General features: G+C 72.2%; 50 protein-coding genes (2 of these 50 cut by a window edge). 28 read left to right on the plus strand and 22 right to left on the minus strand.

Translation table 11 applies throughout. From position 1 onward, the window contains the following. The 3 genes in view from DFI_RS06405 to argC are tightly spaced (each overlapping or abutting the next) and all read left to right on the plus strand, a layout consistent with a single transcriptional unit that may run on beyond the window. Window positions 1–452 carry the 3' portion of an NUDIX hydrolase gene (locus DFI_RS06405; RefSeq protein ID WP_244940337.1) on the plus strand. It extends 79 nt beyond the left edge of the window, so the window shows 452 of its 531 coding nt (coding positions 80–531); its start codon lies off the left edge, out of view; the stop codon is at window positions 450–452. Next, complete coding sequence (locus DFI_RS06410) at window positions 449–988, plus strand: GNAT family N-acetyltransferase (protein WP_027462574.1); 540 nt, start codon at window positions 449–451, stop codon at window positions 986–988. Before DFI_RS06405 ends, DFI_RS06410 begins: the two co-directional genes overlap by 4 nt. Beyond that, window positions 963–1,898, plus strand: a complete 936-nt coding sequence (gene argC, locus DFI_RS06415) for an N-acetyl-gamma-glutamyl-phosphate reductase (RefSeq protein WP_027462575.1) — start codon at window positions 963–965, stop codon at window positions 1,896–1,898. Before DFI_RS06410 ends, argC begins: the two co-directional genes overlap by 26 nt. 66 nt (window positions 1,899–1,964) lie before the next feature. Here argC and DFI_RS06420 read toward each other — a convergent pair whose 3' ends face one another. Then, window positions 1,965–3,644: a fasciclin domain-containing protein gene (locus tag DFI_RS06420; protein WP_244940338.1), complete on the minus strand. Its 1,680-nt coding sequence runs from the start codon at window positions 3,642–3,644 to the stop codon at window positions 1,965–1,967. A 269-nt stretch (window positions 3,645–3,913) separates the two neighbouring features. Continuing rightward, window positions 3,914–7,081: a DNA translocase FtsK gene (locus DFI_RS06425; RefSeq protein ID WP_027462577.1), complete on the minus strand. Its 3,168-nt coding sequence runs from the start codon at window positions 7,079–7,081 to the stop codon at window positions 3,914–3,916. Window positions 7,082–7,148: 67 nt separating this feature from the next. On the opposite strand from DFI_RS06425, the gene DFI_RS06430 reads away from it, so the two are divergent. The 4 genes from DFI_RS06430 to DFI_RS06445 all read left to right on the plus strand — a co-directional run bounded on the left by DFI_RS06430 (window position 7,149) and on the right by DFI_RS06445 (window position 11,081). Further along, window positions 7,149–7,637, plus strand: a complete 489-nt coding sequence (locus DFI_RS06430; RefSeq protein WP_081425807.1) for a M67 family metallopeptidase — start codon at window positions 7,149–7,151, stop codon at window positions 7,635–7,637. 79 nt (window positions 7,638–7,716) lie between these two features. Further along, window positions 7,717–9,141, plus strand: coding sequence for a hypothetical protein (locus DFI_RS06435; protein ID WP_027462579.1), 1,425 nt, complete (start codon window positions 7,717–7,719; stop codon window positions 9,139–9,141). A gap of 69 nt (window positions 9,142–9,210) precedes the next feature. Beyond that, complete coding sequence (locus DFI_RS06440) at window positions 9,211–10,371, plus strand: ABC transporter permease (protein ID WP_022802137.1); 1,161 nt, start codon at window positions 9,211–9,213, stop codon at window positions 10,369–10,371. Continuing rightward, the gene (locus DFI_RS06445) at window positions 10,371–11,081 is read left to right on the plus strand and encodes an ABC transporter ATP-binding protein (protein WP_051307646.1); all 711 of its coding nucleotides are present in this window, start codon (window positions 10,371–10,373) and stop codon (window positions 11,079–11,081) included. Before DFI_RS06440 ends, DFI_RS06445 begins: the two co-directional genes overlap by 1 nt. 18 nt (window positions 11,082–11,099) lie before the next feature. On the opposite strand, the gene DFI_RS06450 is transcribed toward DFI_RS06445, so the two are convergent. Further along, window positions 11,100–11,573 (minus strand): hypothetical protein, encoded by a 474-nt coding sequence (locus DFI_RS06450; protein WP_022802135.1) that lies wholly within the window; start codon window positions 11,571–11,573, stop codon window positions 11,100–11,102. A 38-nt stretch (window positions 11,574–11,611) separates the two neighbouring features. Beyond that, a complete protein-coding gene (locus DFI_RS06455) occupies window positions 11,612–13,585 on the minus strand; it encodes a hypothetical protein (RefSeq protein WP_027462581.1) in 1,974 nt (657 codons plus the stop codon). 136 nt (window positions 13,586–13,721) lie between these two features. Here DFI_RS06455 and alr point away from each other — a divergent pair, with 136 nt between their 5' ends. After that, on the plus strand, window positions 13,722–14,789 hold the full coding sequence (alr, locus tag DFI_RS06460; protein ID WP_027462582.1) for an alanine racemase: 1,068 nt from the start codon (window positions 13,722–13,724) through the stop codon (window positions 14,787–14,789). Window positions 14,790–14,797: 8 nt separating this feature from the next. Here the strand turns inward: alr and DFI_RS06465 are convergent, their stop codons facing one another. From DFI_RS06465 to rpsB, 7 genes are all read right to left on the minus strand, one after another. Further along, window positions 14,798–15,916, minus strand: coding sequence for a M50 family metallopeptidase (locus tag DFI_RS06465; RefSeq protein ID WP_027462583.1), 1,119 nt, complete (start codon window positions 15,914–15,916; stop codon window positions 14,798–14,800). Further along, window positions 15,913–17,085, minus strand: coding sequence for a 1-deoxy-D-xylulose-5-phosphate reductoisomerase (gene dxr / locus DFI_RS06470; protein ID WP_027462584.1), 1,173 nt, complete (start codon window positions 17,083–17,085; stop codon window positions 15,913–15,915). The genes DFI_RS06465 and dxr overlap by 4 nt, the downstream gene beginning before the upstream one ends. 121 nt (window positions 17,086–17,206) lie before the next feature. Continuing rightward, entirely contained in the window at window positions 17,207–18,037 is an 831-nt protein-coding gene (locus tag DFI_RS06475; RefSeq protein ID WP_022802131.1) for a phosphatidate cytidylyltransferase, read from the minus strand. Window positions 18,038–18,083: 46 nt separating this feature from the next. Next, on the minus strand, window positions 18,084–18,635 hold the full coding sequence (frr, locus tag DFI_RS06480) for a ribosome recycling factor (RefSeq protein WP_027462585.1): 552 nt from the start codon (window positions 18,633–18,635) through the stop codon (window positions 18,084–18,086). A gap of 156 nt (window positions 18,636–18,791) precedes the next feature. Continuing rightward, window positions 18,792–19,499: a UMP kinase gene (gene pyrH / locus DFI_RS06485; RefSeq protein WP_022802129.1), complete on the minus strand. Its 708-nt coding sequence runs from the start codon at window positions 19,497–19,499 to the stop codon at window positions 18,792–18,794. 154 nt (window positions 19,500–19,653) lie between these two features. Next, complete coding sequence (gene tsf, locus DFI_RS06490) at window positions 19,654–20,451, minus strand: translation elongation factor Ts (RefSeq protein ID WP_022802128.1); 798 nt, start codon at window positions 20,449–20,451, stop codon at window positions 19,654–19,656. Between the two features lie 116 nt (window positions 20,452–20,567). After that, on the minus strand, window positions 20,568–21,314 hold the full coding sequence (gene rpsB, locus DFI_RS06495) for a 30S ribosomal protein S2 (protein ID WP_027462586.1): 747 nt from the start codon (window positions 21,312–21,314) through the stop codon (window positions 20,568–20,570). 379 nt (window positions 21,315–21,693) lie between these two features. Between rpsB and DFI_RS06500 the strand changes: the two genes are divergently transcribed. From DFI_RS06500 to DFI_RS06520, 5 genes are all read left to right on the plus strand, one after another. Beyond that, a complete protein-coding gene (locus tag DFI_RS06500; protein WP_027462587.1) occupies window positions 21,694–22,236 on the plus strand; it encodes a gamma carbonic anhydrase family protein in 543 nt (180 codons plus the stop codon). Further along, window positions 22,233–23,090, plus strand: coding sequence for a hypothetical protein (locus tag DFI_RS06505; RefSeq protein WP_244940339.1), 858 nt, complete (start codon window positions 22,233–22,235; stop codon window positions 23,088–23,090). Before DFI_RS06500 ends, DFI_RS06505 begins: the two co-directional genes overlap by 4 nt. A 143-nt stretch (window positions 23,091–23,233) precedes the next feature. Beyond that, window positions 23,234–23,755 (plus strand): MarR family winged helix-turn-helix transcriptional regulator, encoded by a 522-nt coding sequence (locus tag DFI_RS06510; protein ID WP_043777643.1) that lies wholly within the window; start codon window positions 23,234–23,236, stop codon window positions 23,753–23,755. Next, window positions 23,752–25,875 carry an MDR family MFS transporter gene (locus tag DFI_RS06515; RefSeq protein WP_027462589.1) on the plus strand — a complete coding sequence of 708 codons (2,124 nt, stop codon included), beginning with the start codon at window positions 23,752–23,754 and terminating at the stop codon, window positions 25,873–25,875. Before DFI_RS06510 ends, DFI_RS06515 begins: the two co-directional genes overlap by 4 nt. A gap of 80 nt (window positions 25,876–25,955) precedes the next feature. Next, window positions 25,956–27,176, plus strand: a complete 1,221-nt coding sequence (locus DFI_RS06520; RefSeq protein ID WP_043777646.1) for a serine-tRNA(Ala) deacylase AlaX — start codon at window positions 25,956–25,958, stop codon at window positions 27,174–27,176. Here the strand turns inward: DFI_RS06520 and DFI_RS06525 are convergent. Next, complete coding sequence (locus DFI_RS06525) at window positions 27,148–29,178, minus strand: S8 family serine peptidase (protein WP_043777649.1); 2,031 nt, start codon at window positions 29,176–29,178, stop codon at window positions 27,148–27,150. The genes DFI_RS06520 and DFI_RS06525 overlap by 29 nt on opposite strands. 88 nt (window positions 29,179–29,266) lie before the next feature. On the opposite strand from DFI_RS06525, the gene DFI_RS06530 reads away from it, so the two are divergent. Then, complete coding sequence (locus DFI_RS06530; RefSeq protein ID WP_022802120.1) at window positions 29,267–29,779, plus strand: metal-binding protein; 513 nt, start codon at window positions 29,267–29,269, stop codon at window positions 29,777–29,779. Window positions 29,780–29,788: 9 nt separating this feature from the next. Here DFI_RS06530 and DFI_RS06535 read toward each other — a convergent pair whose 3' ends face one another. Beyond that, window positions 29,789–30,586 (minus strand): YkgJ family cysteine cluster protein, encoded by a 798-nt coding sequence (locus DFI_RS06535; RefSeq protein ID WP_081425797.1) that lies wholly within the window; start codon window positions 30,584–30,586, stop codon window positions 29,789–29,791. Between the two features lie 115 nt (window positions 30,587–30,701). On the opposite strand from DFI_RS06535, the gene DFI_RS06540 reads away from it, so the two are divergent. Then, a complete protein-coding gene (locus tag DFI_RS06540) occupies window positions 30,702–31,556 on the plus strand; it encodes a phosphotransferase family protein (RefSeq protein WP_027462592.1) in 855 nt (284 codons plus the stop codon). A 62-nt stretch (window positions 31,557–31,618) separates the two neighbouring features. On the opposite strand, the gene DFI_RS06545 is transcribed toward DFI_RS06540, so the two are convergent. After that, a complete protein-coding gene (locus tag DFI_RS06545; RefSeq protein WP_244940340.1) occupies window positions 31,619–32,668 on the minus strand; it encodes a right-handed parallel beta-helix repeat-containing protein in 1,050 nt (349 codons plus the stop codon). Window positions 32,669–32,864: 196 nt separating this feature from the next. Between DFI_RS06545 and upp the strand changes: the two genes are divergently transcribed. The 4 genes from upp to DFI_RS06565 all read left to right on the plus strand — a co-directional run bounded on the left by upp (window position 32,865) and on the right by DFI_RS06565 (window position 36,828). Further along, a complete protein-coding gene (upp, locus tag DFI_RS06550; RefSeq protein ID WP_027462594.1) occupies window positions 32,865–33,488 on the plus strand; it encodes a uracil phosphoribosyltransferase in 624 nt (207 codons plus the stop codon). 81 nt (window positions 33,489–33,569) lie between these two features. After that, complete coding sequence (locus DFI_RS06555; protein WP_043777651.1) at window positions 33,570–34,733, plus strand: MraY family glycosyltransferase; 1,164 nt, start codon at window positions 33,570–33,572, stop codon at window positions 34,731–34,733. Beyond that, entirely contained in the window at window positions 34,730–35,869 is a 1,140-nt protein-coding gene (gene wecB / locus DFI_RS06560) for a non-hydrolyzing UDP-N-acetylglucosamine 2-epimerase (protein WP_027462595.1), read from the plus strand. The genes DFI_RS06555 and wecB overlap by 4 nt, the downstream gene beginning before the upstream one ends. Window positions 35,870–35,898: 29 nt before the next feature. Further along, window positions 35,899–36,828: a diacylglycerol/lipid kinase family protein gene (locus tag DFI_RS06565; RefSeq protein ID WP_027462596.1), complete on the plus strand. Its 930-nt coding sequence runs from the start codon at window positions 35,899–35,901 to the stop codon at window positions 36,826–36,828. A 61-nt stretch (window positions 36,829–36,889) separates the two neighbouring features. Here DFI_RS06565 and DFI_RS06570 read toward each other — a convergent pair whose 3' ends face one another. Next, window positions 36,890–37,621, minus strand: coding sequence for a tetratricopeptide repeat protein (locus DFI_RS06570; protein WP_027462597.1), 732 nt, complete (start codon window positions 37,619–37,621; stop codon window positions 36,890–36,892). Window positions 37,622–37,776: 155 nt separating this feature from the next. Between DFI_RS06570 and DFI_RS06575 the strand changes: the two genes are divergently transcribed. Further along, a complete protein-coding gene (locus DFI_RS06575; protein WP_027462598.1) occupies window positions 37,777–40,719 on the plus strand; it encodes a P-loop NTPase family protein in 2,943 nt (980 codons plus the stop codon). A gap of 3 nt (window positions 40,720–40,722) precedes the next feature. Here the strand turns inward: DFI_RS06575 and DFI_RS06580 are convergent, their stop codons facing one another. Genes DFI_RS06580 through deoC form a run of 5 tightly spaced genes read right to left on the minus strand, consistent with a single transcriptional unit; the run spans window position 40,723 to window position 45,407 of the window. Further along, window positions 40,723–42,792, minus strand: coding sequence for a peptidoglycan D,D-transpeptidase FtsI family protein (locus DFI_RS06580; RefSeq protein ID WP_027462599.1), 2,070 nt, complete (start codon window positions 42,790–42,792; stop codon window positions 40,723–40,725). After that, window positions 42,789–43,337, minus strand: a complete 549-nt coding sequence (gene mreD / locus DFI_RS06585) for a rod shape-determining protein MreD (RefSeq protein WP_022802109.1) — start codon at window positions 43,335–43,337, stop codon at window positions 42,789–42,791. The genes DFI_RS06580 and mreD overlap by 4 nt, the downstream gene beginning before the upstream one ends. Further along, entirely contained in the window at window positions 43,334–44,131 is a 798-nt protein-coding gene (gene mreC, locus DFI_RS06590) for a rod shape-determining protein MreC (protein ID WP_028306100.1), read from the minus strand. Before mreC ends, mreD begins: the two co-directional genes overlap by 4 nt. Beyond that, window positions 44,128–44,745: a Maf family nucleotide pyrophosphatase gene (locus DFI_RS06595; protein ID WP_027462601.1), complete on the minus strand. Its 618-nt coding sequence runs from the start codon at window positions 44,743–44,745 to the stop codon at window positions 44,128–44,130. The genes mreC and DFI_RS06595 overlap by 4 nt, the downstream gene beginning before the upstream one ends. After that, a complete protein-coding gene (gene deoC / locus DFI_RS06600; protein WP_027462602.1) occupies window positions 44,745–45,407 on the minus strand; it encodes a deoxyribose-phosphate aldolase in 663 nt (220 codons plus the stop codon). Before deoC ends, DFI_RS06595 begins: the two co-directional genes overlap by 1 nt. A 73-nt stretch (window positions 45,408–45,480) precedes the next feature. On the opposite strand from deoC, the gene prxQ reads away from it, so the two are divergent. The 3 genes from prxQ to yiaA all read left to right on the plus strand — a co-directional run bounded on the left by prxQ (window position 45,481) and on the right by yiaA (window position 47,168). Next, window positions 45,481–45,978 carry a thioredoxin-dependent peroxiredoxin PrxQ gene (gene prxQ / locus DFI_RS06605; protein ID WP_027462603.1) on the plus strand — a complete coding sequence of 166 codons (498 nt, stop codon included), beginning with the start codon at window positions 45,481–45,483 and terminating at the stop codon, window positions 45,976–45,978. Continuing rightward, window positions 45,975–46,661, plus strand: a complete 687-nt coding sequence (gene rpiA, locus DFI_RS06610) for a ribose 5-phosphate isomerase A (protein WP_027462604.1) — start codon at window positions 45,975–45,977, stop codon at window positions 46,659–46,661. The genes prxQ and rpiA overlap by 4 nt, the downstream gene beginning before the upstream one ends. 81 nt (window positions 46,662–46,742) lie before the next feature. Next, complete coding sequence (gene yiaA, locus DFI_RS06615) at window positions 46,743–47,168, plus strand: inner membrane protein YiaA (RefSeq protein WP_043777655.1); 426 nt, start codon at window positions 46,743–46,745, stop codon at window positions 47,166–47,168. Here the strand turns inward: yiaA and DFI_RS06620 are convergent. Next, window positions 47,140–49,206: a thioredoxin domain-containing protein gene (locus DFI_RS06620; protein ID WP_051307648.1), complete on the minus strand. Its 2,067-nt coding sequence runs from the start codon at window positions 49,204–49,206 to the stop codon at window positions 47,140–47,142. The genes yiaA and DFI_RS06620 overlap by 29 nt on opposite strands. Before the next feature lie 60 nt (window positions 49,207–49,266). On the opposite strand from DFI_RS06620, the gene DFI_RS20140 reads away from it, so the two are divergent. The 4 genes from DFI_RS20140 to DFI_RS06640 all read left to right on the plus strand — a co-directional run bounded on the left by DFI_RS20140 (window position 49,267) and on the right by DFI_RS06640 (window position 55,351). Then, window positions 49,267–51,117 (plus strand): N-acetylmuramoyl-L-alanine amidase, encoded by a 1,851-nt coding sequence (locus DFI_RS20140; protein ID WP_027462605.1) that lies wholly within the window; start codon window positions 49,267–49,269, stop codon window positions 51,115–51,117. Window positions 51,118–51,189: 72 nt separating this feature from the next. Next, complete coding sequence (locus DFI_RS06630) at window positions 51,190–51,948, plus strand: hypothetical protein (RefSeq protein ID WP_051307650.1); 759 nt, start codon at window positions 51,190–51,192, stop codon at window positions 51,946–51,948. 59 nt (window positions 51,949–52,007) lie between these two features. Continuing rightward, window positions 52,008–52,772 (plus strand): hypothetical protein, encoded by a 765-nt coding sequence (locus tag DFI_RS06635; RefSeq protein WP_027462607.1) that lies wholly within the window; start codon window positions 52,008–52,010, stop codon window positions 52,770–52,772. A gap of 101 nt (window positions 52,773–52,873) precedes the next feature. Continuing rightward, complete coding sequence (locus DFI_RS06640) at window positions 52,874–55,351, plus strand: EAL domain-containing protein (RefSeq protein WP_051307652.1); 2,478 nt, start codon at window positions 52,874–52,876, stop codon at window positions 55,349–55,351. 3 nt (window positions 55,352–55,354) lie between these two features. Here DFI_RS06640 and DFI_RS06645 read toward each other — a convergent pair whose 3' ends face one another. Beyond that, window positions 55,355–56,479, minus strand: coding sequence for a prephenate dehydrogenase (locus DFI_RS06645; RefSeq protein WP_022802097.1), 1,125 nt, complete (start codon window positions 56,477–56,479; stop codon window positions 55,355–55,357). A gap of 93 nt (window positions 56,480–56,572) precedes the next feature. Between DFI_RS06645 and DFI_RS06650 the strand changes: the two genes are divergently transcribed. Beyond that, on the plus strand, window positions 56,573–56,643 hold the start of the coding sequence (locus DFI_RS06650; protein WP_027462609.1) for a TSUP family transporter. Its footprint extends 682 nt past the window's final position; only the first 71 of its 753 coding nucleotides appear in the window; it begins with the start codon at window positions 56,573–56,575; its stop codon lies beyond the right edge, outside the window.

Genomic DNA, 56,643 nt, shown 5'->3' on the forward strand with positions numbered 1-56,643 from the left:
GCCGCGTGACCCGCGAGGACGCCTGGGCCCGGCGCCTGCCCGTCCGCGTCGTGAACGCCTTTCTGGTGAACGCGCGCGGCCAGCTGTGGATTCCGCGCCGCACGCCGTCCAAACACACCTTCCCCGGGTGCCTGGACATGAGTGTCGGCGGGCACGTGGAGAGCGGCGAGTCGTACGAGCAGGCCTTCCGCCGCGAAACGCGGGAGGAACTGAACCTGAACGTGGACGACCTGCCCTGGCAGGAGATCGCGGCGTTCTCGCCCTTCCAGACGACCCTCAGCACCTTCATGCGGGTGTACGAACTGCGCGCCGACGAGGCCCCCGCCTTCAACACCGCCGACTTCAGCGGCGCCGAATGGCTCACGCCGGCGGAACTGCTGGAGCGCGTCGCACGCGGAGACCCGGCGAAAGGCGACCTGGCCGAACTCGTGCGGCGGTGCTACCCCACATGACCACCCTGACCACCCCACGCCTGATCGTGCGTCCGTTCCGGGAGGCCGACCTCCCGGCGTTCACGGCTTACCGGAACGACCCGGCCGTGGCCCGTTACCAGGGCTGGGCATTGCCCTACCCGGCTGAAGCAGCCCAGGCCATGCTGTCCGGGCGCGCCCTCGGCGAGGACGGCTGGGTGCAGCGCGCCGTCACCCTCCCGGACGGCACGCTGCTGGGCGACGTGGCGCTGAACACGCACGGCCCGCAGGCGGAACTGGGCGTGACCCTCGCCACCCACGCGCAGGGGCGCGGCTACGCCCACGAGGCCCTCACCGCCCTGATCGCCCACGCCTTCGCCGTTCTGGGCCTGCACCGCCTGCACGCCGGCATCGACCCGCGCAACGAACCCGTCACTCGGCTGCTCACGCGCCTGCACTTCCGGCACGAAGGCACCCACATCCAGAGTTACTGGCACCGCGGCGAGTGGACCGACGAGGCCACCTACGCCCTCCTCAGGAGTGAATGGACCCATGACCCAACCCAAGATCTTCATTGACGGCGAGGCCGGCACCACCGGCCTGCAGATCCGCCAGCGCCTCCAGGCCCGCACCGACCTGGAGCTGCTGAGCATCGACCCGGCCCGCCGCAAGGACCCCGCCGCCCGCGCCGAACTCCTGAACGCCGCCGACGTGTCCATCCTGTGCCTGCACGACGACGCGGCCAAGGAGGCGGTGCAGCTCACCACCAACCCCGCCGCCCGGCTGCTGGACGCCAGCACCGCCCACCGCGTGAACCCGGACTGGACCTTCGGCTTCCCCGAACTGAACGCGAATCAGCCGGACCGGATCCGCGCGGCGCGCCTCGTGGCGAACCCCGGGTGTTACAGCACGGCCGCCATCGCGCTGCTCGCCCCCCTCACCGCCCGCGGCATGCTGCCTGCCGACCACCCCATCAGCATTCAGGGGTACAGCGGGTACAGCGGCGGCGGCCGCGCCCTGGTGGACGCCCACGAGCGCGGCGAGGCCCACCCCATGCGCGGGGACTTCCTGTCGTACGCCCTGGGCCTGGACCACAAGCACCTGCCGGAAATCGTGCGGTACGGCGGCCTGACCCGCACCCCGGTCTTCACGCCGAACGTGGGCGCCTGGGCGCAGGGCATGATCGTCACCATTCCCCTGCACCTGGATGCGCTGGGCACCACCGCCGCCGCGCTGCACGGGGCGCTGGACGACCACTACCGCGGGCAGAACTTCGTCCGCGTGGGGCGCATGGCCGAGAACCCCGCCATCCTGGACCCGCAGGCCCTGAACGACACGAACAACCTGGAACTGTTCGTGTACGCGTCGGCCGACGGGGAACGCGCCGTGCTGGCCGCTCGCCTCGACAACCTCGGGAAGGGCGCCGGGGGCGCAGCCGTGCAGAACCTCGACCTGATGCTCTCCGCGCGGACCAGTCCGTCCGCCTGAGCTCCTCAGTCATAGAAAAGGACGCCACACGACCGTGGCGTCCTTTTCGTTGGGGTGTCTGTCCGATCAGGGCAGGATGACGGTGTCGATGGCGTACACGATCCCGAGGCCGGTGCCGATCTCGGTGGGTTCGGTCACGGCCGTGCCGAACAGGTAACCGCCCTCAGTGCGGGGGCTGACGCGGATGGTGCTGCCGCCCACGGTCACGAGGTCCGTGTTGCTGCCCAGCGCGGTGGTCGTGACGCGGCTGTTCACCACATGCGAGAGCAGCACGGTGCGCAGGCGGGCCGGGTCGGCCTTCAGGGTGTCCAGCGTCGCGGCGGGAATCTTGGCGAAGGCGTCGTTGGTGGGCGCGAAGATCGTCACGTCACCGGTGGTGAGGGTGTCCACCAGACCGGCCGCCTGGATCAGGCTGACCAGCGTGGAGAAGCGGGCGTCGGCGCTCAGGCGGGCGTAGACGGAGGAGGCCGCGGCCGTCACGGTGGTGGTCGTGGTGGTGTTCGTCGCGGGCGCCGTGGTGGTCACGGTGGCGGTGGTGGTGGCCGGCGTGGTTTCGGTGGTCACTTCCACCGCGACAGGCTCCACGATCACCAGGTCGGCGGGCATCAGCACGCGGTCGATGGCGTAGATGTTGCAGTTGCTGGCGGTCACTGCCGTCGTCTCGACGCGGGTCTCGCCGATCATCACGTCGGTGCCGCTGCCGGTGATGGTGATGGTCGCGCCGTCGGCAGTGGTGTAAGGCGTGGCGTTCACGAGGCTGCCGGACTCCACGCGGGTGGGCAGGATGTGGTACTGCAGCACCCGCTTGAGGGCGGCCGGGTCGGAGGCCAGGCGGGCCAGCTGATCCGGGTCCACGGCCTCGAAGGCGGCGTTAGTGGGCGCGAAGATGGTGTACTCGCCGGTCATGATCGTCTCGGTGAGCCCGGCGTCGCTGAGCAGGTCGCGCAGCGTGGTGAAGCGGTCGTCGCCGACCAGCACGTCGTAGCAGGACATGGCCGTTTCGGCGGTGGTTTCCGTCGTGGCGACCTCGGTGGTCGTCTCGGTGGTGGCCGTTTCCGTGGTGGTGGTCTCGGTCGTGATGGTTTCCGTGGTGGTGGTCTCGGTCGTCGTGGTGGCCGGGGCTTCGGTCGTGGTCGTCGTGGTGGTGGTCGTGGTGCTGCGCTGCGGCGTGGCCGGAATCACGATGGGCGCGGACACGACCGGAGCGGGCGCGGCGGGCGCAGCCGCAGCGGGGGCCGGTGCGGGCGCGGGGGCGGCACCCGTGGCGGGAGGCACCAGCACCGTGTCGATGACGTGCACGACGCCGTTACAAGCGGCGATGTCGGCGCGGGTCACGGTGGCGCCATTCACGCGCAGGCGGTTGCCGCTCATGCTCAGCGTGAGGCTGGGGCCGGCGAGGCTGGCGACGCTGCGCATGCCCATCAGCTGTTTGCCGGTCATCTTGCTGCCGAGCATGTGGTACGTGAGAACCGAGTCAAGCAGGTCCGGGTCATTCAGGACGTTGGCGAGCACGTCGCTGGGCAGTTTGGCGAACGCGGCATTCGTGGGTGCGAACAGGGTGCCCTGGCCGCCGCTGAGCATCTCGGCGTACCCGCCGGCGCTGACGGCGGCGTTCAGGGTGCTGAACTGCGGGTCGGTGGCGATGATCTGCGCCACGGTGCGGCACGCGGCAGGTTGGGCCACGGGGGCCGGGCCGCCCGCTCCACCCGCCAGCGCGGGTGTGATGAGCATCAGGCCAAGGGTCATCAGTGCAGTCTGCTTCTTCATACGGTCACCTCAGGAGGTCCTGCTCTGTGAGCTGTAAAAAATTGTTACCGAGCCTCAATCTTCCCCACTCCTCATGAGATTGCAACCGATGGAAGTATTTAAGTAAGACCAGATAAAAGCACATGAATGCACCTTATTTACAGACTCACGGCGGACTCATGCGTGAGGATGTTAGGAGGCAGAGGGGATGCGTTGCCAAGAAGGAGTGAGGGAAGCAGACTGGCCGCTTCCCCTCGTTTCTTCCTGCCTTACTTGCCGAAGTACTCGGGCAGGTCCACTTCCGTGATCAGCACGTCGCGGGGCTTGCTGCCCTGGTGCTTGCTCACCACGCCCATCGCCTCCAGCAGGTCCATCAGTTTCCCGGCTCGGGCGTGCCCCACGCTCAGGCGCCGTTGCAGGCGCGACACGCTGCCCTGGCCTTCCTCGATGCAGATCTGCGCCGCCTGCCGCAGCAGCGGATCGCTGAAATCCATGCTGGCCTTGTCGGTCGTAGGCCCGCTCGCCTCGATGCCACCCTCGAAGTCCGCGCCGTACGCCTCCACGAACGCGTCCTCGAACACCATGCGCCGCAACTCGTCCGCGATGCGCGCGGACTCCACCTCGCTGATGTACGGGCCCTGCAGGCGCAGGGGTTTGACCAGACCCGGCTGGTAGAACAGCATGTCGCCCATCCCGGTCAGGCGCTCGGCGCCCATGGCGTCCAGGATGGTGCGGCTGTCGTGGCTGCTGCTCACCGCGAACGCGATCCGCGCCGGGATGTTCACCTTGATCAGGCTGGTCAGGATGTCCACGCTGGGCCGCTGCGTCGCCAGGATCAGGTGCATGCCGGTCGCGCGGGCCATCTGCGCCAGACGCATGATCGCGGACTCCACTTCCTTCGGGCTGGTGATCATCAGGTCCGCCAGCTCGTCGATGATGATCACGAGGTGCGGGAGTTCCGTCTCGCCCACCTGCCGCATCTTCGCGTTGAACTGCTCCAGGTTCTTCGCGCCGACCTGCGACATCATCTTGTAGCGCCGCTCCATGTGCGCCACCGCGCCCAGCAGCACGCCGGCCGCGTCCACCGGGTTCGTGACCACCGGCCGCACCAGGTGCGGAATCCCGTCGTACGGCGTGAGTTCCACCATCTTCGGGTCGATCATCAGGAAGCGCAGCTCGGTCGGCAGGTACTTGAACAGCAGGCTGGTGATCAGCGTGTTCACGCACACCGACTTCCCGCTCCCGGTGCTGCCGGCCACCAGCAGGTGCGGCATCTTCGCGAGGTCCCCGACCATCAGTTCCCCGTCGATGCTCTTCCCGAGAATCACCGGCAGCTTGCCCCGCGCCGCCCGGAAGGACGGCGCCTCAGCCGCCTGATGGAACGTCACCGGTTCCCGGTCGGCATTCGGGACTTCCAGGCCGATCACGCTCTTGCCCGGCACCGGCGCCTCCACGCGCACTCCACCCACCGCCAGGGCGCGCGCGAGGTCGTTGGCGAGCCCTGCGATCCGGCTGATCTTCTCCCCGGGGGCCGGTTCGATCTCGTACCGGGTGACGGTCGGGCCGCGCGCGTAATCCACGACCTTCGCCTGCAGGTTGAACTGCCGCAACGTCTCCTCGATCACGCCCGCCCGCTGCCGCGCCGCGACGTCCATGGCGGTGGTGTTCAGCGCGGCGGCCGGCACCGGGTCCAGCAGCGCGGGCGTGGGGAGCGCCAGATCAATGGCGCCCACCGGCCGGTCCGCGGCCGCGCGGCGCTCGGGCGCAGCGGACTCCCAGGGTGCGCTGCCGCCCGGGCTGGCCGCCTGCACCCCTCCGGCGCCCAGCAGCGGGGCGGGCCGCTGCGGCACCGCCGGCAGGGGAGAGGCGGCCGGGCCGAACGGCAGGTCCTCGTCCTCGCCCAGGTCGGCGAAGGGATCGAAGCCGTCTGTGACCGGTGCGATCGGAGCAGGAGCGTGGTTCGGGCGGGCCGGCACGGCCACCGCCGCGGGCGGCAGGGGATTCGCGTCCCCCACCCCCACCGGCACGCGCTCCTGCACGGTCCACTCCACCCCGGCGTCCACGCCCAGCCCGGTGAAGTCCAGGTTCACGCTCGGCACGGCGGGCGCCGCGATGGTCATCGCTTCGGCGCGCCGCCGGGCCTCCTCCTGCGCCTCCGAGAGCCGCGCCCGCCAGCCGTCCATGTCGGCCAGCGTGCCGTCCGGGTCGGCGGTGATCGCGGCGGCCAGCGCGGCAGCCACCTCGGTCGGCGCCCGGTCGAAGGCCGCGCACAGGTCCGGCCAGCCCGGGTAGTGCGCTTCCCGGCCGCGCCACAGCGTGAAGTCCTCCGCGACCTCCCGCCACGCGGCGGCCCGCTCCCGGTGCGCGGGCAGTTCGCGGCCCAGCAGGCCCGCGTCCGGTTTCGCCAGGGCCTTCTCGGCGGCCCTGCGCTCGCGTTCCAGCCGCCCGGCGCGCTGCGCGAGGCGCTGCACGTCCAGCACCAGCGCCCGCCGCCAGCGTTCCAGCGCAGCGCTCGCCAGGGTGCTGCCCAGCGCCACGCTCAGCTCATGCCGGCCGGCCTTCACCTCGTTCGCGGCCGCCTCGGCTTCCGCGCCGGCGTCCGGGGCCTCGGCGGCCACGTCCGCGCGCAGGTCCCGCGCGGCGTTCGCGACGAAGGTGTTCGTCACGTCCCGCCAGCCGGCCAGCTCCCGGTCCAGGTTCTTCAGTCCGGCCTCGTCCAGCGCCCGCAGGTCCTTCTGCGCGGCGCGGACCTCCTCCTGTTGCGTGCGCAGTTCCTTCGCGTCCGGGTACAGGCGGCGCAGCGCGTCGAGTTCCTTCAGGTAGGTGCCCAGGCCCTGGCGCGCCTCGCCGCGCGCCCGCGCGGACTCGCGGCCTTCCTGCCGCGACTCGATGGCGCCCTGCACGTTCTCCGTCGCGCCGCCCAGCACCCCGCTCAGCCAGCGGAAGAAGCGCTTGGCGAGCGTGAGGGGCGCGAGGTGCAGCATGATCTCCAGACCCAGCGTGAGGACCACCAGCGGCAGCAGCCCCGCCGCGTAACTCAGCGCGCGGAACAGGGGCGTCATGGCCTGCTGCGCGAGCACCCCGGCCGCTTCCGGCTCGATCAGGTCATGCAGTGCCAGCAGCGCCAGCACGACCACCGCGCCCCCCAGAACCCGCCGGGTGAGGTTCCGCACGTCCCGCCCCAGGAACACCAGCACGCCGTACGCCACCGGGATGACCGGCAGCATGAACGCCCCCCAGCCCAGCCAGCGCAGCAGTTCCAGCCGGATCAGCGCCATCGGGCCGGCGGGCGTACTGCCCGGCACGGCCGATGTGACCAGCAGCGGCAGCAGCAGCGTGAGCGCCAGGAAGATCCCCAGGGCGAACAGCACCAGACCCAGCGCCTCTCCATCGAACCTGCTCACCGGAGGAGCTGTTTTACTGCGAGCCTTCGCCATGTGCGCAAGTGTAACCCAGCCGCCCGCGCGGTCTCGTGGGCGTTTCCCGCGCATAATGACGCCGTTCATGCCCCAATCCCCCGCGACCGGACCGGACCCCGGAGGGTCGCCCCCCGCCCCACCGGCCGGGGGCACCCTGATCCTGCCCGGCCCGCTCGCACAGGCCCTCTGGGCGCACGCCGAACGGGAAGCCCCGCGCGAATGCGTGGGCGCCCTGGGCGGGGTCGTCCATTCAGGGCCGGACGGCACGCCGGTCTGGCAGGCCGACGCCCTCTACCCCTTGGGGAACGTGGCCGCGCACCCGGACCGCACGTACCTCGCGGACCCCGGCCACCTCGTCCGCGCCCTGAAGGCCATGGCCGTGCAGGGGCAGGTGCTCGTGGGGCTGTACCACAGCCACCCCGCCGGCCCGGACCGGCCCAGCGACACTGACGTCCTGCTCGCCTCCTACCCGGTGCCTTACCTCATCGCGGCCCTGCCCGGCCGCACCCTCAGTGCCCACCTGCTGCCCGGCGGTCAGGAGGTGCCCATCGCGGCGGACCCTGCGCGTTCCTGACCGGCGCACGCCCCCCGATGGGGGAGGCCCCGGCGGCGCTTGCTCCCTCCCGGCCGGAAGAACACAATGAACGCACCGCATGACGCTGCCCCCTACCCCCGCCCGCCTGCCCCAGGCCCCGGCCCACCCGCCCGCGACCCCGCCGGCCGACCCGGACTGGCTGGTGCTGCACGACGTGCCGGGCCGCGGGGTGTCCCCCCTGGCGCTGGACCTGCTGCGCCTGGAGGTGGAAGGCCGCGCCCGGCAGCTCACGGCCGCCCTGGGCGTGACCGATCCGGAACGGTGGCATGCACGCCTGTTCGCCGTGCACGCGGGCCGGGCCTGCCTGCACGGCCCGCACCTGCGCGCACTCACGGCGGGCCTGGAGCATCCCGTGCAGGTGGCCTTCCACGCCGCGCTCGGGGTGGCGGCGGCCGTTCCGGAACCCGCCCTGCCGGACGCGCGGCTGCGCCTGGACCTGCTGCGCCTGCCGGCTCTGCGCTCCCGGGATGTGCCCGCCCCGCCGACGCCCCAGTGCCGGGACGCGGCCGCCCGGCTCCTGCACGCCTGCGACGTGCTGACCACGCACCCGGGCACCATGACACCCTTCGCCGCCGCGCTCAGCGCCGGAGTGCTGGGCGCCGCACTGAGGCAGTGGCTGGACCAGCGCGAGGCCCTGCCGCTGGACTGGCTGTGCGGCCTGGGCGGGCCAGACACGCCCGGGCACGCCCTGCACGCGCGCGCGGACCGGCAGGCCGGCACCACCCTGAGCGGCGCCCGCCGCGGCCAGTACCGCAGCCTCGTGCAGGACACCCGCCGCCACCAGCAGGCACTGGAGGACTGGGAGGCGCTGCGTGAGCGGACGTACCGCGCGGCCCTGCGCGCCGCCCTGCGCCTGGGGCAGGCCCTGACCGCCCGCGGCACCCTGGCCCGCGCCGGGGACGTCCGGCTGCTGCGCGTGGAGGAACTGCTCGCCGCCGCCGACGGTCGCCTGGCGGCCCTGGACGTCCGGACCCTGATCCGCCTGCGGCGTGAGGCCAGCCGCCCCAAAGCGGCCACGGAAGGGCGCGGCGGGCTCGCCACCCGCTGGCACGCTACCCCCCTGGCGCCCGGCGTGCGCGACGGCCGCCTTCAGCGGTGGGACGGGGCCGTGCTGCCGGAACTTCCCGGACTGGACGCGCCGCCGCTGGTTCTGCTCGGCCCGGCGCCCACCCGCCGGCCCTGGCCGTTCCCGGAGACGGTGGCGGGCCTGCTGCTCACCGACTGCCTGCCGTTCGGCCCGTCCGCCCGCCGGGCCCGCGAGGGAGGCCTGGCGGCCCTATCCCTCCCGGCGGACCTCGCGGCCGCCCTGCCGGACGGCGCTCTGGTGCGCCTGGACGCCTACCGCGGCACCGTGACCGTGTTGCAGGAGGCGGGCGGCCTGACCCCGCACCGGCCGGCCCCGGACGCTGAGCGTCCTGCCAGCGCCCGCCCGCCGGTGCCTGAGATGCCTCCCCTGCCGCTGCTCCTGAACATGGAGTTCTGAGCCCCGCGACCCGCGAACTGTCGGGTGGCCTGCGGTGCGGGGCCCGCCCCCCGGCGCTAGGCTGCGCGCATGACGTTCGCTGACCTCTGGAAGCTCGCCTGGCGCGGCCTGACCCGCCGGCGGGTCCGCACGCTGCTCACCGCGCTGGGCATCACGGTCGCCGTGGCCAGCATGGTGATCTTCCTCAGCCTGGGGGAAGGCATCCGCAAGGTGTTCACGCAGGAGCTCGGCGGGATCGGCCCGGACATCCAGGTGAGCCTGACCGGGCTCTCTCAGGGCATGTCCCTGCACCCGAACGTTCCGGAAAGCACCGTGGACGAGTTGCGGGCCCTGCCGGCCGATCTGGGCATCACCGGGGTCACGCCGGTGGTCATGGCGGTGCGGGGCGGCATGGACCCGCGCTCCAGCGTGATCCTGTACGGCCTGCCGGCCGACCAGGGCATCACGGCCGTGTTCCCGAACGCCAGCGTGCAGCTCGGGCGGGTGCTGCAACCCGGCGACGACGCCGCGCCCGTCGCCGTGATCGGCGCGAAGGCCGCCGAGAACCTGAACCTGAAGATCGGCAGCACCCTGAACCTGAACCGCCGCAGCCGGGTGAAGGTGGTGGGCGTGTTGCAGCCCGGCTCGGGCCTGACGGACAGTTTCATCTTCCTGCCCCTCAAGGCCCTGCAGGACTCCGAGGGTGCCGAGAACCGCGTGTCGCTGGTCGCCGTGAAGCTCCGCGAGCCGGCCCGCGCGAAGGAGGTCGCGGGCGTGATCTCCGAGAGGCTGGACCTGGAGGCGGAAACGCAGGGGGACATGCTGAGCTTCATGGACCGCGCGATGAAGATCAGTGACGCGGTGCGCTTCGGCATCTCCCTGATCGCGCTGATCGTGGGCGGGCTGGCGGTGGCGAACACCGTGATGATGGGCGTGTACGAACGCACCCGGGAGTTCGGCACGCTGCGCGCCATCGGCGCCCGGCCCGGCTTCGTGCGGGCGCTGGTCCTCACCGAGTCGCTGCTGCTGGCCCTGGCGGGCGGCGTGGGCGGCCTGCTGCTGGGCTTGGTCGGCATCGCCGTGGTGAACGCCTACACCCAGAATCTCGCCGGAATCGACGCGGCCGCCCTCACACCCCGCCTGACGTTGCTCGCGCTGGGGATCAGCCTGCTGCTCGGCCTGATCTCGGGCCTGCTGCCGGCCCGCAGCGCCAGCCGCCTGAACATCACCGAAGCGCTCGGGAGACTCTGATGACCGCACCCACCCTCACGCCTGCCGCCCGTCCCACCGCCCCGGCTGCCCTGCGCGCCGAGCACCTCAGCCGCATCTACCCCAGCGGCGACGGGCAGGTGCAGGCCCTGGCGCCCTTCACGCACACCTTCCCGCCCGGCCTGACCGCTGTGGTCGGGCCCTCCGGCAGCGGCAAGAGCACGCTGCTGAACCTGCTGGCCGGCTTCGACACGCCCACCACCGGCCACGTCCTGATCGGCGACACCGACCTCACCGCCCTGGACGAGGCCGCACGCGCCGACGTCCGGCTCGCGCACTACGGGTTCGTGTTCCAGAACCACAACCTCGTCAGCATCCTCACCGCGCAGGAGAACGTGGAGTTTCCGCTCACGCTGGCCGGCATGCCCCCCCGCGAGCGGCAGGCCCGGGCCCGCGAGCTGCTTGCGCAGGTGGGCTTGGAGCAGCGCGGCGGGCACCTGCCCAGCCAGCTGTCCGGCGGTGAGGCGCAGCGCGTCGCCATCGCCCGCGCGCTGGCCCGGGACCCCGGCATCCTGCTGGCCGACGAACCCACCGGGAACCTCGACACCCGCACCGGCGAGCGCATCCTGACGCTGCTGCAGCAGAGCGCGGGGGCGGGCCGGACGGTCGTGCTGATCACCCACGACCCGGACATCGCCGCGCTCGCCGATCAGCGCCTGCACGTGCGGGACGGCGTGGTCACCCCCGACTGAGCGAAGGGTGACTGCCGGTTACGGCCGGGCCCAGGCGGCGGGCGGCGCCGTCACGGCCACGGCCGGACCGCGCAGCAGGTAGGCACGCCCCCGACCGTCCAGCACCCGCACGACCACCGTCACGCGTTCCCCCACCCGCACGCCCGGGGCGGCCGCGCCGGCCACCGCGCTGCGGCACAGCCCCCCGCAGTTCGGGCTGGGCCGCGGGCGCAGCGGCGCCTGCCACACCGCCCCGTCGCTCACGACATACACCTCGGCCGGGGTGAGCTTGGGCAGGCCCGCCGCGCGGGTGCGCAGCGAGACGGTCACCTGCAGCCGTGAGGCGGCCAGCACCGGCTGCGCCTGCACCTGCACGACCCGCCCGCCGAAGTTCAGCTGCGTGGGCGCCGACAGCACGTCTCCGGCCGCCGGACCGGGCAGGCTGGTGTCACCGCACCCGACCAGTCCCACTCCGGCCAGGAGCAGGACGAGCAGGGGAAGGGCACGCCGCATGCCTCCAGTGTACGTCCGCGCCATGAGGAGTGGCGCGTTCACCAGCTCAGGTCGGGCGGCGTGACCACCCGGTCGGCCGGGAGGTCCGTGAACAGCGTGTAGCGCAGCACGTAGCGGCCCGGAATCACGCGCGTGAGCACGATGCTGTCGCCCTCCACGCGGGGGTTCAGGGTGGCGAGGCTGGGCCCTTCCAGGGTCTGGATGGTGCCGCGCGTGGCCGGGGTCACGCTGCCCTGCGGGAGCATGTCGATCAGGCGCACGTTCTCCAGCGTGCTGTCCACCGTAAGGACCAGTGTGACCACGTACCCCTGCGTGCCGGCCGGGGCGAGCTCCACGCTCTTGGCGAGGCTGGCGCGCCCGCCGCCCTGCACGTTCCGGGTGACGTTCGCGCCGCCCGGGTTGCGCACCTGCGCCGGACCGGTCGTGCGCAGGTCGATGGGGTCCAGGATCGCCTCGGCGGTGTCGGACCGGCAGATGCGCACCGGGACCTTCAGGTTCAGGCGCTGCCCGCCGCCGAACTCCCCGCTGAGTTCCAGGGGGTAGTCGCTGCTCCAGCCGCTGGGCAGGTTCAGCCGCACCCGGGCCGGCAGGCGGTACGGGAAGTCCGTCTTGGCCACCGCGACGAGCTGCGCCGGATCGCAGGCGTTCAGCACGTCCGGCGTCGTGCTCAGCGTGATCTCCGTCAGGGGACGGTACTCGATCACCACGCGGCCCGTCCCGCCGTCCGGCACGCGACCCGGGGCGGGCTGCGTGAACGTGCTGCCGGGCACGTCGGTGGGCTTCACGGCGTAGTCGCCGGGCGTGAGCGGCACGGTCGCGGGCGTGGTGAAGGTGCGGCCCGCCACCTCGAACGGCACGTTCGGCATGGCGATGCGCTGCGTGCCGTATACGGCGACCGCCTCCACCACCAGCTGGCCCTCGGCCTGCCGGGCCACGAACCGCACCTTGTTGTACCCGGGCTGGTAGCGCACCTCGGTGGGGGAGATGATGTTCCCGGTCCCCTGCACCAGCGCGCTGCTGACCGCCTGCCAGCCGGGCGGCAGGACCGGCTTCACGCTGCCGTCACCGATCACGGCGTACGTCGCGCCGGGCACCGGGCGGCCCTGCGGGTCCACGACCTCCACCAGCAGCTGGTTGAGCAGCTTCAGGTCGGCGGGCGGCGTGAAGCCCCCCACCCGCGCGGGGAAGGGCGCGTCGTTCATGCGGAACGAGTACCGGATGGCGTTGCTGTACTGCTTCGTGGTGGGCAGCACCCGGATGAACACCTGCCACTCCCCGACCAGCGCCGCGGTGATCGGGAACTTGTCGGCGGCGGTCTTGCCGTTGTCGCTGGGCGTGAGGTTCACGCGCGCGCCGCCCGGCTGCACCGCCCAGGTTTCCGCCTCGCGGGGGCCGTCCAGGTCGTAGTTCTGCAGGCTCAGGGTCTTCCCGATCCAGTCGGGCGTGATGAGCAGCCGCGCGGCCAGCAGGGGCGTCTGCTCGGTGTCGCGGGCGTTCACGGAAAAGTCGCTGGTCTCCAGCGCGAAGGGCGCGGCGGTGCGCAGCGCGAACGAGTTCTTTCCGTCGCCGCGGGTGGTGACCTTCAGGGTGTACGTCCCGGCGGGCAGGGGCCCGGCGTACAGGCTCTCCCAGGTGTGCTCGCGGTTCATGCCGAAGCGGCGTTCCACGACCGTGCCGGCCGGGCCGACCAGCGTGAAGGTCGTCTCCATCTGGTCCTGCTGGTTGTAGCGCTCGTCCCCGAAGTACCCGGCGCCGCGCCGCCCGTCGGCGTAGTCGGCGAGGTTGAAGGTCGGGGAGTACACCTCCAGGCCCACGGATCTGGCCGCGTCCTGCGCAGTGACGCGGATCACGTAGGTTTCCTGCGCCTGCGGCCACTTCTGCCCCACCGACACCAGGGGCAGCACGCCGCCCGTCTGCGCCGAGGCGCCCGGCGTCAGCAGGCCGGCGCCCAGCAGCGCCGCCGAGAGAACCAGGGCCGGGCGGGGGGACCGCGGGAAGGAGAAGTTCAGCATGCTCACCCGAACATAACATGCGTCTGCGCGGGCTGGAACAGGCCTGGACAGGCGGGCCGGGCCTGGCGCGCAGGCCCCCAGGTGTCTGGGCGGCGTGCGGCCCCGGCCGGGAGGTGGGCGTAGCATGGCGCCACCCATGAGCCCCCTGCAGTCGCGTGCCGAAGCCCGCATTTCCGCCTCCGCCCTGACCCACAACCTCACCGTCCTGGCCGCCCGGGCCGGCGCGAAACTGCTGCTGCCCGTCAAGGCCAACGCCTACGGGCACGGCGAGCACCTGATCTCGCAGATCGCGGCCGTGCACCCCGGCGTGTGGGGGCTGGCGGTGTCAGTGCCGCTGGAGGCCGCCGAGGTCGCCGCCGTGAACCCCGGCACGCCCATCGTGCTGCTCACGCCGCCCACCCCGGACGAGCTGCCGCTGCTGGCGGACCTGGGCGTGCGCCTGCCGGTCGCCACGCTGGAGGAGGCCGAGGCCCTTCCCGCGAACGCCCGCGCGCACCTGAAGGTGGACACCGGCATGAACCGCCTGGGCGCCCGGCCGGACCTGGCGGTGCAGGTGGGCCGCCGCCTCGCCGAACGCGGGCTGCTGGAAGGCGCCTACACCCACTTCGCCACTGCGGACGAGGAGGATCTGAGCTTCGCCGACGAGCAGCTCCGGCGCTTCCAGGGGGTGCTGGCGCAGCTGCCCCCCGTACTGGCGCACTGCGCGAACGGCGGCGCGGTCCTCAGTTACGGCGCGCTGCCCGGCATGAGCCTCGCACGGCCCGGCCTCGCCAGTTACGGCTTCGTGCCCCCGCATCTTGCAGGCGTTGTGCCCCTGCGGCCGGTGATGACCCTGCGGGCGCGCGTCACCGCCCTGCGCACCGCGGAGATGGGCGAGACCGTCAGTTACGGCAACCTGTGGCGCGCCGAGCGGCCCACCCGCGTGGCGACCGTGGGCGTGGGGTACGCCGACGGCTACCCCCGCAACGCCACCCTGAAGGCCCAGGTGACCGTGGCCGGGGAGCGCCGGCCGGTGCTGGGCCGCATCTGCATGGACCAGTGCATGGTGGACGTGACTGGCCTGGACGTGCAGATCGGGGACTGGGTGGAATTCTGGGGCGAGGGCGGCGTCACGGTTTCGGATGTGGCCGCCTGGGGCGGCACGAACGAGTACGAGGTCCTGACCGGCGTGGGCAACCGCGTGGAGCGCGTGCTGGTGGACTGACGCGGCCCCTACAGGCGCGTGACGACGTCCCGCACGACGACGAACAGCATGAGCAGCATCACGAACGCGAACCCCATGAAGTTGATCGCGTTCTCCTGCTCGTGCGTGAGCGGCCGGCCCTTTACGGCGCCCAGCAGCACGAGCAGGATCCGCCCGCCGTCGAGCCCGGGAATCGGCAGCAGGTTGAAGAACGCCAGGGACAGGTTCAGCATGATCGCCACCTGCACCAGCGCCCAGGGGCTGGCGGCCGCGGCCTGACTCACGATCTCGGCCGTGCCGATGGGCCCGCTCACGTTCTGGTCCCGGCTGAGGTCCAGCGTGAAGAAACGCTTGAACAGGTTCCCGAAGGCCGCCAGCACCTGCGGCACGACCTGCACGGTACTGCTCACGGACGTGCTGACCGCCTCGGCCAGGCCCGCCCGCCGGGAGTCCGGGCCGTACTGGATGCCCAGCAACTGCCGCTCGCCGTTCACGGTCGGCCGCCAGTCGAAGGTCACGCGCTGCGGCTGCCCCGCGCGGTCCAGCGTGAACACGTGCGGGCCGGGCGTCTTCAGGACCTCGCGCACGGTTTCCCACCCGGCGATCTCCTGCCCGTTCACGGTGGCGCGGTCCGGCAGGTCCTGTCCGTCGATGGCGGTGATCACGTCCCCGGGTTTCAGGCCCAGCGCCTCGGCGCGGGACCCGGCCACGACCGCCTCGATGTGCACGCGGTCCGGCACGGGCAAGCCCTGGCCCATGAACAGGCCCGTCATCAGGCCCAGACCCAGCAGCAGGTTCATCAGCGGGCCGGCCAGCAGCACCGCGACCTTCCCGGCGGCCGGCAGGCGCGCGAAGCCGGTGGTGGGTGCGCGCGGCACGCCGTCCGCGTCCGGCTGCGGGGCCATGCCGTCGATCTCCACGTACCCGCCCAGCGGCAGCAGGCTGATCCGCCACTGCGTGCCGCGCCACTCGCGGCGCAGCAGGATGGGCCCCATGCCCACGCTGAAGGACTTCACGCCCACGCCCTGCCAGCGGGCCAGCGCGTAGTGCGCCAGCTCGTGCAGGAACGTCGCGGCGCCCAGGATCAGCACCGTCCACAGCAGCCCCGAGGGCGTGAGGGCCGCCGCGAACCCCTGAAAGGGATTCATGGCCGGCCCCGCTGCAACGCCGCGGCCCGTTCGGTGGTGCGGGTGCGGGCCCAGGCGTCCGTCTCGGTGATCGCATCCCAGCTCAGCGTGCCGGCCGGCGTCTCGTCCAGCACGCCCTCGATCAGGCGGGGGATGTCCAGGTACCCGATCTGCCCGGCCAGGAAGGCGTCCACGGCCACCTCGTCCGCGGCGTTCAGCGCCACCGGGGCCAGGCCGCCGGCCTCCCCGGCGCGGTAGGCGAGCCCCAGGCAGGGAAAGCGCCCGAAGTCCGGGTCGCGGAATTCCCAGGTGCCGCGCATCGGCCAGCCCAGGTGCCCGCTGACCTCCGGGCCGCGCCGGGCGCCGCGCACGTCCCCGGGCCGCTGCATGCCGGTGGGGGCGGCGTCCATGGCGTACGCGATGGGCAGGCGCATGTCGGTCGGGCCGAACTGCGCTTTCAGGCTGCCGTCGCGGAAGCGCACGGCCGCGTGAATCCACTGCTGCGGGTGCACCGCCACCTGCACCTGCGCTGGCGGCAGGCCGTACAGCGAGGCGCACTCGATCACCTCCAGCCCCTTGTTCAGCAGGGTGGAACTGTCGATGGTGACCTTCGGGCCCATCGCGTAGTTCGGGTGTTTGAGCGCCTGCTCGGCCGTGACCCCGCTCAGGTCCGCGGGTCCGTCCCGGAACGGCCCGCCGGACGCCGTCAGGATGATCTCGGCCACGTCCCGCACGTCCTCGCCGGTCAGGCACTGGTACACGCCGGTGTGCTCGGAATCCACCGGCACCACCCGGCCCCCGCCGCGAGCCGCCGCCTCCCACATCAGCCCGCCGGCGGTGACCATGGCCTCCTTCGTCGCCAGCGCGACCGCCTGCCCGGCCTCCAGGGCCGCGCGGGTGGGGGACAGGCCGATCAGGCCGCTCATCGCGTTCACGACCACGTCGGCCGGATGCACGGCCGCCTCGGCCGGGTCGGCGATCACCCGCACGCCGGTCAGGCGCGCGCGGGCGGCGTCCAGCACGCCGGCGTCCACGCTCACCAGGTCCGGGCGGAATTCCCGGACCTGCGCTTCCAGCCGGTCCAGATTCCGGCCGGCCGCCAGGGCCGCCACGCTCCACCCGCGTTCGCGGATCACGTCCAGCGCCTGCGTGCCGATACTGCCCGTGCTGCCCAGAACCGTGACCCTCACGCCGAGACCCTGCCTTGCCGCTGTGGTGCCTTGATCGTCATTGCGCCCCAGCATACGGGCCCACACGGGCAGGACGAACGCCGCGCTCACAATGAACGCGGCGTCAGGGGGGCCCGCCCGTCTAGGGCGACGTGAGGCTGATGTGCAGGAACAGGTACGTGGCCGGCACCGCGAACAGCAGGCTGTCCAGGCGGTCCAGGAACCCGCCGTGCCCGGGCAGGCTGGTGCCGCTGTCCTTGGTGTGCAGCGCGCGCTTGATCAGGCTCTCGGACAGATCCCCGAGCTGGCTGGCGCTGGCGACCAGCACCGAGTACAGCAGCGCGACGAACGGCGTCCAGATCTGCGCCAGCTGCGTCATGGCGAGCACGACCAGGAAGCTCAGCAGCAGCCCCCCGATGGCGCCCTCCACGGTCTTGCCGGGGCTGACCTCCGGCGCGAGCTTGCGCTTCCCGAAGTAGTACCCGCTGAAAAACCCGCCGATGTCGGCCGCGAAGGTCGCCAGCAGCGGCAGCGCGAAGTACAGCAGGCCCTTGTCGGCGTCCGGGGTGTAACGCAGCATCAGGAAGTACCCCAGCAGCCACGGGACGTACAGCAGCCCGAACACGCTGTACACCACACGCTCCAGAGGCCTCTCCCCGGGGTTGATGACCTCCATCACCAGCAGGTACCCCACGGCGACCGTCAGGACCGCCTCGCGCCACGAGCCACCCGGCCAGGGCGCCTGCGGCCACATGGGCAGGCTGGCGATGATCAGCGCCACCCCGAACACGCCCAGCGAGATGCGGCGCACGTCGATGTCGTTGCCGTCCAGCATCCGCACGTACTCGTACAGGCCGAAGCCGGTCAGCAGGATCAGCGCCGGCACCATCGCGGGGGCGCCCAGCCACACGATCAGGCTCAGGAGCGCGAACCCCACGACGGCGGTGGTGACGCGGGTGCTCAGCGTCTCCACAGGTCACCCGGGCCTTGCCTGCTTTTTCGCGTGTTCGGGCGGGACCTCACCCGAGGATTTCCTGCTCCTTCTTGTGGAAGACCGCGTCCACCCTCGCCACGAAGTCGTCGGTGATCTTCTGCACCTCCACCTCGCCGCGCTTGATGTCGTCGTCCCCGATGCCCTCGACCTTCTTGACCTCGTCCATGGCGTGCTTGCGGATGTTGCGCACGGCGATGCGGGCGTCCTCGGCGTAGTTCTTGGCGTTCTTCACGAGGTCCTTGCGGCGCTCCTCGGTCAGCATGGGCAGGCTGATGAAGATAGTGTCGCCCTTGTTGTTGGGGTTCAGGCCCAGGTCGCTGTCGCGGATGGCGCGCTCGATGGGCGCCAGCGCCCCACGGTCCCAGGGCGTGATGACCAGCGTGCGGGCGTCCGGCGTGGAGATGCTCGCCACCTGATCGATCGGCACCTGCGAGCCGTAGTACTCGACCACGATCTTTTTCAGGATGCCGGGGTTGGCGCGGCCGGTGCGCAGCACCGACAGGTTGTTCTCCAGCGCCTCGATGGCCTTCGTCATTTTCTCGCGGGTGTCCGCCTGAATGTGTTTCATGTCAGCCATGGTTGTCTCTCCTTCCCCAGTATTCCACCCGGGTGCGGGTGGGACGGGGCACTCGCGCGAGTTTAGTGCATTCCCACACGGTCTGGCCGGCCGGGCTGGAATGCGTGGGCGGGCGGGGCGGCCGCTGCCGCTCCCGCCCGCCGCGGCCCCTTGGGCTCAGCTCTGGATCAGGGTCCCGACGCGCTCGCCGCGGAAGAGGCGTTCGAGGTTGCCGTCCTGGAACAGGTCGAAGACCACGATGGGCAGGTTCTTGTCCATGCACAGCGTCAGGGCGGTGGCGTCCATGACTTCCAGGCGCCGCTCCACCACCTCCAGGTGCGTGGCCTGCTCGATGAACTTCGCGTCCGGGTTCTTGCGGGGGTCGCTGTCGTACACGCCGTCCACCGCGTTCTTCGCCATCAGCACCACGTCCGCGCCGATTTCCAGCGCGCGCAGGGTGCTGGTGGTGTCGGTGGTGAAGAAGGGTGCGCCGTTCCCACCGCCCAGGATCACCACGCGGCCTTTTTCCAGGTGCCGGATGGCGCGGCGGCGGATGTACGGCTCGGCCACCGCGGCCATCTGGATGGCGGTCATGACGCGCGTGGGCTTCCCGCAGCGTTCCATGGCGTCCTGGAGGGCCATGGCGTTCATGACGGTGCCCAGCATGCCGATGTAGTCCGCGGTGGCGGGGTCCATGCCCTGGCCGTTGCGGGCGCCGCGCCAGAGGTTGCCGCCGCCGATGACGACGGCCAGTTCCACGTCCGAGCCCTCCAGCGCGGTGATGATCCGCCGGGCGAGCTGGGCGGTCGTTTCGGGGTTGATGCCGAAGCCGTTCTCGTTGGCGAGAAACTCGCCGGAGAGCTTGAGCAGAACGCGTTTGAACATGCAGAACCTCTGAAAGTCTGGGGAGGCGGCACTGGGGCCGTGAAATGCCCGGCGTGCCTGGGGCCGCCGGGGGAAGTGTCGAGCCTGGGTTGGGGCGGCGGCTCTGCGCAGGGAAGCGGGGCGCACCTGAGTTCAGGTGGCCCCGCCGGTGTCCTTACTGCGCGCCGACCTCGAAGCGCACGAAGCGTTTCACGGTCGCGTCGCCCAGGTACTTGGCGACGGTCAGGCTGCCGTCTTTCACGAAGGTCTGCTCGGGCAGGACCTTGTCCTGGTAGAACTTGCCGATCTGCCCTTCGACGATCTTCTCGACGATCTGCTGGGGTTTGCCCTCGTTCAGCGCCTTGTTCGTGAGGATCTCGCGCTCCTTCTCGATGTCGCTGCTGTTCACCTCGTCGCGGCTGAGGAACTGGGGGCGCTCGGCGGCCACGTGCAGGGCGACGTCCTTGGCCTTGGCGGTGTCGCCGCCGTCCAGGTCCACCAGCACGCCGATCTTGCCGTTGCTGTGCACGTACCCGGCCACGTTGCTGCCTTCCAGGTAGGCGACGCGGTTCAGGACGATGTTCTCGCCGATGCGGCCGGCGGCGGCGGCGACGAGTTCGCCCACGCCTTCCCCTTCGTAGCTGAAGGCCTTGAAGGTCTCGAGGTCGCTGGTCTTGGCTTCCAGGGCAGCCTGGGCAAGCTTCTCGACCATGGCCTGGAAGTCGCTGTTGCGGGCCACGAAGTCGGTCTCGCTGTTCACTTCCACGATGGCGGCGCGGTTGCCGTCCACCACGAAGCGCACGATGCCTTCCTTGGCCTCGCGGTCACCCTTCTTCACGGCCTTGGCGATGCCGCGCTCGCGCAGCAGGGCAATGGCCTTGTCCTCGCTGCCTTCGGCGTCGGCCAGGGCCTTTTTCACGTCCATCATGCCCGCGCCGGTCATTTCGCGCAGTTTCTTGATCGATTCCATCATGGTGGGACCTCCAGAGAGTGGATTGGCAGTCAGCCGGGGCTGACTTGGGGATGCGGTTCAGGCACCGGGGGCGGGTTCGGAACGCTGCCGGACCTCGCCCCCGTGCCGGTGCGGGTTCAGGCTTCGGCGGTGTCGCTGTCTTCGGCGGTCTGCTCGGCCTGGGCCGCGCCGACGTCCTCGCCGCCGCCGCGCGCTTCGACGAGCAGGTCGCCGATGCGGTGGGTGATCAGCTGGATGCTGCGGATCGCGTCGTCGTTGCCGGGCACGATGTAGTCGATGACGTCCGGGTCACTGTCGGTGTCGGCCAGGGCGATCACGGGGATGCCCAGCTTGTTGGCTTCCTGCACGGCGATGACTTCCTTGGTGGGGTCCACCACGAAGATCGCGTCGGGCAGGCGGGTCATCTTGCGGATGCCGCCCACGAAGCGCTGCAGGCGCTCGCGCTCGGCGGCCAGCTGGATGCGCTCGGCCTTCAGGCGGTCGTTGATGCGGCCGGTCTCGAACATGTCGTCCAGTTCGTTCAGGCGGTCGATGCGGGTGCGCATGGTCTTGAAGTTCGTGAGCATCCCGCCGAGCCAGCGGCTGGTGACGAAGGGCATGCCGGTGCGGCGCGCTTCGAGTTCCACGATCTCCTGGGCCTGCTTCTTGGTGCCGACGAACAGGATGACGCCGCCGCGCTCGGCGAGGTCCTTGATGTAGTCGAAGCTGCGGTCGACCTGCTTGAGGGTCTTCTGCAGGTCGATGATGAAGATGCCGTTGCGCTCGGCGAAGATGAACCGCTTGAACTTGGGGTTCCAGCGCTTGGTTTCGTGACCGAAGTGCACGCCCGCTTCGAGCAGCTGCTTCATGCTGATGTACGACATGGGGACTCCTGAGCGTTGAAGTGGGAAGAGTTTGCCGGCCCCGTGCCAGCCCGGCGTCAGGTTGTGACGCGATCTCGGCCAGGCGGCGCGCGACGCTCCAGCGCGCGCAGCGGGTCACAGGGGACACCCAAACAGAAAGTATACATGAACGCCGCCGGACCTGCACGGGCCCACGCGCTCCCCGGCGGCGGCATCCCACCCCCGACGGCCCGCCGGCGGGCGCCACCTGACCCTGCCTTAACCGGGGACTCATGCTAATCTGTGCCGCAGTTCAACACTGTTCCGCGTCCCCTAGGGGCGGCCCGAACCTGCCGGCCCACACGCCGGCGCCCGGACCCGCACGGGAAGGACAGGCGGGCACCCACGGAGGACTCTGCTCATGCCGCGCTACGCCCTGGACGGGTTCAGGCCCCACATTCACCCCACCGCGTTCATCGCCCCGAGTGCCGACGTGATCGGCCAGGTCACCGTGGCCGAGAACGCCAGCGTGTGGTTCGGCGCGGTGCTGCGCGGCGACCTGGAACCCGTCACGGTCGGCCCCGGCTGCAACGTGCAGGACGGCGCGGTCCTCCACACCGACGCTGGCTGGCCCTGCGTCCTGACCGAGCACGTCACCGTCGGGCACCGCGCCATCGTGCACGGCGCCACCTGCGGGCCCGGCAGCCTGGTCGGCATGGGCGCCGTGATGCTCAGCGGCTCCAGCCTGGGTGCCGGGGCGATGCTGGGGGCCGGCGCGCTGCTGCCCGAAGGCGCCCACGTGCCCGACGGCATGCTCGCCGTGGGCGTGCCCGCCCGCGTCGTGCGGCCCGCGCCCGGCGCCGGGAACGCGCAGCGGTACGTGCAGAACTCCGCCCGGTACGCCCAGGGCCTGACCCGCCTGCCCGACCCGGAGCCCGCCCGCCCCCGGCTGGAGGAGGCGTGACGGAGGACCACGGCCGCGCCGGCACCCCGCCGCCGAGCCGCCGCGCTCCGCTGCCGCCCGGCCCGCCGGAGGGCAGCGAGGAACTCGCGGAACTCGTGCCGGAACTCACGCCGATGTTCCCGAACGCCGCGCCGTTCCTGGCCCGGTTCCTGCCGCACGCCGCGCCCTCCCACCAGGGCCTCACGCAGCACTTCTGCGACCTGCACGCCTTCCTGAAGTACCTGCACGAGGAAGGTTGGTTCGGGTACCTGCACGCCGTGCTGGGTGACCAGAGCGCGTACGTGCTGGTGTTCGAGGGCCGCACCGTGACTGCCGCCGCCGCCAGCGCCACCGGCGAACAGGCGCTGGGCGAGCTGCTCAGCCTGTACGAGCAGGGCGCCGCCATCAGCGCCTACCCGCTGGACGCGGTCCTGGCGCACGTCCTGAGCGGCATCGGGTCGCGGGCGTGGAAGTTCAACCTCACCGAGGACTTCACCGGCCTGCACGCCCGCCCCACCGGCGCGATCTTCTACGCGCGCGGGGAGATCGTGGCCACCATGCCCAGCACGCTGCCGTACGAGGGCGCCTTCCCCGCGCCGCTGCGCCCGCAGACGCTGATCCTGCCGCGCAGCCTGGCCGGCTGGGCCCACCACCAGTACACCCTGACTCTGCGGGGCCGCGACGCCCTGAACGCCATCACCAGCGTGCACCAGTCGTTCCGCGCGCAGCACGGGCAGCCGGGGTTGCTGTTCCTTCAGGCGATCAACGAGAAGCTCTCGCCCGCGGAGTACGCGATGCGCTCGGACGTGGCCCTGCACGACCTGGAACCGCTGGTGCAGGACTTCCTGAAAAGTGGCTGCATCCGCGAGGGCTAGGCCTCACGGACAGCGTTCCAAGCCCCGTCCCGATGGGCGGGGTGTTCTCGTTTGATCTGGGATAGGCCGGGCGGCCTATTGACGAATGGACACTTGCAAGGCTCAATTGGTCTCATGACCGAGAAGGTTGCAAGAGTGAAAGCATGACCGTGCCCGACACGCCCCCCTCCCAGGACACGCCGGCCGGCTCCCGCGAGGCCGCCATCGCCCTGGGCCAGACCATGAAGCAGCTGCACCGCTACATCAGCAGCCACGTCATGCAGGGCCTCCAGGCCGAACTTACCGACCTGGACCTGTCGTTCTCGCAGATGACCGCCCTGCACCAGCTGCGCGCCACGCCCGGCCTGACCGTCACCGAACTGTCCGCCCGCACCCACCTGAGCCTCCCCGCCGCCAGCCACCTCGTCGAGCGGCTCGTGCAGCGCGGCCTCGCGGACCGTCAGGAGAACCCGGACAACCGCCGCGAGAAACGCCTGAGCCTCAGCGCGCGCGGGCAGGCGGTGCTGGCCGGCATGGACTCCGCTTTCGTGAACGCCTACATCCGCACCTTCGCGCAGCTCTCCCCCCAGAGCCTCCAGGCCGCCCACGACTCCCTCGCGGCGCTCCTCACCGACCTGGAAGCGCAGCAGCCCGCCCCTTGCCCCGACCCGCAGGAGACCCCATGACGCACGCCACCCCCTCCGGTGCCCCCGAAGGCCACATCGACTACAGCCAGACCCTGGACATGCGCACCAAGCGGATCATCCTCTTCGGCGTGCTGCTGGGCCTCTTCCTCAGCGCCCTGGACCAGACCATCGTGGGCACCGCCATGCCCCGCATCATCAGCGAACTGCAGGGCCTGAACCTGTACGCCTGGGTGACCACCTCCTACCTGCTCGCCAACACGGCCCTGGTGCCCATCTACGGCAAGCTTTCGGACCTGTACGGCCGCAAACCCATCCTGATGTTCGGGATCACCGTGTTCCTGATCGGCTCGGCGCTGTGCGGCATGGCCGGTGAACCCTTCCTGGGCAACCTGTTCGGCGGCGGCATGATGCAGCTCGTCGTGTTCCGCGGCCTGCAGGGCGTCGGCGGCGCCGCGCTGGGCTCGGTGGCCTTCGCGATCATCGCCGACCTGTTCGAACCGGCCGAGCGGCCCAAGTACCAGGGCCTGTTCGGCGCCGTGTTCGGCCTGAGCAGCGTCATCGGCCCGCTCGCGGGCGGCTGGCTCACCGACCACGTCTCCTGGCGCTGGGTGTTCTACGTGAACCTGCCCCTGGGCCTGCTCGCCCTGGCGTTCCTGTGGTTCAAGATGCCCAGATTGCAAAGCGGCCTGAAAGCCAGCGTGGACTGGCTGGGCGCCGCCCTGATCCTGATCTTCGCCGTGCCGCTGCTGCTGGCCCTGACCTGGGGCGCCGACGGCACCTACGCCTGGACCAGCCCCACCGTGCTCGGCCTGTTCGCCCTGAGCGCCGCCGCCCTGGTCGGCTTCCTGGCCTCCCAGACCCGCCACCCCAGCCCCATCATCCCGCTGCACCTGTTCCGGAACCCCACCTTCCTGTGGGGCTCGCTGGCCCGCTTCCTGTTCGGCGCGGCCTTCCTGGGCGCCGTGCTGTTCCTCAGCCTGTACCTCGTGCAGGTGCAGGGCGTCAGCGCCACGCAGGCCGGCACCGCCACCATCCCGCTCACCTTCGGCCTGATCTTCGGGGCGGTCACCAGCGGCCAGATCGCCAGCCGCTTCGGGAAGTACAAGCCCCTGATGCTGTTCGGCCTGATGGTCATGATCCTGGGCTTCTGGTGGCTGAGCACCCTGAACGCCGATACCAGCTACACCAGCGTGATCATCCGCATGGTCCTCCTCGGGCTCGGCATGGGCCCCGCCCTCCCGCTGTACACCACCGCCCTGCAGCTCAGCGTGAAGCCCTGGGAGATCGGCGTGGCCACCAGCGCCGGGCAGTTCTTCCAGCAGATGGGCAGCACCATCGGCGTGGCCATCTTCGGCGCGATCCTCACCAGCGGCCTGACCAGCAACCTCGGCACCGCCTTCGCCGAGCAGGCCCGCGCGAACACCGGCACGGTCGCCACCACCCTCACCAGCATCGGCGAGCAGGTCAGCCACGGCGGGGGCAACAGCAGCGGCGGCATCGACCGCAACGCCGCCCCCGAAACGAACGCCCAGATCACCGAGCGCTTCGATGCATTGCGCCGCAACCTCACCACCCTGGTCCGCACCGGCGACCCCGCCGCGCGCGAGGCCGTGCGCACCGACAAGTTCGTGACCACCCTGCCCGCCGACGTGCAGAAACGCTTCACCGACATCCCCGAAGGAGGCGTGGCCGCCGCGGTTCGCCAGGGCTTCGACCAGACGGGCGCCGCCATCGAGGCCGCCATCACCAGTGGTGACCCGGCCCGCGTTCAGGCGCTCGCCGCCAACCCGCAGCTGCCCGCCGATCTGCGCGCTCGACTGGCCGCGATTCCCGCCGCCGCCCTCCAGAGCCCGCAGGCCCGCGCGCAGATCCTGGCCGGCATTCAGCAGGGCCTGACCGCCGGCCGGGACGAGGCCGCCCGGACCGCCGAGCAGCAGGCGCTGGACGCCGCCCTGGCCGGTGTGAACGACGGCGAGAAGATCAGCCTCGCCAGCACCCGCGCCGTGAAGGTCGCCTTCGCGGACACCGTGGCGCACATCTACCTGTACTGCATCGGCGTGGGCATCCTGGCCCTGCTCGCCACGCTGATGATGCCCAACCTCACCATGCCGCGCCGCGGCGAGGCCGGCGCGCCCGCCCCCACCCACGTGGAACTCTGACCCCAGCCCAGATCACTGGCCCCGCCCGGCCGCCTTCCCCCACCCCGGGGCGGGCGGCCGGACCCTTTAGCATCAGCCCCATGCGCCCCACCGAACGCCTGGACTTCACCGACCCCCTCCGGCACACCTTCACCGCGCAGGTCCTCGCCGTGCAGGGCCGGGAGGTTGCCCTGGACGCCAGCGCCTTCTACCCGCAGAGCGGCGGACAGAACGCCGACACCGGCCTCCTGCGCTGGACCGGCGGGGAGGCCCGCGTCACCGACGTCCGGGTCGTGAAAGGCGAGGGCTTGGTGTGGCACACCCTGGACCCGGACGGGGCGCTGCCCACGCCGGGTACGGCCGTTCACGGGGAGATCGAACCTGGGCGCCGCTGGCGGCACATGCAGCGGCACACCGCCGAGCACCTGCTCGCCCAGGCGTTCCGGCGCGTGAATCCCGCCTTCGAGGTGGTGGCCGTCAGCATGGGCAGCGCCGAATGCCACCTGGACCTGAAGGGCGACCCCGCCGACACCCACGTGCAGGCCGCCGAGGCCCTGCTGCGCGAGACGCTGGGCCGCACCGAGCTCACCCTGGAGACCCCCGTCGTCCCGGACCACGAACTGCACCGCTACCCCCTGCGACGCGAGGCGAAAGTCAGTGGACAGGTGCGGCTGGTGATCTTCCGGGACGCGAGCGGCGAGCCCTTCGACGTGAGCGCCTGCGGCGGCACCCACGTCCCCCGCGCCGCCCAGTGCGGCCCCGTGGTGGTCCTGCGCACCGAACGGCAGAAGGCCGGCCTGACCCGCGTGGTGTTCATGGCCGGCGAGGAAGCCGCCGCGCACCTGAGCGGCCTGCACCGCCGCATGCGGGCCCTGGCGCAGGACTTCAGCGTGCCGGTAGAGGGCCTCCCCGAGCGCGTGCAGGCCACTGTGGTGGATCTCAGCGCTGCGCAGGCGGAGGCCGAGCGCCTCCGGACCCGGCTGGCTGCCGCCCTCGTTCAGGCGCAGAACATGGCCGGACCCTGCCTCACCCTGACCCTGGACCCCGAGGACGCCAGCCTGCTCACCCCGGCGCTGCGGCAGGTGCCGGCCGGCCGGGTCCTGATCGCCTGCACCCCGGACGGCGGGTGCGGCGTCGCCAGCGCTCACCTGGCCGTGCCCGCCGGTGAGGTGCTACGCGAGGTGCTGGCCGTCACCGGGGGCCGTGGGGGCGGCAAGCCCGACCTGGCGCAGGGCCGCACAGAACAGCCCGGGCTGTTCGCCCGGGCTGCGGTGGAGGCCGTACAGGCGCGGCTCAGCGCACCACGAGGTCCGGCAGCCTGACGCTCGGCTGGCTGGCTCCCAGCGTCACCGCCGTCTCGGCGCGCGGCTCGCCCACCTCACCGAAGACGCCGTTCGCGTCCACGTCCGTGCCCGCGATCACCCGGTACGTGCCGTCCCCCAGCCACGCGCGGAACTCGCCGGTCCCCTGAACGCGGGGCAGCAGGTTGCGCGCCGCGTCGTCCACCACCCGCAGCCCGGTGACCGCCGGGGCGTTCAGCGCGGCCGCGGCGTTGATCACGCCGAACCCGTACGACTCGTCGCGGCCCGCCGGCCCGAGGTCCCGGCTGGTGGCGATCAGGCGCTCCAGCGTGTCGGTGGCGTTGGTGGTGACGCCCTTGCTGAGCAGCAGCGCCGCCAGGGCCGCCACCTGCGGCGACGCCTGACTGGTGCCGGACATGCCCTCGTAGCTGGGCTGGTCCTTCGTGTAGTTCCAGGACGTGCTGAACACCGAGTCCGGGAACCGCGCGCCGTTCAGCAGGGCGCCGTTGAAGGCGTCCGTCACCGAGTCCGACCCGCCGGGCGCGGACAGCACGATCTGCGCGTAGCGGTTGCTGTACTTCGCGTGCGTCAGGGTGCCCGGGCCGCTCAATGTCACGCTGCCCACCGCCACGGCGTCCGTGCAGGCGGCCGGGTAGTACGGCACCGTGCTGTACCCGTTCCCTCCCGCCACCACGACCAGCGTCCCGGCCGCCCGGGCCTCGGCGATCGCGTCGCACATGGGCCGGGCGTCCTGCGCGCTGATGCCGCCGCCCAGGCTCAGGTTCATCACCTGCGCCGGGTGGGGGTTGGTGTACGTCACGCCGTCCAGCGTGACCGGCAGGCCCGCGGCGTAGCGCACGCCGGTTACGACGTCCGCCACCTCCGCGTCCCCGTACGCGTCGATCACGCGCACCGGCAGCACCTTCACGGGCGCGCCGGCGCTCGCCCCGACCACGCCGGTCGTGCTGCACCCCTCGCAGCTGCCCTGGTTCTCGCCCCAGCGCGCCACGATCAGGCCGGTGACGTGCGTGCCGTGGCTGCCCCCCACCCGCCCGGGCACGAGGGGATCGGTGGGGTCGGTGTCCGGCCCATCACCGTCGCCGTTGTTTCCAGCCAGGACGTCCAGCGCTCCCTCCCCGGGGCCCCACAGGCCGCCCGCGAGGTCCGGGTGGTCGAACCGCACGCCGGAATCCAGCACCGCCACCGTCACTGGGCGGGTGTACGCGCCGGCCTGCATGTCCTTCCACACCGCCTGATACCCGGTGACCCGGAACGGCCACTGCAGCGGCGCGTACTGGTCGGTGGGGGAGACCGGGAAGACCAGCGGCCCCGTCTGCTGCGGGTGCAATACCGCGTTGGGCACGGCGTACTCCACGGCCGGGTCGGCCTTCAGGGCGGCCAGGGCCGCCCGCACGTCCCTGACCCGCAGCACGCTGGTGCGGGCGTCCAGGGCGCGCACCGACCCCACGTTCACACCCTGGGCGCGCAGTGTGGCGGCCGCCTGCGCCTCCGGCCGGGCCGACTGGGCGGTGACCGCGCCGCCCGCGCGGTACTTCACGATGACGCCCCGGGTTTCGGCCGGCTCCTGGGCCCGGAGGGCCTGCACGGCCACGTCCGCGCCCTGCACGCTGGCGGTCTGACCGTCGGTGATCCGCCCGGTCAGTTCGAACTGCGCCGCCCTGACCTGCACGGTCGAGGTGCCGCTGCGGCGCAACACGTCCTGCCACGTCACCTCGAAGCTGCCGCTCAGCTCCGGCTGGTCCGCGGTCAGTGGCGTGCCTGCGCGGCGGTCCACGCTGACCGTCACGTTCACCGGCCCCTGCCCGGACAGCGGCGTCACGGTGATCCAGGCGGGCACGTTCGTGATCTGCCAGCTGCCCGTGAAGTTGGCCGTAAGCGGCGCGCTGGTGCCCTGCCCCACGGTCACGGTCTGGTTCGGAAAGCCGGGGCTGGACGACCGGTCACAGCCCGCCAGCAGCAGGGCCGCGGCGATCAGCAGCGGAGCAGAAGCTCGGAATGACATGATCTGCCCAGCATGCCGCAGCTCACATGACGGCGGATGAGGGCCTGGACGCCCCCACGCGCCGCCGGGCTGGCACAATGGGTGAACTTTGCCCAGCGGACGCGTTCACAACCTCATCAACATTGCCGCGTACAGCGTTCTGGCCGCCGGGGCGCTGTACACCACCCGCGCCGGCCTGTGGGTGGTCACGCCCACCCAGGCGCTGAATTTCACGCTGGCGTTCGCCGCAGGGACGTTCTTGCTCTCGCCGGACCTGGACCTCGCGGAGGGCCGCGTGGACAGCAAACGCCACTGGGGCCTGCTGGGCTTCCTGTGGGTGCCGTACGGCATGGTGTTCAGCCACCGCGGCCTGTCGCACACCTGGGTCGTGGGCCCCCTCACCCGGCTGGCCTATCTGGCGATCGTGACCGTGATCGTGGTGGGCCTGCTGCGCTACCTGCTGCCCGGCCTGGAGATGCCGGCCATCCCGCAGCCGCTGGACACGAAATTCCTGATTCCCCTGGTGGCCGGCTACTACCTCAGCCAGTGGCTGCACCTGATCGCCGACGGCGTCCGCCCGGACCACGGGTTGCGCCGCAGCGCCCGCAAACGCCGGCGCTGACGCCCGACTTCAGGCGCCGAATTCCAGCAGGGCCCGGTGCGCCAGCCCGCGCCGCGCCGCCGCCTGCCACGCCGCCCGGCCCTGCCCGGCCTCCACTGCCTGCATGAACGCCGGGTCGGCCGCCAGCGTGGTCAGGACCCAGAAGTCCCCCCAGACCTCCACGCCCCAGGTCTGCCGCATCACCCGCGCCGCCGCCACCCACACCGGCTCGGACAGGTGCTCCAGCGGCGCGATGAAGTGCAGCTCCCCGTCCGTGCCGGGCGTGCGCGCGACCGTCCGGCGGTACTCCTCCCGCTCCCGGCGGTTCATGGCCTCCCAGGTGCCGGCCTCGCAGTACACGGCCGGCAGCGCGCTGAAGGTGTCGCGGCAGCGGGTGGGCCGCACGTCGTACTGCGAGCACGACCCGGTCGCGCGGTCCAGCAGCGGGCAGTACCCGACCTCGGTGCGGTGCCTCTGCACGTACTCCTCGTCATTGCGGGCCGTGCGGGCGTTCTCCACGACGCGGCGCGCGTGCGCCTGCACCGCCGCGCGCTGCGCCGCGCCCAGCGCCCGGACCGTGACCAGCGCCTCGGCCAGACTCACCCGGATGGGCATGTTGCAGCACGCGAAACACCCCGCCCCGCAGTACACCTGCCCGCCGCGCGCCGCGTACCCCGTCAGCCAGTTTCCGGCCTGCCGGGCGTATCGCCGGTACGCGTCCTGCACCGTCCGGCCGACCACGTCGTCCGCCGGGCGCGCTGGGGCAGGGGGGCCCGCCTCCCGGGGCGCAGGGGACGGGGTGAAACGGCGGGCCGGACGGCGGGTCATAGCCGGCAGCCTAGCGCGCGTATACTCGCCGCACCGTGCCGATGTCCGGGTTCCCCACTGCCACGCTGTCTCCCTCCGCCGCCCCCCACCGGGCCGGGCATCGGAGCCCCGCACCTTGACCGCCCCGAACGCCCGCTCCACGCCTGCCGGCCCCGCCGAGGAGACCCGGTTTCCCACGCTGGACGCCCGCTTCGGGACCCTCCAGGCGATGTCCGCCGGCATGCAGAGCCGCGTGTACACCACGCCGGACGGCGCGCACGTGGTCAAGGTGTACCGCAACCACCTGGGGCAGCACACCCTGGAGGCCGCGAACATGCGCCGCGCCGGCCTGGACCGCTGGATCGTGGACACCGTGGAAGCCGACGGCGTCGAGGCGCTGATCCTGAGGCACTTCCCGGGACGGCCGCTGACCGCCCGCGACGTGCCCCGCGCCCTGCCGCAACTGCGGATGCAGCTGCGCGCCCTGCACGCCGACCGCCACGGGCAGGTGGACACCGCCCGCGTGCGCGAGCGGGTCCTGCGCTTTCGCAGCGCGCTGGCTGCCTACCCCCTGGAGGACTTCTTCGACGCCGTCGAGGGCCCCCTGGAGGCCGGCCTGCTCGAAGGCCCCGCGGCCTTCTGCCACCTGGACCTCTGGCACGACAACATCCTCATCGCCCGCGACAGCGACGACGTGCTGATCATCGACTGGACCCGCGCCACCTGGGACGACCCGCTGCGTGACCTCGCCCTGCTGAAGACCGGCACCCTGGACCTGCTGGACGCCGAGGCCAGCCTGCACGCGGCGCTGGGCCTGCTCCCGGACACCGAGCGGCCCACCCTGGCCCGCTACCGCGCCTACCTGGCCCTGACCACCCTGCACGACCTGTACTGGTTCCTGATGAACGCCCCGTACGAGTTCGAGCGGGAGCGGGACCGCAAGGTGCCCCGCACCCGGCACGCCCTGGCCCGCCTCCCCCTGCGCCCCTGACGGGATGACCAGCCCGGCCGGGCGCCAAACCCGCAGTCGCCCGGCCGCCGTGTCTGCTCAGCTCACCGCGTGAACGGGTGGGACGTGTCCAGCAGCGGCAGGGTGGTGGTCACCACGTTGCCGGACACGGTGCCGGTCGTGCCGTTCAGGAATTGCGTGACGCTCAGGCCGTACAGCGTGTTGTTCGTGACCGTCATGGGCACCTTGCCCGGGTTCAGGATGCCCAGCGCCGTGGAACGGCGGTTCACGAAGGTGTTCCCGGAGATGGTGACCGTGCGACCCTCGCGCGTGAGCCCTTCCGTGCCGTAGGTCATGATGGCGGAGTTCGTGCTGCGGGCACCCTGCTCGATGACGCTGCCGGTCACGGTCAGGTTCCCTCCGTTCGGCGTGTCGAAGCTGTAGCTGGCGGTCTCGTTCAGGTCGAACAGGCGGCTGTCGGTGATGGTCGTGCTGCGCGCCCGGCTCTTGAACTCGTGGCCCACCACCGCGCTGTGCGAGTAGCTCCGCTCGAAGGTCAGCTGCCCGACCTCGTTCACGTACAGGTTGTGCGTCTGCCCCGGGTCGCCCAGGCCGTTGTGCGCGAACTCCGTGCGGGTGATGCGGATGCTGCCCAGCGGCGCGCTGGCGGCCAGCAGGCCGTTCTCGTTGTCGTACAGGTAACTGTCCTCGATGACCAGGTGCCCGCCCTGGTAGCGCACGCCCGCGCCGTTGCGGTCCGGGACCTTCGCGCCGGTCAGTTCAAGGCCGCGCAGGGTCACGTCCGTGTTCGTGGTGATGATAGCCTTGCCGTTCGGCGGGGGCACGGTGGCGACCAGCCGGGCCAGGCCGCTGGCGCTCTCGATGGTGATCTTCCGGTTCACCTCGAAGAAGTCGTTCGTGTACGTGCCCGGGTCGTTGCGGACGGTGTCGCCGTCCAGGGCTGCCGCGACGGCCGCGCGCACGGTCGCGTAGGTCTTGCCGGGCCCGACGGTCAGCACCCGGCCGGTGGCCGTGGGCGTGTCCACGACCGGGCCGGGGCCGGGCGCCGGGGCAGGGGAGGACGGGGACGTGCACGCCGCCAGGAGGAGGGACACGCCGAGCAGGGAAGCGGAAAGAAGACGGTGACGCATCATGAACTCCTTGTTTGAGCGCAGGGAACTGGCCGTCGGCCCTACCGCGGGACGGACGCTTCTTCCCCGGCAGAACCACGCTACCGCACCCCTACCGACTGGGAAACGAGGTGAAACCGAGCATGAAGGACGTGGCGGCGGTCCCCGCAGGCCATCTGGCCCTGGTGGCGTGCCCGGCCGCGGCGGGTATGGTGGGAGCATGGTTTCTGTCGTCACCCACCCGCTCGTTCAGCACAAACTCACCCTGATGCGCGATGTCCGCACCGGCGTGAAGGAATTCCGCGAACTCGCCAGCGAGGTGAGCCTGCTGCTCGCCTACGAGGCCATGCGCGACCTGGAACTCACCACCGAGACCCTCGAGACGCCCATTCAGCAGGGCGACTTTCCCGTCCTCACCGGGAAGAAGCTGGCGCTGGTCGCCATCCTGCGCGCCGGCCTGATCATGACCGAAGCGATCGTGACCCTGGTGCCGGCCGCGAAGGTCGGGCACATCGGCCTGTACCGCGACCCGGAGACGCTGCTGCCCGTCGCGTACTACAACAAGCTCCCGGCGGACATCGCTGAGCGCCGCGTGTTCGTGACGGATCCCATGCTCGCCACGGGCGGCAGCGCCAGCGCCGCCATCCAGAGCTTGAAGGACGCCGGGGCGCAGAACATCACCCTGATGTGCATCCTCGCCGCGCCCGAAGGTGTCGCCGTGATCGAACGCGACCACCCGGACGTGCACATCGTGGTGGCCGCCGTGGACAGCCACCTGAACGACCACGGCTACATCGTTCCCGGCCTGGGCGACGCCGGGGACCGCATCTACGGCACGAAGTAAGGCCGCCACCCGGCGGATGGGGCGTCCCTCTTTCGGGGGACGCCTTCCTCCTGCCGAAGGCGCTTACAATTCTTGAGATTTATGGACGCGTTTCGGGCCGTCATGGCACAGATCGGCATTGCCGACCCCCTGGGCACCGGGTTTCTCAGTGTGCTCGTCACCTTCTTCACGGCCCTCGTGTTCACCTGGCGCTTCATTCCGCGTCTCCGGGAGTTCGCGGTGCAGGCCGGCTGGGCCGATATGCCCAACGCCCGGCGCCTGAACACCGAGCCCCTGCCGAACGCGGGCGGCCTGGCGATCTTCGCGGGCTTCGTCGCCAGCGTGATCGTCGCCTGGGCCGGGCGGCCCATCGTGGTGGAACTGGTGAACATCCAGGTGCTGGCCATCATGCTGGGCGCGTCCCTGCTCGTCCTCACGGGCTTCATCGACGACCAGTTCGGCCTGTCCCCGGTCACGCGGCTGCTGGTGCAGGCGCTCGTGGCGGCCCTGCTGATCGTGAACGGCCTGAAGATCGACTTCAACGCGATTCCGTTCCTGCCGGTCCTGCCGGACCCGGTGGCCGGGCCGCTGTCCACCGTGCTCACCGTGCTGTGGATCGTGGGCCTCACGAACGCCGTGAACCTGATGGACGGCGTGGACGGCGTGGTGGGCGGCGTGGGCTTCGTGGTCAGCATGGTGCTGCTCGTCACTGCCGCCCAGTTCACGGACCGCGCCGCCGCCGTGATCCTGCTCGCCGGGCTGGCCGGCGCCACCCTGGCGTACCTGCGGTACAACTTCAACCCCAGCCGCATCATCATGGGCGACGCCGGCGCGTACCTGATCGGGTTCACGCTCGCCGCCGTGAGCCTGCTCGGCACCCTGAAATTCAGTGCCGGGGCGAGCCTGCTCGTGCCCCTGATCGTGCTCGCCCTGCCAGTCGTGGACACCACTCAGGTCGTGATCGGCCGGCTGGCACGCGGCATCCGCAATCCCCTCGGCCACCCGGACAAGACGCACATTCACCACCGCGTGCTGGCCCGCACCGCGTCCGCGCGCCGCACTGCCGTGATCCTCTGGGCGGTCGCCACCGCCTGCGGCGCGTTCGGGATGTGGCTGCAGGGCGTGGACCCCCGCGCGATCCTGATGACGGTCCTGATCATCACGGTGTGCCTGGGCTTCGTGGCCACCCGCCGCGTGCGCGCCCACCGCCGTGAACTCGACCCTGCGGCACCCGATCCCGACGCCACCCCATCGGAGAAGCAATGACCTCCAGCAAACGCATTGTCCTGGCCTTCGGCACCCGTCCGGAAGCCACCAAGATGGCCCCCGTGTACCGCGCCCTGGAAGCGCAGCCGGGCCTCACGCCCCTCATCCTCTCCACCGGGCAGCAGCGCGAGATGCTCGACGGCGCCCTGAACGTGTTCGGCCTGACGCCGGACCGCGACCTGAACGTGATGACGCAGCGCCAGACCCTCGCGGACCTCACCGCCCGGATCGTGCCGCAGGCAGGCGCGGTGCTGCGCGAGATGGGCGCCGACATGGTCCTCGTGCACGGCGACACGACCACCAGCTTCTGCGTGGCCCTGGCCGCCTTCTACGAGGGCATCCCGGTGGGGCACGTGGAGGCCGGGCTGCGCAGCGGCAGCCTGCGCGAACCCTTCCCGGAGGAAGCCAACCGCCGCCTGACCGGCGTGCTCAGCACCCTGGACTTTTCCCCCACGACCGGCAGCCGCGACAACCTGCGCCGCGAAGGCAAGGCGGAAACCGGCATCTTCGTGACCGGGCAGACCGCCGTGGACGCCGTGCGCGAGGTGGCCGGCCGGGTGCCGCTGCGCCCCGAGTGGCAGGCCCGCGTGGCCGCCGGGCAGCGGCTGGTGACCGTCACCATGCACCGCCGCGAGAACCAGCCCATGATGCGCGAGATGGCCCAGGCCCTCGCCCGCGTGGCCGCCGCCCACCCGGACACGCACTTCATCTACCCGGTGCACCTGTCCCCGGCCGTGCAGGAGGCCGTGCGCCCCACGCTGGAGGTTGTGTCGAACTTCGAACTCACCGCGCCGCTCGACTACAGCGACATGGCTCCCCTGATGGCCGCCAGCGTGCTGCTCGCCACCGACAGCGGCGGCCTGCAGGAGGAGGGCGCGGCCCTGAACGTGCCCGTGGCGGTGCTGCGCAACGTCACCGAGCGGCCGGAGGGCGTGGAGGCCGGCGTGCTGCGCCTCGCCGGGAACGACCCGACCACCCTGGAAGCCGTGCTGAACGAACTGCTTTCCAGCCCCGACCTGCTGGAAGCGATGCGCCGCGCCCCGAACCCCTACGGGGACGGGCAGGCCGCCCGGCGGATCGCGCAGGCCATCGCCTGGCACTTCGGGCTGGCCGACCGGCCCGCCGACTGGCGCTGACCGGCCCGCCCGGCTATGCTCGGCCGACCGTGACCGACACCCCCAAGCGGCCCTTCGCCGTCGTCCTGAACCCCCACGCCGGCGGGGGCCTCGCCCGGCGCGCCTGGCCGGAACTCCGCGCCGAACTGGACCGCCGCGGCCTGACCCACACCCTGGTGCAGGCCGACTCGGCCGCGGCCGCGCTGGAGCAGCTCGACGCCCTGCCGCCCGAGTACGCCGTGATGACCCTGGGCGGCGAGGGCACCGTCGCCGGCGTGCTCCCCGCCCTGATCGGCCAGGACCGGCCGGCCGGGCGGCCCCTGGCGATGATCCCGCTGGGCACCGGGAACGACTTTGCCGGCATGACCGGCCTGCGCCCCTGCGCGTTCACCGAGGCGCTGGACCGGCTGGCCTTCGCGCCGCGGCAGGTGGACGCCCTGCGGGTCCACATCCTGACCGGCGAACAGGCGGGGCGCGAGGCCGCGCTCCTGAACGGCCTGGGCATGGGTTTCGACTCGCAGGTCACCGCGAACATGACCCGCGTGCCCGCCCGGCTCAGTGGCCTGGCCCGCTACGCCTGGGCGGCGGTGGTCACCGTGCGCGAACTCCGCCTGACGGAGGTGGAGATCACCGTGGATGGGGAAAGGCTGTACCAGGGGCCGTCCGCGCTGGCGGCCGTAATGAACGGGCAGCGCTTCGGCGGCGGGTTCCAGATCAGCCCCCTGTCCGACGCCCGGGACGGCCTGCTGAACGTCCTGACCAGCACCCGGGTGAGCCGCGGGCAGCTGGTCGGGCTGATGCTGCGCGTCCTGCGCGGCCGGCACCTGGGGCACCCCGCTGTGCGGCACGCGCAGGGTGAGCGGGCGCACGTGCGCTGGGCAGCGCCGCAGCCCCTGCACCTGGACGGCGACCTGAGCGGCACCGTCTCGGAACTGGAGGTCGTGGTCCTGCCGGGCGCCGTGACGCTGCTGAACGCCTGACCGCACCCGAAAGAGCAGGGCGGCCCACCGGAGTCCCCGGTGGGCCGCCCTGGTGCCTGGCTTACCTCAGCTTGTCCAGCGTGGCGCGGGCCTCGGCCGCCTGCCGCTTGTCCCAGAAGGTCGTGGCGGGCATGGCGAGCGCGGCGGTCAGCTGGTCGATCGCGAACTTCTTGTTGTTGCCCTGGTTCAGCACGTTCATGGTCTGCAGGGCGTTCACCCACTCGATGCGGTGTGTGGGGTTGTTGGGCTCCAGCGAGATCGCCTTCTTGAAGTAGTCGTTCACCTTGCGCTTGTCGGCGCCGGTCTGGCTCTTGGCGATGGCGCCCTTCACGCCGCCGGAATCCAGCGTGGCGTTCCACAGGCCCAGCGCGACGTACGCCCCGGCGAGTTTCGGGTTGAGTTCGATGGCGCGGTCCAGGTTGCGTTTCATCTCCTTGGCGAGCCCCAGGCTCTCGAACACGCCTGCGAACTGCGCGAGGCGACCCTGGGCGCGGGCCATCTCGAAGTATGCCTCGGCGTTGTTGGCGTTCAGGCTGATGGCCTTCTTCGCGTAGTCCTGGGCCTTCTGGAAGAGGGCCTTCTTGTCGTCGGCGTCGCTGATGCCGGCGCCGGCGGTGGTGTACTCGGCGGCGGCGGCCAGGCCGTCACTGGTGTTCAGGGCGGCGGCCATGCTGGCAGCGTCCTGCCATTTGCCCTGATCGAACAGGGCCTTGGCGGCGCTCAGGCTTTGGGCTCCGGCGACACCGGTGGTGGCACTCAGGACAAGGGCGAGGGTCAGCAGGGGTGTACGCATGGATTCCTCCGTGGGCAAGCAGCTCGCCGCCCCGTGCTGGGCGGCGTGGGTTTGTGGAAACTGGACTGAGTATACACACAACACTGACCCGGACCTGACCACCGCTCACCTTTCCCGGAGGGACGCTGCCCCCACAGTGTTAGCCTGACTCCCACGTGGACTGGAAAGCCCTTCTCGCGGACCTGCGCGCCCACCTGCCGCCCACCGGCCCGGCCGGCTCCGGCGGGCGGGCCCAGCGCGGCAGCCTGAGGTGGCTGGAACGCGAGATGCGCCGGGTGGGCGGCAACCCGGCCTCCGTGCGCAACATCATCTACCGCGACGTGGGCACCGCCGCCGACAAGGCCGCCCTGCACGCCCTGCTGGGCGAACTGGCTGCGGAAGCCGGGCGGCCCCTGCCCGGGCTGGACCGCCCCGCGGCGGACCCCGCCCCGCCGGAACTGGACCTGCTGGGCCGCAGCAAGAAACGCGCCTACCGGCAGTTCCTGGCCGGCGTGCGGGCCGGCCGGGCGCCCCGGCTGATCGTGAGCGGCCCCCCGGGCTCCGGGAAGACCGTGCTCACCGACCAGATCGCCCTCGCGCTGACCAGGGCCGGCACGCCCTTCGTCCGGCACCGCCTGAGCGGCGAGGTCGGCCCACTGCTGAACCTGCCCCGGGACGCGGGGCGCACCTACGCCGAGCAGAGCGCCGCCCAGCACGCCGCCGCCCGCGCCCTGCTGCCAGGGTCGGGCGTGCTGCTCGTGCAGGTGGGCGCCGCGCTGTCCTTTCACGGCGCGGCGCCCCGGGACACCCAGGCCAGCCGCGTGAGCGCCGCCCGCTGGGCCTCGCAGGCGTTGCTGGGGGCCCTGCCGGCCGGCGTGGCGGCGCTGCTCACCGTGGAGGAGCCCGCCGGGCTGGAGGACGTGCCGGTGGAACACATCCGCATCCAGCCGCCCACGGCGGCCGAGTCCCGCCAGTACCTGATGACCCGCCTGGGCGTGAACCGAGCCGAGGCCGAGCGGCTCCTGTCCGAGACGGGCCGGCACCTCGACCGCCTGACACTGCTGGTCCGTGCCCACGGGGACGACGCCGCCGAGGGCGCCCTGCACGACCCAGACTCCCGCATGCTGGCCGAGGCCACCGCTGCGCTCCACGACCTGCATGCCCTGATTCCGGACCGGAATGCCCCACAGCCCCCGGCCGTGCCTGCCTTCCCGGACGCGCTGCTCACCGCCGCCCTGGGCCGCCCGGTGACCAGCCTGCCGGCCCATGCCCGGGCCCTGCTGCGGCCCGCCGGACCCGGCACGTGGCAGGCCGGGCCGGCCCTGACCGCCAGCTGGCCGCGGGTGGGTCGCGCCCCGCGTGAGTCGGCGCTGCGGCATGTGGCGATGGCCGACGGTCTCCCCCCAGACCTGAGTGGCGCCCGGGTGCACGCCCTGGTCGCGCTGCACGACTGGCCGGGCGTGCTCTCCCTGCTGGGCCGGCACCCGGATCTCGCCCGACACCTGCCCGCGGTCTGGGGGGCGGCGCGTGGGCAGCCGCCCGGCACGGTGCGGGACGGGCTGGCCCGCGCCCTGGCGCAGCACTTCGCGGGGCGCGGCCAGTACAGCCATCCGCAGATGCGCGACGCGCTGTTCATGCTGATGGAATCCGACTCGGACGGCGTGCGCGCCTGGACCCGCGTGAAGCTCGCCGAGTCCAGCCTGGAGACCGGCAACCTGGAGGCCGCCCGCACGCAGCTCGCCCACCCGGACGTCGCCGGCCTGCTCGGGGACGGGGGAGACCGCACGCGCGACCCCTGGCGCCTGTCCGCGCAGGCCGAGGCACTGCTCGTGCAGGCCGCCCTGGCCCGCTGGGACGGGCATCTGGATGAGGCGCGCGCCGCGGTGGCCGACCCCCGCGTCCGGCACGGCGGGCCCCGAGCGCAGCTCTGGCGCGGCCTGATCGACAAGGACCTGGGGGACACCCCGGGGGCCCTCTCGGCCCTGCGGTCCGTGCCGGCCAGCAGCCCCCTGCTCTCGGCCCGCGCCCGCTACCAGGAGGGGGACCTGCTGCTGCGCCTGGGCTGGCCCGGTCCGGCCCTGACCGCGCTGACCGACGCCCTGGCGCGTCTGGAAGCCGCGGGCGGCACTGCCGAGGAGCAGGCGCGCGTCACCGCCCGGCGAGCGACGGCCCTGCGCCGCCTGGGCCGGCTGGACGAGGCGCTGGTCTCGGCTGTCCGGGCCGGGGCGCTGCTGGACCCGGCGGGCGACAGTGTGCTCCAGGCCCGGCTGCTGTCCGAGCGGATCCCGATTCTGCTGGCCCGGCAGGACGTGGCGGGGGCCCTGCTGGTCGCGGCCCAGGCGACGGGGCTGCTGCGGCACGCCAGCACCCGCACCCGGGAGGCCTCGTACCGCGAGCGCCGCACCCGCTACCGCGCGGCCCTGTGCCTGCTCAGCCGCGGGCTGGGCCGCGCCTACCTGTTCCCGCTGCGGGGCGCGGAGGCCGACAGCCCCCACCTGCGGGAGGCCCGCGAGCGGCTCACGGGCCTCCTGACCGCCACGCCGCTGGCCCCGGACCGGGAGCGTCTGTTGCGCCTGGATATGCTGCTCAGCCTGGCGAGCGCGGACCCGGACGCCGGGCGCGCCGCGCGGCACTGCGAGGAGGCGCTGGGCGTGGCCGCCAGCCCGTACGAGCTCATGCAGGTGCACACGGCCCGCGCAGACGCGCACCTGCGGGCCGGTCAGGCGGAGGCGGCCCTGGCGGACGTGCACCGCGCGCATCAGGCGCTGCGACGCACCGTGTCGGCGGCCCCGCCGGCGGGCGAGGCCGAGGCGCCCTACACGGAGGTGGCGCTGGACCCGGGCCTGCGGGCGCAGCTGCTCACCGTGGAAGCCCGAGCGGGCCTGATGGACCCGGGTTCCCGCCCGGACGCCCTGGTGCGCTGGGTGCGGGAACAGCTGTGCGACGCCAGCCTGCAGCCGTTCCGGGCGGGAGTGTGGCGGGATGTGGGCGAGGCCCTGGCGACCCGGCCGGACGCGGAAGCCTGCCTGCTGGCCCTGCATCCGGATGCGCCTCTGGACGTCCTGACCGTCGCCGACGCCTTTACCACCGCTGAGAGGCTGGCGGCTGGCGACACCTGAACGTCAGGGCTTCGGGGGGGTGGCTGCCCGGGCCGCGCGGGCGTTATACACGCGGTGCATGTTATCCAGTTCGCCCAGGCACGGCTGCTGCCCGGACAGCGGCAGGGCGTTCATCATGAAGTTCTTCTCCGGGTCCAGCTTCACGCACCAGCGCGCCGCGAACATCCGCTTCACGGCGTTCAGCGCCGGGCCGTAGCCCTCGCCGCCGTACTGGAAGAACGCCACCACCGCGAAGGTCGGCGGGCCCTGCGTGCCGACCGGGCCGTACCCCTCGTACCAGGAGTGGGTGTAGGCGTAGCCGTTGCGGTAGCTCTGGCCGTTCTCGGCCGTGCCGGTCTTGCCGGAGGTCGCCACCGGGAAGAACTGCGGGCCGAGTTTCGTGCTGGACGTCCCGGTGGGCAGGGTGGTGGTCCAGTACATGCCTTCTTTCACCAGCCGGAACACCTCGGTGTTGCCGTTGTGCGTCACGTCCTTCGCGGGTTTCGGCGGCTGGAGCACGCCGCCCACCTTGCGCAGCACCGTCAGGGGCCGCTGCTGGCCCTCGTTGATGATGGTGGACTGCACCCACGCCACCTGCGCGGGCGTGACCTGCACGCTGCCCTGCCCGATGCTCATGCTCAGGCCCATCCCGGGGAACCAGGGGTCCTCTCTGGTGGTGTAGTCGTCGATGCTGCGGACGCTGCCCTCCTTCTCCCCGATCAGCTCGATGCCGGTCTTCTGGAAGTACCCCAGTTCCGTCAGGCGCGACTTCAGTTCCCGCGAGTAGGCCCCGGGGCTGACCTTGGCCGCCGAGTGGTAGTACCAGGGATTGCAGGAGTACGCGATGGCCTTGCGGCCGTCCACCACGCCCAGCGGCCGGCCGGACCAGTTCTTGAAGCTGCTGCGCCCGAACCAGTACACCGGGTTGCACGGCAGATAGAAGTTCCCCCACTTCTCCACGGACATCAGGGTGGTGGCGATCTTGAACACGCTGCCCGGCGGGTACGGCTGCACCACCCGGTTGGCGGTCACGGCGTCCAGCTTCGCGCCCTCGCGGTTGGGGTCCACCGCCCAGTTTTTCGCCTTCTGGTCGGGGCTGGGCACCTGCGAGAACCAGTTCGGGTCGTACACCGGCGTGCTCGCCATGGCGAGGACCTCGTTCGTGCGCGGGTCCAGCGCGATGATCGCGCCGCGCGGCAGTTCCTCGTGAGGTTTGCCGTTGTGGGCGCGGCCCTCGTTGATGTCCTTCAGCGCGAGCCGCAGAGCGTCCTCGGCGGCCTTCTGCAGCACGCTGTCGATGGTGAGGACCACGTCCTTGCCCTTCCGGCCCGGGTCCACGATCCGCTCCGTCTGTGGGCGGCCGTTGGCGGTCACCTCCCGGCGACGGATGCCGTTGCGGCCCGTCAGGGTCTCCTGCAGGCTGGCCTCCAGGCCCAGCTTGCCCACCAAGTCACCGCGGGCGTAGCCCTCCTCCTCGACCTCGCGGGCGTTGGCTTCCTGCACGTACCCGAGCAGGTGCGCGGCAAACTTGCCCTTCGGGTACACCCGTTCCACCCGCTCGCGCAGTTCCAGGCTGGGCACCAGCACCGTGTACTCGTACAGCGCGCCCAGTTTCTCCTGCGGCACGTTGCGGGCCAGCACGACCTCGGCCTCCTTCGAGAAGTCCGGTTCGCGCGGCTGGCCGTTCACGAGGTTCTCCGGTTTCACGCCCGCGAGGTACCGGATCTTCTCCCAGGCGGGAATGGCCTGCTCCGGGTCGCTGGGGTCCTTGCGGCCCACGTACACGAGGTCCACCGCGAGCCGGCTGGTGGCGACGAGCACGCCGTCCCGGGTGCGGATCTCGCCGCGCAGGGCCCGGACGATCTCGTCACGCTGGTAGTTGCTGGCCGACTGCACCGCGAACTGGCTGTGCTGCACGACCTGCAGCTGCACCAGCCGCGCCCCCAGCCCCAGGAACCCCAGGCTGAACGCCAGCGCCATCCAGCGCACGCGCGCGCCGCCGCGGCCCGGCACGTCCCGGGCGCTGGCCTCGCTCAGGCCGCCCCCGGCGCGGCGGCGCAGGTGACGGCGGCGCGACAGCGGGTCGCGGCTCACGAGAAGGTCTCCTCCGACCCGGACCGTTCGCCCAGCCCCCACACGATCAGCCGCTCCCACACCCCGCTGACGATCAGCGTCCCCAGGAACACCGCCGGGACCGTCTGCATCAGGGACGCCTGCGTGATCAGGCCCATGCGCAGCACGTAGTTCAGGACCAGGAACGCCAGCCATTCGCCCACGACCGCCGCGACCACGCTGAGCAGCCCCTGGAAGATGCTGCCGTCCCCCACGTAACGCCGCACGAACATCACCAGCAGCGCCCCGCCGGCCACGCCCGCGGCGTGAAAGCCCAGCGTGCCGGCGCCCAGCACGTCCTGCAGCAGGCCCACGCCGTACGCCGCCAGCAGGGCCGGCAGCGGCGCCAGCCGCCACGCCAGCGCGGCGCCGGTCAGCAGGAACAGGTCCGGCGCGGCCACGCCCACCGCCTCGGCCAGCCGCGAGAGCAGCGACTGCACGGCGATCAGCGCCAGCAGGTACAGCGTGGGCCGCAGCCAGCGCTGCGAACCCCGGCGCGGCACGCCGGTCAGCCGGTCACGCGTCACAGGCCCTCCAGGATGGTCACGTCCTCAATGACGCCCACGTCCACCGCGGGTTTCACGATCACGGTGCGGTTCACGTCGTTCGGGCCCAGCGGCAGCACTTCCTCCACGCGGCCCACCGGGATGCCCACCGGGTACAGGCCGCCCAGGCTGCTGGTCACCAGCATGTCCCCCTTCTTCAGCGGTACGCCCCGCGAGAACTGCGCCTTCATGCGGTCCGGCGGGGAGCCGTGCGCCAGGCCCCGGCCGCCCTTGCTGCCCTGCAGGGTCACGCCCACGCTGCTTTCCGGGTCCACCAGCGCCACCACGGTGCACTCGGTGGGCGCGACCGCCACGACCTGCCCGACCAGCCCGCCCGGCACCGTGACCGGCATGCGCACCCGCACCCCGTGCCGGGAGCCGCGGTTCAGCGTGAGTCGCGCCAGCAGGGGGCTGGGGTCCACGGCGACCACCTGCGCGATGCCCAGCACGTTCGGGGCCTGCGTCTCGGTGATCTTCTGCAGCTGCCGCAGGCGCGTGACCTCGCGGGTGAGCAGCTCGTTGCGTTCCCGCAGCGAGGCGTTTTCCGCCTCGGCGCGTTCCAGGTCCCGGCCCAGCTTGCGTTCCTCGGTGAGGGTGGTGTACGCCCGGCGCAGGTTGTCGGCGGTGACCACGCCCACCCGGTTCAGGGGCGCGGTGGCGGAGCGCAGCGTGGCCGGCGACGCCACCTGGAACCGCGTGAGCACCAGGCTCAGCAGCAGCAGCCCGGCGTACAGCAGCGCAGCGCGGCTGCGCTGGTTCACGCGCCGCCCGGTCACGCCCTGCCCACGCCCACTGCGCCCTGGACCTCACCCCACACCGGCACCCCCGCCTGCCGCAGCAGCCGGATCACGACCGACAGGGGAAAGCCCACCACGTTGCTGTACTCGCCCTCCACCCACTCCACCAGCGCGGCGCCCAAGTGCTGGATGCCGTACCCGCCGGCCTTGTCCAGGCCCTCGCCGCTCGCCGCGTAGTAGAGGCACTCGGCGTCCGAGAGGTCACGGAAGGTCACGGCGGTGCGCGGCACCTCCAGCCACTCCTGGGGGCCGTGCAGCACCGCCACGCCCGTGAACACGTCGTGGGTGCGCCCGGAGAGCGCGCGCAGGAACGCGGCGTTTTCCGCCGCGTCCGCCGGTTTGGCGAGCAGCCGCCCGCCCACCGCGACGACGGTGTCGGCCGCGATCACCACGGCGTCCGGGTGCTGCGCGGCCACCTCCCGGCCCTTCAGCAGCGCCAGCTCGCCCGCCAGGCGCTGCGGGTCCGTCTCGGGACTGTCCTCGTCGGCGCCGCTCACGACCACTTCAAAGGGCACGCCCAGACTCGTGAGCAGTTCACGCCGGCGGGGACTGCCGGACGCCAGGATCACGCGCCCCCCCGCACCGCCCGGCATCAGTACCCGCCGCCGGTCTGCTCGCCCGCGACCAGCGCCACGCCGCCCGAAGTGCCCAGGCGCGTGGCGCCCGCCTCGATCATGCGCGCGGCGTCGTCCGGGGTGCGCACGCCGCCGGCCGCCTTGATGGCCGCGCGGCCCGCGATCACCTCACGCATCAGGGCCACGTCCTCCGGGGTGGCGCCGCCCGTGCCGAAGCCGGTGCTGGTCTTCACGAAGTCCGCGCCGCCGCGCACGGCCGCCTCGGTCGCGCCGCGTTTCTGCTCGTCGTTCAGGTAGCAGGTCTCGATGATCACCTTCAGCACCTGGTCCGGAATGGCCTGCCGCACCGCTCGGACGTCGGCCTCCACGGCTGCCCAGTTGCCGTCCAGCGCCGAGGCGATGTGAATGACCATGTCCACCTCGTCCGCGCCGGCCGCCACGCTGAGTTTCGCCTCCGCGGCCTTCTGCTCGGGGCTCACCGCGCCCAGCGGGAACCCGCACACGGTCGCCACCTTCACGCCGCTCCCCGCGAGTTCCGCCTTCGCCAGGGGCACGTACACCGGGTTCACGCACACCGCGTAAAAGGCGTTGTCGCGGGCCTCCGCGCACAGGGTGCGGATGTCGGCGGCGGTGGCGGTGGCTTTCAGGAGCGTGTGGTCAATGTAGGGCGCGAGCTTCACATCCCCTATGGTACCCGCGCCCGCTTTTAGAAACGTGGAATACCTCGCGCGGCGCCGCGCTACCCTGGGCGGCATGACGGACGCCCCCCACCACGCGCTCGCTCCCGGTGACGCCTTCCCCGACTTCGACCTGCCCGACGCCGGCGGCACCCGCCACCGCCTCGCGCAGTACGAGGGCCGCTACGTGGTCCTGTACGCGTATCCCAAGGACGACACGCCCGGCTGCACGAAAGAAGCCTGCGACTTCCGGGACCACGCCCGCCTGAAGGCGCTGGGCGCCGTGATCCTGGGCATCAGTGCCGACGACGCCGACAGCCACCGCCAGTTCGCCGAGAAGTACAGCCTGCCCTTCCCGCTGCTCACCGACGACGGCGCCCACTTCCTGAAGACGCTCGGGACGTACGGCGAGAAGAACCTGTACGGCAAGGTCACCGAGGGCATCAAACGCCAGACCTTCCTGATCGGCCCGGACGGCCGGCTCGTGAAGTCCTGGCGGGCCGTGAAGGTGGACGGTCACGCCGACGCGGTGGCCGGCGCCATCGAGGCCGATCAGGCGAAGGCCGGCGCATGAGCGACCTGGAAGCCCTGAAGAAGGAAGCGGCCCTGAAGGCCGTGGCGCTGGTCCGCAGCGGCGACCGCGTGGGCCTGGGCACCGGCAGCACCGCCAAGTACGCCATCGAGGAACTCGGGCGGAAACTCGCCGCGGGCGAACTGACCGGCATCGTGGGCGTGTCCACCAGCGAGGCCAGCGAACAGCTCGCCCGGCAGGTCGGCGTGCCCACCGAACCCCTCGACCCCCGCCCCCTGGACATCGCCATCGACGGCGCCGACGAGATCGCCCCCAACCTCGACCTCGTCAAGGGCCTGGGCGGCGCCCTGGTCCGCGAGAAGGTCACGGAAGTGCAGGCCAGGCGCCTGATCATCATCGCCGACCACACCAAACTCGTGGGGCAGCTGGGCGAGAAGGCCCCCCTGCCCATCGAGATCCTGAAGTTCGGGTTCCTGAGCACCATCGACCGCCTGCGGGCCTTCCTCCCCGGCGGGCAGCTGCGGCAGCCCGCCGCGCAGCCCTACGTGACGGACAACGGCAACTACATCTACGACGCCAGGCTCCCGGAGACCTTCGACCCGGCCGAGCTGGAACGCCGCATCAAGGGCACGCTCGGCGTGGTGGACACCGGCCTTTTCCTCGGCATGGCCGAGCGGGCCTTCGTGGCCGCGCCGGACGGCGTGCAGGAACTCACGCGGTCCTGAGCCGCGCGCCGCAACCTCGCACACGCACGCGCGGATCAGCGGGTACAGTCGGGACACCCCCACCGCCTTGAAGGAGACCCGATGATCCAGCCCGCCTCCGCTCCGTCGCCCGCGTTCGTGGCCGTGTCCTGGGCCGCCGTGTTCATCGGCATGCTCGGGTACGCCATCGGCATCTGGGTGTCGCCCATGCCGCTGAACAGCAAGGGCTTTTACCTCGTCACCCTGCTGTACGGCCTGTTCGCCGCGATCAGCGTGCAGAAAAGCGTCCGTGACCGGCTGGAAGGCATTCCAGTCACGGACCTGTACTTCGGGCTGTGCTGGCTCTCGGTGGGCCTGTGCCTGCTGCTGATGCTGATCGGCCTGTGGAACGCCCCGCTGCCCCTGGCGGAGAAGGGCTTTTACGGCATGGCGTACATGCTGGCCCTGTTCGGCGCGGTCGCCGTGCAGAAAAACGTCCGGGACGGCGCCCGGAGCGCCCTCAGCTTCCCGCGTTCCGGTCCGGAGTGACCGCCCCGGCCGTGACCTCGCGCAGCTGACCGGCCAGCCCTTCCGGGTCACGCGTGGGCAGCCGGCAGGCGTGATTCAGGCACAGGTACGCCTGTCCGCCCCCGGGGCGGCCTTCCAGCACCGGGAGGTCGCCCCCTTCCTCGGCAGGGGTCAGGGCCACGAACGGCAGGTAATGCCGCGCCGCCTCGCGTTCCAGCGGGACGCGGTCCTCCGGTGTGCCGACGATCGCCAGTTCCAGGTGCGGGGCGGCCAGGAAGGCTGCGGCCTGCCACAGCCCGCCGAAGCCGCTGGCGGCCGCCAGAAGGTCGGCGGCGAAGGCGTTCACGGTGCGTTCCGCGATGGTCCGCGCGGCCTCGTCCGCGAAGTAGCGGTGCATCCACACGGCCAGCAGGGCCGCCGCCGCGTTGTCGCTGATGACTGCCGAGTCGAAGCCCGGCGCCTGCCGCGTGAGCAATGTCTCGGCGCGGCCGCCGGTGGCGTAGAACACGCCGGCCGCGTCGTCCCAGAAGTCGCGGCGGCTGATCTCCCACAACTCCCGCGCCCAGCGCAGGTGCGCGAGGTCCCCGCCCGCCTGGAACAGCGCCACCAGCCCCAGCGCGTACAGGGCGTGGTCTTCCAGCAGGCCCTCCACCCGCGCCTGCCCTTCCTTGAAGCTGTGGCGCAGGGTGCCGTCCGGCAGGCGCAGCTCCCGGTGCATGAAGTCGGCGTTGCGGCGCGCGACATCCAGGTGGTGGGGTTCACCTAGGATGCGCGCGGCGTCCGAGAAGGCGGCCAGCGCCAGCCCGTTCCAGGAGGTGAGCACCTTGTCGTCGGTGCCGGGCTGCGTCCGGGCCTGCCGCGCCGCGAGGAGCCGCGCGCGGAGGTCGGCCAGCCGGGCCCCCACGTCCTCCCCCAGGTCGCGGGCCAGGGCGCTGGCGGAAGTGGGGGTGTGCAGCACGCTGCGGCTGCCGTACTCGGGCCGGTGAGGGTCACGGAAATTGCCGTCCGGGGTCACGTTGAAGTACCGCAGGGCCAGATCGGCCCCACCGCCCAGCACCTCGCGGATTTCTTCGGGGGTCCAGGTGAAGGTCAGGCCCTCCACGCCGCCATGCTCGGTGGGCGTGTCGGCATCCTGCGCGCTGTAAAAGCCGCCGGTGGGGGAGAGCATCTCGCGTTCCAGGTACGCCAGGGTCCGCCGTGCGAGGTCCGCGAACTCCTCATCGCCGGTCAGCTGGTGGGCGCGCAGCAGCGTGCGGGTGAGCTGCGCGTTGTCGTACAGCATCTTCTCGAAGTGCGGCACCAGCCACTGCGCGTCCACGCTGTACCGGTGAAAGCCGCCGCCCAGGTGATCGTGAATGCCGCCCCGGCCCATGGCCCGCAGGGTGTGCAGCGCCATGTCCCGCCCGGCCGGCTGGGTGAGCAGGAAGTCCAGCGTGGTGGGCGCCGGGAACTTGGGCGCGTCGCCAAAGCCCCCCAGAGTCTCGTCGAACACGCGCCGCAGGTGCTCCACGGCCCGCGCCAGGGCGCCGTCCGGCAGGCCACCTGCGCTCCCTCTCGGCTGGCCCAGGTCCTTCAGGTGCGCGGTCAGTGCCTGCGCGTTTTCCAGCGCCTGCCCCCGGCGATTGACCCAGACGTCCGCGATGCTCGCCAGCACCCGCCGGAAGCTGGGCAGGCCGTACCCCTCCTGCGGTGGAAAGTACGTCCCGGCGTAGAACGGCTCGCGGTCCGGCGTGAGAAACACCGTCATCGGCCAGCCGCCCTGCCCGGTCAGGGCCTGCGTGGCCGTCATGTACACCGCGTCCACGTCCGGGCGTTCCTCGCGGTCCACCTTCACGTTCACGAAGTCGCGGTTCATCTGCGCGGCCGTCTGCGCGTCCTCAAAGGACTCGTGCGCCATCACGTGACACCAGTGGCAGGTGGAGTACCCCACGCTGAGCAGCACCGGCACGTCCCGCCGCCGCGCCTCCGCGAAGGCCTCGTCCCCCCACGGATACCAGTCCACCGGGTTGTCCCGGTGCTGCAGCAGGTAAGGGCTGGACTCCTGGGCGAGGCGGTTCATGCCGCCAGCGTACCGGCCGGGGGGGTACACTGGCGCATTCACAACTCACCGGAGGTTCACATGCACCAGAGCTTCACTCTCTCCCGCATCCTGCTCACCGCGCTGCTGCTCACCGCCGGTTCCGGCCTCGCCCAGACCGCGCCCGCCAGCGCGTCCCCCGCCGCCACTGGCACCCTGCTGCCGCCCGTCAGCGACGCGCCCATCTACGTCGCGTACCCCGCCGACAAGTACACGGTGGCGTTCACGCACGTCCTCGTGGAGGGCAGCGTGAAGCCCAGCGCGACCCTCACCCTGAACGGCCAGCCGGTGGACGTCGGCACGGACGGCCTGTTCATCGAATGGGTGGCCCTGCAGCCCGGCGCGAACGCCCTGACCCTGGAATCCACGCTGGGCGGCGTGACCAGCAGCCGCGTGCTGACCGTGACCAGGGCTGCCTCCGCCCCTCTGACCGGTGCGGCGCAGATCGCCCCGGCCAGCCTGCAGCCGGCCGCCGACCGCATTCTGTACGTGCAGCCCGCCAACCTGGAGATGCGGGCGGTGCCCGTGGCCTTCACCGGCACCGCCGGCGGGAAGGCCACCTTCAGGGTCGGGGACCTCGGCCCATTCCCGATGGCCGAAACCGCCCCCGGGCAGTACGCGGGCACGTTCCTGCTGCCGGCCGCCCTGGCCGCCGCGCCGGTCAGCGTCACCCTCACCGCCGCCGACGGCACGGCCGCCACCGCCGACTCCAAGGGCAAACTCGCCGTGACCGGCAGCGGCCCGCGCGTGGCCGAGGTGAGCGCCGCCATTCCCGGGCGCGGCCTGAACGCCGGGACCTTCGTGTGGCGCAACGGCGCCGGCCGCAACTACGTGGTGTACCCCCGCCCCGGCGCGCAGACGGTCGTGATCGGCGAGGACGGCAGCACCTATATCGTGCAGGCCAGCAGCACCCTCACCCTGAACGCCCCGAAAACCACCCTCACCCTGCGCCCCGAGGGCACGCCCCTCCCGCGCGCGGTGTTCACCACCATCGGCGTGAAAAACGCCGGCACGCACACCGAGGTGAACCTGCAACTGCCCGCGAAGGTGCCCTTCACCGTGGAACAGCAGGTGAGTGGCAGCGCGTCCAGCCTGGACCTGCGGCTCTTCCACACCGTGGCCGACGTGGACTACATCGTGTCCGACGCGCCCGGCGGCATCGTGCGGGACGTCCGCTGGACCCAGGACGCCGACGGCGTCGCCCGCGTGCACGTGGACCTCAACGGCGTGCCCTGGGGCTACGACGCCACCTACCAGTCCGGCAGCACCCTGACCCTGCGCGTGCGCAACGCCCCCACCCTGGACGCCCGCCGGCCGCTGGAGGGCCGCGTGATCGTGATCGACCCCGGACACGGCGGGGACGAGTTCGGCGGCGCCGGCCCCCTGCGCGTCCCGGAGAAGAACATCGACCTCGCCGTGGGCCTGCGCGTGGCCGAACTGCTGCGCGCCAAAGGCGCCACCGTGCACCTCACCCGCACCGCGGACGTCACCACGCCCATCTATGACCGCCCCCTGCTCGCCGAGGAGAAAAACGCCGAGCTGCTGGTCAGCATTCACGCCAATGCCCTCCCGGACGGCGTGGACCCCCGCACCAAACGCGGCGCGGGCGTGTACTACTACCACCCCCAGGCCCGCGCCCTGGCCGACGCCATCCAGGGCAGCTTCCTGAGCAGCATGCCGGACCTCGGCAACGACGGCGTGCACTACCAGAACCTCGCCCTGGCCCGGCCCACCACGCAGCTGAGCGTGCTCGTCGAGATGGCCTTCCTCACTGACAAGGGCAACCTGCGCCTGATGATGGACGACGTCGGCCGGGAACGCCTCGCGCAGACCATCACCCTGGGCATCGAGCGCTTCTACCGCGACGCCGCCCTCGCCCAGCCCCGCCGGTAGGGCCTGGCCGCCGGAACTTCAGGGTCCCTTGAGACGCCCCGGGCCGGCCCGGCCCCCGGTTTAGCCTGGGGCATGAACCTCGCCGTCCCCATTCCCGAGTCCGCGCGGGGCAGCGCCCTGCCACGGACCATCGACCTCAGCTATCCCTCGAACCGCTACGCCGTGGGCGCCAGCGCCGCCAGCGCCCTCGCGGCCCGGCTGCTCGGCGGCAGCTGGCCGGAAGCGGCGCTGGTCGGCGTGAACGCCTTCGCGGCCTGGGCGTGTGCGCGGGAACTGGACCCGGACCACGCCCAGACGGCTACGGTCGCCCTGCCTCTCGCGGCCGCCGCCGCGTGGATGGGCCGCCCCGCGCGTCCCCTGGCGGCCGCAGCGCTGCTCAGCGGCGTGCGGGCCCTGAGCGGCACGACCGGCCGCGTGGACGCTGGGATGGACGTGCCCGTCCTGGCCGGCCTCACCGCCCTGGCCGCCCTGAGCGGCGACCGGGCCGCGGCGCTGCCGGTCGCGGGCGCCGCGGCCCTGACGCCCGGCCTGGAGAAGCCGTGGGTGGCGGCCCTGGCCCTGCTGCCCGGCCTGCGCGTCACCCCCTCCGCGTCCGTGCCGGCCACGCTGGTCGCGCTGGCGGCCCTGCTGGCCGCGCCCCGCCTGGCCGCCCCGGAGTCCGTGACCGCCGAGGCCGATCAGGGCGGCCGGGTGCTGCCCGGCCGGGTCCGGCGCTCGCGGCAGGTGGCGGGCGCCGCCGTGGGCGCGGCGGTGGTGGCGGGGCAGGCCGCGAGCGTGCTGCCGCTGGCCGTGGCGGCCCTGGCGGTGGGCCTGCGCCGCGCGGCCCGCTAAGCCTGAGCCGGGCAGGCGCGGATGAGGACCGTGAGACGGTCGGGCTACACTGCCCCCTGATGCCTTCCGTGCCGCCCGCCACCCCGGACCACCCCCTGGCGCTTCTCGGGTTCGCCCCGGACGCCGCCCGCGCCCTGCGGCAGCTGGGTCTGATCGCCGTGAACGTCCCCACCGACGATCTCACGCACGTCATGGACGCCTGCCGGACCCTGAAATTCACGGGTGCGCTGGTGCACCCGGCGCTGGAAGCGGCCGTGGCCGCCGCGGTCACGCCGGACACCGCGGCGCGCCGGGCCGGGCGGGTGGACGCCGTGGCCTTCAGCGGAACCGCGCACGGCGTGCACACCCTGGCCGACGCGCTGGGTGACACCCTGGGCGACAGCGGCTACGCCCTGCGCGGCGCGAGCGCGCTGCTGCTGGGCCTGGAAGCCGCCGACCTGGGCCGCGGCCTGCCGCTGACCCGCCTGGGCCTCAGCATCGTCGGCGTGGGCGCCGAGACGATTTCCGATGCCGAGCGGGTGCTGCGCGACCTGCCGGCCGGCGTGCGCGGGTACGCCCTGGCCCGCCGCGACCCCAGCGTGCAGAGCTTCGCGGAACGCTGCGACCTGATCGTGGTGACCGGCGGACCCCTGCCGGCCGGGGTGCTCCAGCCCTACCACACGCTCGCCGACCTGACCGGGCAGGCCAGCACCGGCAGCAGCGGCGCCACGGCCCTCGACCTGACCGCGCTGCCCCTGCACCGCCTGTCGCACCAGCTGGCGCACGCCACCGGGCAGCGCTTCCGCCCGGACACGCTTGCGCCGCTGCTGCCGGCCCTACACTGAATCCGGCGCCACCCCCCGCCGACCCCCCCAGCGCCGGGTCAGGTTCCGCCGGGCGGGGTCACGTACACTGACCGCACCATGCAAGCCCGGGGGCATCACGCGTGACCGACCTGGCCGTCCCACCACCGGGCGGCCTCGGACCGCGCCGGCCCGGTCCGGCCCACCTGCCGGCCACTGACCTTGCCGCCCGCCTGGCCGAGGCGGACGGCCTGCTCGTCACCAGCCCCGAGCGCAGCCTGCACCTGGCCTTCCGGGCCCGCCTGGACGCCGCGCGCGCACGGGACACCCGGCAAGAGGCACTCGCCGTGACTCTGATGGGTTACGCGCAGTACCTGCTGGGCCGCCTCCCTGAAGCCCAGGGGCACTTCGGGGAGGCGGCGGAACTGGCCCGCCCGCTCGCGCCGGACCCCGTGCACGCCCGCATCCTGAACGGTCAGGCGCTGTGCTTCATGCGCCTGGGGAACGCCGGTCAGGCCCTGGAATGCCACATGCAGGCCCTGAAACTCTCGGAGAGCCTGGGGGACGACCGCAGCCGGGCGCGCGCCATGAACAACATCGGCGTGATGCTGCTGGACCTGCGCGAGTTCGAGGAGGCGCTGCGCTACATCGAGGACGCGCGGGCCATCGCCGGAACCCTGGGACTCACCGAGATTCACTTCAGCACGTCCATCAACCTCGCGCACACCCTGCAGGAACTCGGCCGCCACGCCGAGGCCCTGGAGCTCAACCGCGCCACCCTCCCGGACGTGCGCGAGGCGGGGCTGCGGGAACGCGAGGCGCTGCTGAACTCCAACCTGTCGCAGAACCTGCTGGGGCTCGGGCAGCACACCCTGGCCCTGGAACACTCGGACGCCGCGCTGGCCCTGCGGGAGGCGGTCAGCGACCCGGAGAACCTGTGCCGCCTGCTGGTGGCCCGCGGCCGGATCCTGACGGCCCTGCACCGTGGCGAAGAGGCCCACGCGGCCCTGGAAGACGCCCTGGCCCTCGCCCGGACGCACAGCATCCGCCGCAGCGAGAGCGAGGCCCGCTGGGCCCTGGCCGCCCTGCTGGACGGCCAGGGCGCCCACCGGGAGGCCTTCGAGCAGCTGCGCCTGCGGGACGCCGCCGAACGGCAGCTGATGCGCGAGATGCTGGAGCGCCGCACCCAGCGCATGACCGCCCAGCTGCAGCTGGAACGGGTGGAACAGCGCGCCCGGGAGATCGAGCAGCGCCGCAAGGAACTGCAGGACGCGAACAACGCCCTGCTGATCACCCAGCAGAGCCTGCAGTACTACGTGCAGCACGACGCCCTGACCGGCCTGAAGAACCGCCCGGCCTTCGAGAATGACTTGCAGCGCGCCCTGGGCGCCGTGACCGGCCTGCCCGGCCAGGCGCCCGGCCAGCAGGTCAGCCTGATCTTCATCGACCTGGACCACTTCAAGGTCGTCAACGACACCCTGGGCCACCCCGTCGGGGACGAGCTGCTGCGGCAGGTCGCCCGGCGCCTGAGCGCGGCCCTACCGCCCGGCGGCGTGGTCGCCAGGCAGGGCGGAGACGAGTTCACGGTGCTGCTCACGCACGGCCCCGGCCAGCCGGACGGCATGACGCTCGCCGCCCAGCTGCAGGGCCTGCTCTCCGAACCCTTCGACCTGGCGGGGCAGCCGCTCGTCCTGACCACCTCGATCGGCGTGGCGGTCGCCCCGCAGGACGGGCACGACGTCGTGACGCTGTACAAGAACGCCGACCTCGCCATGTACGAGGCGAAGACCGACCGCAACGACCTGCGCCGCTACACCCCGGCCCTCAGCGAGGCCGCCCACCAGCGCCTGACCATCGTGCAGGAACTGCGCAGCGCCGTGCAGAGCGGCGAACTGCTGCTGCACTACCAGCCCATCGTGGACGCCCGCACCCTGACCCCGGTAAAACTGGAGGCGCTGATGCGCTGGCAGCACCCGGTCCGGGGCCTGCTCAGCGCCGACCGGTTCATCCGCGTGCTGGAACACAGCGAACTCGCGTACGGCGCGACCCTGTGGGTGCTGCGCCGCGCCCTGACCGACCTGAAACTCTGGCGCCGCCGCTGGCCGCAGCTTCAGGTCAGCGTGAACGTGTCCCCCCGCGACCTTGCCCGGACCGACATGGCCGCCCACCTGCGCGCCATCCTGGACGACGTGGGCCTGCCCGCCAGCGCCCTGGAACTGGAGATGACCGAGTACGCCGCGCTGTCCGACGTGTCCTGGCGCCCCTACACGGCCCTGCTGGAAGAGGGCCTGGGCGTCGCCATCGACGACTTCGGCACCGGGTACTCCAGCATGAGCCGGCTGGCGCACACCCCGGCCCGCACCCTGAAGATCGACCGGTCCCTCATCCAGCGCCTGTCGCCGGAGCCGGAGGACGCCGACCGCTCCGGGCAGATCGTGCGCACCCTGATCACCTTCGCGCACACCTACGGCCTGACCACCGTGGCCGAGGGCGTGGAGGAGGACTGGCAGCTGGCCCTGCTGAGCAGCTGGTACTGCGACCTGATTCAGGGGTACCTGGTGGCCCGCCCCATGGCGGCCGCGCCGCTCGGCGAGTTCCTGAACGACCTGCTGGAACCCTGAGCCTCAGGCGCGGCCGACCACGTCGAAACCCGCGCCCCTCAGGATGCCTGCGGCCTCCTGCACGTCCTCCGGGGTTTCCAGGCCCAGGCGCATCGCCCCGCCGTCCTCGCGGATGGCGAGCACCTCGATGTCCTTGATGTTCACGCCCGCCGCCCCGAGCGCCTGCGTCACCGCGCCGATCTGGTTCGGGCGGTCGGAGATCGTCACGACCAGATCGTGCCTCCGGGGCAGCAGGCTGCGTTTCACGACCGGCAGGCTGTCCCGGGTGCGCTTGCCCTCCTGCGCGGCGGCCAGCAGTTCCTCCGGGTCGTCCAGTTCGGCCTCCAGGCGGTCGAGCTGCGTGCGGAAACGCCGGAGCGCGAGCCGCAGCGCCTCGCGGTTTTCCACGACCATGTCGCGGCTCATGCGCGGGTCGCCGCTCGCTACGCGCGTCAGGTCCCGGAACCCCCCGGCGGCCAGCAGGCTCAGCCGCTCGTCCCGCGCGACCAGATGCGTCAGGGCCAGGCTCGCCAGGTACGGCAGGTGGCTCACGGTCGCCACGAGGTCGTCGTGCGCGCCGGGTGGCATCACCACCGGCGCGGCCCCCAGGTGCTCCACCAGAGCCCGGGCGCGGCTCAGGGCGGTCAGGGGCGTGTGCTCGGTGGGCGTAAGCACCCACACGGCGTTTTCCAGCAGGGCGGCGCGGGCGTGCGCCACCCCGCCCCGCTCGCTGCCGGCCATCGGGTGCCCTGGCACGAAGTTCCGCACGCCCAGCCGGTGCAGCTCGGCGGCGATCGTGGCCTTCACGCTGCCCACGTCGGTGACCAGCGCCTGCGGGTTCAGGTACGGGGCGAGGTCGGCGGCCAGCGGCGCCAGCACGCGCATCGGGGCGGCCAGCACCACCAGGTCCGCCTCGCGCAGCCATTCGCCGGGTGCGGCGCGGATCTCGTCCACCACGCCCAGCGCCTGAGCTTCCCGCAGCGCGTCCAGGCTGGCGTCCACCCCGACGATCCGGCGGGCCAGCAGCCGGCTGCGCAGGCCCAGCGCCACGCTGCCGCCGATCAGGCCCACCCCGGCGATCACGGCCGTGTCGAACAGCGGGGCGGGCAGGCTGGGCGGGGTCGGCGCGGAAGGCGGCTGGGGCGGCATGCGGCACGCTAACACGGCCTGCCGGGGCGCGGCGGCGCGCGGTGTGGACACGCCCGCCGTGGCCCCGGCCGGGCGGGTGCTACAGTCCGGGCCGTGCCGGGTCCCGAAGTGCTGCTGTACGGTCTGCCGCTGGCCTTCCTGGCCGGCTTCATCGATGCGGTCGC

The organism is Deinococcus ficus, assembly GCF_003444775.1.
GTDB lineage: Bacteria > Deinococcota > Deinococci > Deinococcales > Deinococcaceae > Deinococcus > Deinococcus ficus.

Bases quoted from the DNA above. Each gene is read 5' to 3' on its own strand.
- DFI_RS06410 (WP_027462574.1), top strand. From the start codon at position 449: ATGACCACCCTGACCACCCCACGCCTGATCGTGCGTCCGTTCCGGGAG.
- argC (WP_027462575.1), top strand. From the start codon at position 963: ATGACCCAACCCAAGATCTTCATTGACGGCGAGGCCGGCACCACCGGC.
- DFI_RS06420 (WP_244940338.1), bottom strand. From the start codon at position 3,644: ATGACCCTTGGCCTGATGCTCATCACACCCGCGCTGGCGGGTGGAGCG.
- DFI_RS06425 (WP_027462577.1), bottom strand. From the start codon at position 7,081: ATGGCGAAGGCTCGCAGTAAAACAGCTCCTCCGGTGAGCAGGTTCGAT.
- DFI_RS06430 (WP_081425807.1), top strand. From the start codon at position 7,149: ATGCCCCAATCCCCCGCGACCGGACCGGACCCCGGAGGGTCGCCCCCC.
- DFI_RS06435 (WP_027462579.1), top strand. From the start codon at position 7,717: ATGACGCTGCCCCCTACCCCCGCCCGCCTGCCCCAGGCCCCGGCCCAC.
- DFI_RS06440 (WP_022802137.1), top strand. From the start codon at position 9,211: ATGACGTTCGCTGACCTCTGGAAGCTCGCCTGGCGCGGCCTGACCCGC.
- DFI_RS06445 (WP_051307646.1), top strand. From the start codon at position 10,371: ATGACCGCACCCACCCTCACGCCTGCCGCCCGTCCCACCGCCCCGGCT.
- DFI_RS06450 (WP_022802135.1), bottom strand. From the start codon at position 11,573: ATGCGGCGTGCCCTTCCCCTGCTCGTCCTGCTCCTGGCCGGAGTGGGA.
- DFI_RS06455 (WP_027462581.1), bottom strand. From the start codon at position 13,585: ATGCTGAACTTCTCCTTCCCGCGGTCCCCCCGCCCGGCCCTGGTTCTC.
- alr (WP_027462582.1), top strand. From the start codon at position 13,722: ATGAGCCCCCTGCAGTCGCGTGCCGAAGCCCGCATTTCCGCCTCCGCC.
- DFI_RS06465 (WP_027462583.1), bottom strand. From the start codon at position 15,916: ATGAATCCCTTTCAGGGGTTCGCGGCGGCCCTCACGCCCTCGGGGCTG.
- frr (WP_027462585.1), bottom strand. From the start codon at position 18,635: ATGGCTGACATGAAACACATTCAGGCGGACACCCGCGAGAAAATGACG.
- pyrH (WP_022802129.1), bottom strand. From the start codon at position 19,499: ATGTTCAAACGCGTTCTGCTCAAGCTCTCCGGCGAGTTTCTCGCCAAC.
- tsf (WP_022802128.1), bottom strand. From the start codon at position 20,451: ATGATGGAATCGATCAAGAAACTGCGCGAAATGACCGGCGCGGGCATG.
- rpsB (WP_027462586.1), bottom strand. From the start codon at position 21,314: ATGTCGTACATCAGCATGAAGCAGCTGCTCGAAGCGGGCGTGCACTTC.
- DFI_RS06500 (WP_027462587.1), top strand. From the start codon at position 21,694: ATGCCGCGCTACGCCCTGGACGGGTTCAGGCCCCACATTCACCCCACC.
- DFI_RS06510 (WP_043777643.1), top strand. From the start codon at position 23,234: ATGACCGTGCCCGACACGCCCCCCTCCCAGGACACGCCGGCCGGCTCC.
- DFI_RS06515 (WP_027462589.1), top strand. From the start codon at position 23,752: ATGACGCACGCCACCCCCTCCGGTGCCCCCGAAGGCCACATCGACTAC.
- DFI_RS06520 (WP_043777646.1), top strand. From the start codon at position 25,956: ATGCGCCCCACCGAACGCCTGGACTTCACCGACCCCCTCCGGCACACC.
- DFI_RS06525 (WP_043777649.1), bottom strand. From the start codon at position 29,178: ATGTCATTCCGAGCTTCTGCTCCGCTGCTGATCGCCGCGGCCCTGCTG.
- DFI_RS06535 (WP_081425797.1), bottom strand. From the start codon at position 30,586: ATGACCCGCCGTCCGGCCCGCCGTTTCACCCCGTCCCCTGCGCCCCGG.
- DFI_RS06545 (WP_244940340.1), bottom strand. From the start codon at position 32,668: ATGATGCGTCACCGTCTTCTTTCCGCTTCCCTGCTCGGCGTGTCCCTC.
- upp (WP_027462594.1), top strand. From the start codon at position 32,865: ATGGTTTCTGTCGTCACCCACCCGCTCGTTCAGCACAAACTCACCCTG.
- DFI_RS06555 (WP_043777651.1), top strand. From the start codon at position 33,570: ATGGACGCGTTTCGGGCCGTCATGGCACAGATCGGCATTGCCGACCCC.
- wecB (WP_027462595.1), top strand. From the start codon at position 34,730: ATGACCTCCAGCAAACGCATTGTCCTGGCCTTCGGCACCCGTCCGGAA.
- DFI_RS06570 (WP_027462597.1), bottom strand. From the start codon at position 37,621: ATGCGTACACCCCTGCTGACCCTCGCCCTTGTCCTGAGTGCCACCACC.
- DFI_RS06595 (WP_027462601.1), bottom strand. From the start codon at position 44,745: ATGCCGGGCGGTGCGGGGGGGCGCGTGATCCTGGCGTCCGGCAGTCCC.
- prxQ (WP_027462603.1), top strand. From the start codon at position 45,481: ATGACGGACGCCCCCCACCACGCGCTCGCTCCCGGTGACGCCTTCCCC.
- rpiA (WP_027462604.1), top strand. From the start codon at position 45,975: ATGAGCGACCTGGAAGCCCTGAAGAAGGAAGCGGCCCTGAAGGCCGTG.
- yiaA (WP_043777655.1), top strand. From the start codon at position 46,743: ATGATCCAGCCCGCCTCCGCTCCGTCGCCCGCGTTCGTGGCCGTGTCC.
- DFI_RS06620 (WP_051307648.1), bottom strand. From the start codon at position 49,206: ATGAACCGCCTCGCCCAGGAGTCCAGCCCTTACCTGCTGCAGCACCGG.
- DFI_RS20140 (WP_027462605.1), top strand. From the start codon at position 49,267: ATGCACCAGAGCTTCACTCTCTCCCGCATCCTGCTCACCGCGCTGCTG.
- DFI_RS06630 (WP_051307650.1), top strand. From the start codon at position 51,190: ATGAACCTCGCCGTCCCCATTCCCGAGTCCGCGCGGGGCAGCGCCCTG.
- DFI_RS06635 (WP_027462607.1), top strand. From the start codon at position 52,008: ATGCCTTCCGTGCCGCCCGCCACCCCGGACCACCCCCTGGCGCTTCTC.
- DFI_RS06645 (WP_022802097.1), bottom strand. From the start codon at position 56,479: ATGCCGCCCCAGCCGCCTTCCGCGCCGACCCCGCCCAGCCTGCCCGCC.